This is a genomic window from Pseudomonas sp. HN2 (genome assembly GCF_020736465.1).
GTDB classification, from domain to species: Bacteria; Pseudomonadota; Gammaproteobacteria; order Pseudomonadales; family Pseudomonadaceae; genus Aquipseudomonas; species Aquipseudomonas moraviensis_A.
Window position 1 is genome coordinate 5,051,640 of record NZ_CP085885.1, and the last position, 57,325, is coordinate 5,108,964.

50 protein-coding genes, 4 tRNA genes, 3 rRNA genes and 1 pseudogene (2 of these 58 only partly in view) are annotated in these 57,325 nt (G+C 59.4%); 27 read left to right on the plus strand and 31 right to left on the minus strand.

Translation table 11 applies throughout. The annotated features are described in order from the left end of the window. The 8 genes in view from phrB to LIS66_RS22360 are tightly spaced (at most 52 nt apart) and all read left to right on the plus strand, a layout consistent with a single transcriptional unit that may run on beyond the window. A protein-coding gene (gene phrB, locus LIS66_RS22325; protein ID WP_227973058.1) for a deoxyribodipyrimidine photo-lyase crosses the window boundary here: on the plus strand, positions 1 to 580 show its 3' portion. Its footprint begins 866 nt before the window's first position; only the last 580 of its 1,446 coding nucleotides appear in the window; the start codon falls outside the window, past its left edge; its stop codon occupies positions 578 to 580. Beyond that, positions 573 to 995 (plus strand): nuclear transport factor 2 family protein, encoded by a 423-nt coding sequence (locus LIS66_RS22330; protein WP_042609712.1) that lies wholly within the window; start codon positions 573 to 575, stop codon positions 993 to 995. Before phrB ends, LIS66_RS22330 begins: the two co-directional genes overlap by 8 nt. Further along, positions 992 to 1,774: an SDR family NAD(P)-dependent oxidoreductase gene (locus LIS66_RS22335; protein WP_227973059.1), complete on the plus strand. Its 783-nt coding sequence runs from the start codon at positions 992 to 994 to the stop codon at positions 1,772 to 1,774. Before LIS66_RS22330 ends, LIS66_RS22335 begins: the two co-directional genes overlap by 4 nt. Beyond that, on the plus strand, positions 1,771 to 3,018 hold the full coding sequence (locus LIS66_RS22340) for an NAD(P)/FAD-dependent oxidoreductase (protein ID WP_042609710.1): 1,248 nt from the start codon (positions 1,771 to 1,773) through the stop codon (positions 3,016 to 3,018). Before LIS66_RS22335 ends, LIS66_RS22340 begins: the two co-directional genes overlap by 4 nt. After that, positions 3,015 to 3,830 (plus strand): DUF1365 domain-containing protein, encoded by an 816-nt coding sequence (locus tag LIS66_RS22345; protein WP_227973060.1) that lies wholly within the window; start codon positions 3,015 to 3,017, stop codon positions 3,828 to 3,830. The genes LIS66_RS22340 and LIS66_RS22345 overlap by 4 nt, the downstream gene beginning before the upstream one ends. Then, positions 3,817 to 5,082, plus strand: a complete 1,266-nt coding sequence (locus LIS66_RS22350; RefSeq protein WP_042609708.1) for an SAM-dependent methyltransferase — start codon at positions 3,817 to 3,819, stop codon at positions 5,080 to 5,082. The genes LIS66_RS22345 and LIS66_RS22350 overlap by 14 nt, the downstream gene beginning before the upstream one ends. Beyond that, on the plus strand, positions 5,075 to 5,566 hold the full coding sequence (locus LIS66_RS22355; RefSeq protein WP_227973061.1) for a DUF2878 domain-containing protein: 492 nt from the start codon (positions 5,075 to 5,077) through the stop codon (positions 5,564 to 5,566). The genes LIS66_RS22350 and LIS66_RS22355 overlap by 8 nt, the downstream gene beginning before the upstream one ends. 52 nt (positions 5,567 to 5,618) lie before the next feature. After that, complete coding sequence (locus LIS66_RS22360; RefSeq protein WP_042609706.1) at positions 5,619 to 5,924, plus strand: YkgJ family cysteine cluster protein; 306 nt, start codon at positions 5,619 to 5,621, stop codon at positions 5,922 to 5,924. A 117-nt stretch (positions 5,925 to 6,041) separates the two neighbouring features. Here the strand turns inward: LIS66_RS22360 and LIS66_RS22365 are convergent, their stop codons facing one another. The 6 genes from LIS66_RS22365 to hemA all read right to left on the minus strand — a co-directional run bounded on the left by LIS66_RS22365 (position 6,042) and on the right by hemA (position 11,401). Next, positions 6,042 to 6,560 carry an acyloxyacyl hydrolase gene (locus LIS66_RS22365; RefSeq protein WP_024014291.1) on the minus strand — a complete coding sequence of 173 codons (519 nt, stop codon included), beginning with the start codon at positions 6,558 to 6,560 and terminating at the stop codon, positions 6,042 to 6,044. Between the two features lie 111 nt (positions 6,561 to 6,671). Continuing rightward, positions 6,672 to 7,463 carry a glutamate racemase gene (murI, locus tag LIS66_RS22370; RefSeq protein ID WP_227973062.1) on the minus strand — a complete coding sequence of 264 codons (792 nt, stop codon included), beginning with the start codon at positions 7,461 to 7,463 and terminating at the stop codon, positions 6,672 to 6,674. Further along, positions 7,456 to 8,211, minus strand: a complete 756-nt coding sequence (locus LIS66_RS22375; RefSeq protein ID WP_116657785.1) for a molybdopterin-synthase adenylyltransferase MoeB — start codon at positions 8,209 to 8,211, stop codon at positions 7,456 to 7,458. Before LIS66_RS22375 ends, murI begins: the two co-directional genes overlap by 8 nt. Then, positions 8,205 to 9,035 (minus strand): peptide chain release factor N(5)-glutamine methyltransferase, encoded by an 831-nt coding sequence (gene prmC, locus LIS66_RS22380; protein ID WP_227973063.1) that lies wholly within the window; start codon positions 9,033 to 9,035, stop codon positions 8,205 to 8,207. The genes LIS66_RS22375 and prmC overlap by 7 nt, the downstream gene beginning before the upstream one ends. Beyond that, complete coding sequence (prfA, locus tag LIS66_RS22385) at positions 9,036 to 10,118, minus strand: peptide chain release factor 1 (protein ID WP_042609702.1); 1,083 nt, start codon at positions 10,116 to 10,118, stop codon at positions 9,036 to 9,038. Next, a complete protein-coding gene (gene hemA / locus LIS66_RS22390; protein ID WP_016773209.1) occupies positions 10,115 to 11,401 on the minus strand; it encodes a glutamyl-tRNA reductase in 1,287 nt (428 codons plus the stop codon). The genes prfA and hemA overlap by 4 nt, the downstream gene beginning before the upstream one ends. A gap of 273 nt (positions 11,402 to 11,674) precedes the next feature. Between hemA and LIS66_RS22395 the strand changes: the two genes are divergently transcribed. From LIS66_RS22395 to ychF, 8 genes are all read left to right on the plus strand, one after another. After that, positions 11,675 to 13,399, plus strand: coding sequence for a tetratricopeptide repeat protein (locus LIS66_RS22395; RefSeq protein WP_042609701.1), 1,725 nt, complete (start codon positions 11,675 to 11,677; stop codon positions 13,397 to 13,399). Positions 13,400 to 13,402: 3 nt separating this feature from the next. Beyond that, a complete protein-coding gene (gene lolB / locus LIS66_RS22400) occupies positions 13,403 to 14,020 on the plus strand; it encodes a lipoprotein insertase outer membrane protein LolB (RefSeq protein WP_227973064.1) in 618 nt (205 codons plus the stop codon). Positions 14,021 to 14,023: 3 nt separating this feature from the next. Then, positions 14,024 to 14,875, plus strand: a complete 852-nt coding sequence (gene ispE / locus LIS66_RS22405) for a 4-(cytidine 5'-diphospho)-2-C-methyl-D-erythritol kinase (protein WP_227973065.1) — start codon at positions 14,024 to 14,026, stop codon at positions 14,873 to 14,875. A 37-nt stretch (positions 14,876 to 14,912) separates the two neighbouring features. Next, positions 14,913 to 14,987: transfer RNA gene (locus LIS66_RS22410), tRNA-Gln, on the plus strand. Positions 14,988 to 15,032: 45 nt separating this feature from the next. Further along, positions 15,033 to 15,974 carry a ribose-phosphate pyrophosphokinase gene (locus LIS66_RS22415; protein WP_003171603.1) on the plus strand — a complete coding sequence of 314 codons (942 nt, stop codon included), beginning with the start codon at positions 15,033 to 15,035 and terminating at the stop codon, positions 15,972 to 15,974. 141 nt (positions 15,975 to 16,115) lie between these two features. Then, positions 16,116 to 16,718: a 50S ribosomal protein L25/general stress protein Ctc gene (locus tag LIS66_RS22420; protein ID WP_064362118.1), complete on the plus strand. Its 603-nt coding sequence runs from the start codon at positions 16,116 to 16,118 to the stop codon at positions 16,716 to 16,718. A gap of 171 nt (positions 16,719 to 16,889) precedes the next feature. After that, the gene (pth, locus tag LIS66_RS22425; protein WP_042609697.1) at positions 16,890 to 17,474 is read left to right on the plus strand and encodes an aminoacyl-tRNA hydrolase; all 585 of its coding nucleotides are present in this window, start codon (positions 16,890 to 16,892) and stop codon (positions 17,472 to 17,474) included. Between the two features lie 22 nt (positions 17,475 to 17,496). Next, positions 17,497 to 18,597 (plus strand): redox-regulated ATPase YchF, encoded by a 1,101-nt coding sequence (gene ychF, locus LIS66_RS22430; protein WP_016773202.1) that lies wholly within the window; start codon positions 17,497 to 17,499, stop codon positions 18,595 to 18,597. Positions 18,598 to 18,784: 187 nt separating this feature from the next. On the opposite strand, the gene LIS66_RS22435 is transcribed toward ychF, so the two are convergent. Beyond that, positions 18,785 to 20,002, minus strand: coding sequence for an MFS transporter (locus tag LIS66_RS22435; RefSeq protein WP_042609695.1), 1,218 nt, complete (start codon positions 20,000 to 20,002; stop codon positions 18,785 to 18,787). Positions 20,003 to 20,438: 436 nt separating this feature from the next. Between LIS66_RS22435 and LIS66_RS22440 the strand changes: the two genes are divergently transcribed. From LIS66_RS22440 to ggt, 3 genes are all read left to right on the plus strand, one after another. Then, the gene (locus LIS66_RS22440; RefSeq protein ID WP_227973066.1) at positions 20,439 to 22,496 is read left to right on the plus strand and encodes a methyl-accepting chemotaxis protein; all 2,058 of its coding nucleotides are present in this window, start codon (positions 20,439 to 20,441) and stop codon (positions 22,494 to 22,496) included. A 115-nt stretch (positions 22,497 to 22,611) separates the two neighbouring features. Next, positions 22,612 to 22,688, plus strand: a tRNA-Met gene (locus LIS66_RS22445). A 296-nt stretch (positions 22,689 to 22,984) separates the two neighbouring features. Then, positions 22,985 to 24,817: a gamma-glutamyltransferase gene (gene ggt / locus LIS66_RS22450; RefSeq protein ID WP_227973067.1), complete on the plus strand. Its 1,833-nt coding sequence runs from the start codon at positions 22,985 to 22,987 to the stop codon at positions 24,815 to 24,817. Positions 24,818 to 24,888: 71 nt separating this feature from the next. On the opposite strand, the gene LIS66_RS22455 is transcribed toward ggt, so the two are convergent. The 5 genes and pseudogenes from LIS66_RS22455 to LIS66_RS22470 form a co-directional block, all read right to left on the minus strand. Next, positions 24,889 to 25,521 (minus strand): LysE family translocator, encoded by a 633-nt coding sequence (locus LIS66_RS22455; RefSeq protein ID WP_227973068.1) that lies wholly within the window; start codon positions 25,519 to 25,521, stop codon positions 24,889 to 24,891. Positions 25,522 to 25,594: 73 nt separating this feature from the next. Next, on the minus strand, positions 25,595 to 26,194 hold the full coding sequence (locus tag LIS66_RS22460) for a flavin reductase family protein (RefSeq protein ID WP_042609691.1): 600 nt from the start codon (positions 26,192 to 26,194) through the stop codon (positions 25,595 to 25,597). Positions 26,195 to 26,366: 172 nt separating this feature from the next. Continuing rightward, the gene (locus LIS66_RS28065; protein ID WP_376779079.1) at positions 26,367 to 26,975 is read right to left on the minus strand and encodes a methyl-accepting chemotaxis protein; all 609 of its coding nucleotides are present in this window, start codon (positions 26,973 to 26,975) and stop codon (positions 26,367 to 26,369) included. Further along, positions 26,955 to 27,728, minus strand: a pseudogene (locus tag LIS66_RS28070) (PAS domain-containing protein); the annotation flags it as partial. The gene LIS66_RS28065 and the pseudogene LIS66_RS28070, both read right to left, overlap by 21 nt. A 68-nt stretch (positions 27,729 to 27,796) precedes the next feature. Continuing rightward, complete coding sequence (locus tag LIS66_RS22470; protein WP_227973070.1) at positions 27,797 to 29,110, minus strand: MFS transporter; 1,314 nt, start codon at positions 29,108 to 29,110, stop codon at positions 27,797 to 27,799. Between the two features lie 313 nt (positions 29,111 to 29,423). Here LIS66_RS22470 and LIS66_RS22475 point away from each other — a divergent pair, with 313 nt between their 5' ends. Further along, positions 29,424 to 30,842 (plus strand): short-chain fatty acid transporter, encoded by a 1,419-nt coding sequence (locus LIS66_RS22475; protein ID WP_042609688.1) that lies wholly within the window; start codon positions 29,424 to 29,426, stop codon positions 30,840 to 30,842. Positions 30,843 to 30,878: 36 nt separating this feature from the next. On the opposite strand, the gene LIS66_RS22480 is transcribed toward LIS66_RS22475, so the two are convergent. Both LIS66_RS22480 and LIS66_RS22485 read right to left on the minus strand, forming a co-directional pair. Further along, a complete protein-coding gene (locus LIS66_RS22480; protein WP_042609687.1) occupies positions 30,879 to 31,223 on the minus strand; it encodes a DUF86 domain-containing protein in 345 nt (114 codons plus the stop codon). After that, positions 31,220 to 31,510 carry a nucleotidyltransferase family protein gene (locus LIS66_RS22485; RefSeq protein ID WP_042609686.1) on the minus strand — a complete coding sequence of 97 codons (291 nt, stop codon included), beginning with the start codon at positions 31,508 to 31,510 and terminating at the stop codon, positions 31,220 to 31,222. Before LIS66_RS22485 ends, LIS66_RS22480 begins: the two co-directional genes overlap by 4 nt. A gap of 216 nt (positions 31,511 to 31,726) precedes the next feature. Here LIS66_RS22485 and LIS66_RS22490 point away from each other — a divergent pair, with 216 nt between their 5' ends. Together LIS66_RS22490 and LIS66_RS22495 are read left to right on the plus strand one after the other, a co-directional pair. After that, a complete protein-coding gene (locus LIS66_RS22490) occupies positions 31,727 to 32,899 on the plus strand; it encodes a hypothetical protein (RefSeq protein WP_227973071.1) in 1,173 nt (390 codons plus the stop codon). A gap of 175 nt (positions 32,900 to 33,074) precedes the next feature. Continuing rightward, on the plus strand, positions 33,075 to 33,599 hold the full coding sequence (locus LIS66_RS22495; protein ID WP_064362106.1) for a lysine methyltransferase: 525 nt from the start codon (positions 33,075 to 33,077) through the stop codon (positions 33,597 to 33,599). A 9-nt stretch (positions 33,600 to 33,608) separates the two neighbouring features. Here the strand turns inward: LIS66_RS22495 and can are convergent, their stop codons facing one another. Continuing rightward, a complete protein-coding gene (gene can / locus LIS66_RS22500; RefSeq protein WP_039761245.1) occupies positions 33,609 to 34,253 on the minus strand; it encodes a carbonate dehydratase in 645 nt (214 codons plus the stop codon). A 140-nt stretch (positions 34,254 to 34,393) separates the two neighbouring features. Here can and LIS66_RS22505 point away from each other — a divergent pair, with 140 nt between their 5' ends. Further along, a complete protein-coding gene (locus tag LIS66_RS22505) occupies positions 34,394 to 34,798 on the plus strand; it encodes a serine kinase/phosphatase (protein ID WP_227973072.1) in 405 nt (134 codons plus the stop codon). Positions 34,799 to 34,917: 119 nt separating this feature from the next. Here the strand turns inward: LIS66_RS22505 and rimI are convergent, their stop codons facing one another. Both rimI and LIS66_RS22515 read right to left on the minus strand, forming a co-directional pair. Next, entirely contained in the window at positions 34,918 to 35,370 is a 453-nt protein-coding gene (rimI, locus tag LIS66_RS22510; protein ID WP_116658620.1) for a ribosomal protein S18-alanine N-acetyltransferase, read from the minus strand. Then, a complete protein-coding gene (locus tag LIS66_RS22515; RefSeq protein WP_116658624.1) occupies positions 35,363 to 36,109 on the minus strand; it encodes an energy transducer TonB in 747 nt (248 codons plus the stop codon). Before LIS66_RS22515 ends, rimI begins: the two co-directional genes overlap by 8 nt. A gap of 242 nt (positions 36,110 to 36,351) precedes the next feature. Here LIS66_RS22515 and mksB point away from each other — a divergent pair, with 242 nt between their 5' ends. Genes mksB through mksF form a run of 3 tightly spaced genes read left to right on the plus strand, consistent with a single transcriptional unit; the run spans position 36,352 to position 41,160 of the window. Beyond that, a complete protein-coding gene (gene mksB, locus LIS66_RS22520; RefSeq protein WP_189654614.1) occupies positions 36,352 to 37,632 on the plus strand; it encodes an Mks condensin complex protein MksB in 1,281 nt (426 codons plus the stop codon). Next, positions 37,622 to 38,323, plus strand: coding sequence for an Mks condensin complex protein MksE (gene mksE / locus LIS66_RS22525; RefSeq protein ID WP_016773189.1), 702 nt, complete (start codon positions 37,622 to 37,624; stop codon positions 38,321 to 38,323). The genes mksB and mksE overlap by 11 nt, the downstream gene beginning before the upstream one ends. Then, on the plus strand, positions 38,320 to 41,160 hold the full coding sequence (gene mksF / locus LIS66_RS22530; protein WP_039761238.1) for an Mks condensin complex protein MksF: 2,841 nt from the start codon (positions 38,320 to 38,322) through the stop codon (positions 41,158 to 41,160). The genes mksE and mksF overlap by 4 nt, the downstream gene beginning before the upstream one ends. A gap of 179 nt (positions 41,161 to 41,339) precedes the next feature. Here mksF and LIS66_RS22535 read toward each other — a convergent pair whose 3' ends face one another. From LIS66_RS22535 to LIS66_RS22600, 14 genes are all read right to left on the minus strand, one after another. Continuing rightward, positions 41,340 to 43,643, minus strand: coding sequence for an intermembrane transport protein PqiB (locus LIS66_RS22535; protein WP_064362101.1), 2,304 nt, complete (start codon positions 43,641 to 43,643; stop codon positions 41,340 to 41,342). Then, the gene (locus tag LIS66_RS22540) at positions 43,636 to 44,259 is read right to left on the minus strand and encodes a paraquat-inducible protein A (protein WP_064362100.1); all 624 of its coding nucleotides are present in this window, start codon (positions 44,257 to 44,259) and stop codon (positions 43,636 to 43,638) included. Before LIS66_RS22540 ends, LIS66_RS22535 begins: the two co-directional genes overlap by 8 nt. Continuing rightward, on the minus strand, positions 44,246 to 44,905 hold the full coding sequence (locus LIS66_RS22545) for a paraquat-inducible protein A (protein WP_042609676.1): 660 nt from the start codon (positions 44,903 to 44,905) through the stop codon (positions 44,246 to 44,248). The genes LIS66_RS22540 and LIS66_RS22545 overlap by 14 nt, the downstream gene beginning before the upstream one ends. Positions 44,906 to 45,052: 147 nt before the next feature. Beyond that, positions 45,053 to 45,168 (minus strand): 5S ribosomal RNA (gene rrf / locus LIS66_RS22550). Positions 45,169 to 45,324: 156 nt separating this feature from the next. Further along, positions 45,325 to 48,218, minus strand: a 23S ribosomal RNA gene (locus LIS66_RS22555). Positions 48,219 to 48,455: 237 nt separating this feature from the next. Continuing rightward, a tRNA-Ala gene (locus tag LIS66_RS22560) sits at positions 48,456 to 48,531 on the minus strand. Positions 48,532 to 48,541: 10 nt separating this feature from the next. Continuing rightward, positions 48,542 to 48,618 (minus strand) — tRNA-Ile (locus LIS66_RS22565). A 123-nt stretch (positions 48,619 to 48,741) separates the two neighbouring features. Then, positions 48,742 to 50,278: ribosomal RNA gene (locus LIS66_RS22570) — 16S ribosomal RNA — on the minus strand. Together the 16S, 23S and 5S rRNA genes with 2 tRNA genes alongside form the textbook arrangement of a ribosomal RNA operon. A gap of 541 nt (positions 50,279 to 50,819) precedes the next feature. Beyond that, positions 50,820 to 51,443: a protein-methionine-sulfoxide reductase heme-binding subunit MsrQ gene (gene msrQ, locus LIS66_RS22575; RefSeq protein ID WP_227973073.1), complete on the minus strand. Its 624-nt coding sequence runs from the start codon at positions 51,441 to 51,443 to the stop codon at positions 50,820 to 50,822. Beyond that, entirely contained in the window at positions 51,443 to 52,456 is a 1,014-nt protein-coding gene (gene msrP / locus LIS66_RS22580; RefSeq protein ID WP_042610448.1) for a protein-methionine-sulfoxide reductase catalytic subunit MsrP, read from the minus strand. Before msrP ends, msrQ begins: the two co-directional genes overlap by 1 nt. A 63-nt stretch (positions 52,457 to 52,519) precedes the next feature. Beyond that, entirely contained in the window at positions 52,520 to 53,377 is an 858-nt protein-coding gene (gene pssA / locus LIS66_RS22585; RefSeq protein WP_227973074.1) for a CDP-diacylglycerol--serine O-phosphatidyltransferase, read from the minus strand. Positions 53,378 to 53,525: 148 nt separating this feature from the next. Beyond that, entirely contained in the window at positions 53,526 to 54,542 is a 1,017-nt protein-coding gene (gene ilvC, locus LIS66_RS22590) for a ketol-acid reductoisomerase (RefSeq protein ID WP_003228216.1), read from the minus strand. Between the two features lie 46 nt (positions 54,543 to 54,588). Then, positions 54,589 to 55,080 (minus strand): acetolactate synthase small subunit, encoded by a 492-nt coding sequence (gene ilvN, locus LIS66_RS22595; RefSeq protein WP_003176102.1) that lies wholly within the window; start codon positions 55,078 to 55,080, stop codon positions 54,589 to 54,591. 2 nt (positions 55,081 to 55,082) lie between these two features. Continuing rightward, entirely contained in the window at positions 55,083 to 56,807 is a 1,725-nt protein-coding gene (locus LIS66_RS22600) for an acetolactate synthase 3 large subunit (protein WP_065616944.1), read from the minus strand. A 398-nt stretch (positions 56,808 to 57,205) separates the two neighbouring features. On the opposite strand from LIS66_RS22600, the gene LIS66_RS22605 reads away from it, so the two are divergent. Further along, positions 57,206 to 57,325 carry the start of a DUF4124 domain-containing protein gene (locus tag LIS66_RS22605; protein ID WP_042610450.1) on the plus strand. 297 nt of this gene lie beyond the right edge of the window, so only the first 120 of its 417 coding nucleotides appear in the window; the start codon lies at positions 57,206 to 57,208; its stop codon lies off the right edge, out of view.

The window sequence follows — 57,325 nt, forward strand, 5'->3', positions numbered from 1 at the left end:
GGTCGGCTATCCACGCGTCTCGCGGCACCGCGCTTTTCGCCCGGAAACCGAGGCGCTGGCCTGGCGCGATGCGCCGGAGGAACTCAAGGCCTGGCAAAAGGCACGCACCGGCCTGCCGATCATCGACGCGGCGATGCGTCAGTTGCTTGAAACCGGCTGGATGCACAATCGCCTGCGCATGGTCGTGGCGATGTTCCTGACCAAAAACCTGCTGATCGACTGGCGCGAGGGCGAACGCTTTTTCATGCGCCACCTGATCGATGGCGACCTGGCGGCGAACAACGGCGGTTGGCAGTGGAGCTCGTCGACCGGCACCGATTCGGCGCCGTACTTCCGTATTTTCAACCCGTTGAGCCAGTCGGAAAAATTCGACGCTGAGGGCGTGTTCATCAAGCACTGGTTGCCGGAACTGGCCGGGCTCAACAAAAAGGAAGTGCACAATCCGGCGGGCGCCGGAGGGCTGTTCGGCGTGGCGGATTATCCGGCGCCGATCGTCAACCTCAGCGCCTCACGCGAGCGCGCGCTGACGGCGTTCAAGAACCTTCCGTCGCGCCAGCATGCGAGTGGCGGCGATGAGTGAATTCCTGCGCAGCTTCGCCCGCGAGTTTTCCGGGTTGAACAAAGACAATCTGCATCGCTTGGGCGAGCTGTACAGCGACGACATTCATTTCACCGATCCGCTGCACGAAGTTCAGGGCCTGGCGCAGCTGCAGGATTACTTCAAAGAGCTGTACGCCAACGTCAGCGATCTACGCTTCGACTTTCACGGTTTCGACCAGATCGGCGCAGGCGAAGGTTATCTGCGCTGGGTCATGAGCTATCGCCACCCGCGTCTGGCCAAAGGCCGGGAAATCCGGGTTGGCGGCTGTTCGCACCTGCTCTGGCGCGACAAGGTTTATCGCCATCGGGATTATTTCGATGCCGGGGCGCTGCTGTATGAACACTTGCCAATATTGGGCCGGGTGATTGCCTGGCTGAAAAGGAGAATGGGATGAGTCGTACACCTCCACGGCGGTATTGGTTGACCGGCGCCAGCAGTGGCATCGGTGCAGCATTGTGCGAGGACATTCTGAAAAGCGGCGCGCACCTGGCGGTCAGTTCGCGCTCGGTCGCGCCGCTGAAAGTCTTGTCGCAGCGTTATCCGGGCCAGGTACTGGTGGTGCCCGGCGATCTGACCAACAGTCAGACCGTGCGCGAAATCGGCGAGCGGATCGGCGACGCCTGGGGCTCGCTGGACAGCGTGATTCTCAACGCTGGCACCTGTGAATATGTCGACGCGCGCCAGTTCGATTCCTCGATCATCGAGCACGTGGTGCGCACCAATCTGCTCGCCAGCAGCTACTGCATCGAAGCCGCCCTGCCGCTGCTGCGCAAAGGCACAACGCCGCATCTGGTCGGCATGGCCAGCTCGGTGACCTACCTGCCCCTGCCACGGGCCGAAGCCTACGGCGCATCGAAGGCGGGGCTGCGTTACCTGTTCGAATCGCTGCGCATCGATCTGGCGGACGAAGGCATTGACGTCACGATCATCAGCCCGGGTTTTGTCGAGACGCCGCTGACCGAGAGGAACGATTTCCCGATGCCGCTTAGCTGGCCTGCGGATAAAGCGGCGCGGCACATCTTCGCCAAACTCAAGGACCGGCCGCTGGAAATTGCTTTCCCGGGGCTGTTCATGGCGGCGCTTTGGCCACTGTCGAAGCTGCCGGCCCGCGCGCAACTGGCGATCGGCAAACGCATGGTGCGCAAGAACCCACCGCAGCGGGACCCGATATGAAAATCGCCGTGATTGGCAGCGGTATCGCCGGGCTGACCTGCGCTTACCTGCTGAACCGCCGCCACGACATCACCGTCTTCGAAGCGAGTGACTGGGTCGGCGGGCATACCCATACCGTGCCGGTCAGCGTGGCCGGGCAGCCATTCGCCATCGACACCGGCTTCATCGTGTTCAACGACTGGACCTACCCGAACTTCATTCGCTTGCTCAACCAGCTCGGCGTGGCGTTCAAGCCGACCGAAATGAGCTTTTCGGTGACCGACCCGGACACTGGGGTCGAGTACAACGGCAACAACCTCAACAGCCTGTTCGCCCAGCGCAGCAATCTGTTGTCGCCGGGGTTCTGGGGCATGCTGCGCGACATTCTGCGCTTCAACAAGGAGGCCCAGCGTGACCTGATGGAACTGCGCATCGCCGCCGACACTACCCTCGACGATTACCTCAAGGCCGGCGGCTACGGTGAACGCTTCATCCTGCATTACATCGTGCCGATGGGCGCGGCGATCTGGTCGATGCCGATGGCGGAAATGCTCAATTTCCCTCTGCAATTTTTCCTGCGCTTTTTCAAGAATCATGGACTGCTGTCGGTCAGTGATCGCCCGCAATGGCAAGTCATCGAAGGCGGTTCCAGTGCCTACATCGCGCCACTGACCGCCTCATTCCACGACAGGATTCGCCTGAACTGCCCGGTCAGCCGCGTCGAGCGGAATCAGCACGGCGTGGTTATCCACAGCCCGGCCGGCCTCGAACATTTCGACAAAGTGGTGTTTGCCTGCCACAGCGATCAGGCCCTGAAGTTGCTGGCCAATCCGAGCGAGGCCGAGCGCTCGATTCTCGGCGCCCTGCTCTACGCCGACAACGACGTGGTGCTGCACACCGACACGCGCCTATTGCCAGCGCGCAAACTGGCCTGGGCCAGCTGGAACTATCGCCTCGGCGGCGCCGGTCATACTCGCGCGGCGGTCACCTACAACATGAACATCCTGCAGGGCATCGAGAGCGACACTACATTCTGCGTCAGCCTCAACCAGACCGCCGGCATCACCCCGGACAAAGTGCTGGCCCGCTACACCTACGCCCACCCGCAATACACTTTGGCTGCCGCAGCCGCGCAAAACCGCTGGGGCGAACTCGATGGCGAGCAGCACACGCACTATTGCGGCGCCTACTGGGCCAATGGCTTCCATGAGGATGGCGTGGTCAGCGGCTTGCGCGTGGCCGCTGCGTTCGGTGAAACCCTGTGAACAGCGCCCTCTACAGCGGCGTCATCGGCCATCGACGTTTCTCGCCGCGCCGTCACGAATTCCGCTACCGCATCGGTTTGCTCTATCTCGACCTGAGCGAACAGGACGCCGTGCTGGCCTTGTCGCCGCTAGCGGGGCGTAGTCGCTTTGCGCCGTTCTCGTTTCGTGAGACTGATTACCTGAAAGCTTTCACCGGCAAGGGCGTACGCCTGATCGACGCGGTGCGCCAGCAGGTGGGCGCGGCCATCGGTCATGAGCCACAGGGCGCGGTGTGCCTTTTGACTCAGCCGCGCAGTTGGGGGCTGTCGTTCAATCCGGTGAGCTTCTTCTACTGCCACGAGGCGGACGGGCAACTGGCGGCGATCGTCTGTGAAGTAACCAATACGCCGTGGCGCGAGCGCTATCACTACGTGCTGCCGGCGCAGACACCGACCAGTCTGGTGGATTTTCATCAACATTTCGCCGTGGCCAAGGCCTTTCACGTCTCGCCGTTCCTGCCCCGCGACCTCGAATACCGCATGAGTTTCAGTCCGGCCGCGCAAAGCCTCGGCGTGCACATGGCCGATTGGCAGGGCAGCGAAAAACTGTTCGACGCCACGTTGAATCTGCGCCGCGAACCGCTCGATCGACGCAGCCTGCACCGCTATCTGCGCCGCTTCCCGTGGATGACTGCCAAAACCGCCCTGGCGATCTACTGGCAAGCGCTGCGACTGCTGCTCAAGCGCGCGCCGATTTTCGCCCATCAGCCTGCCGACGGCAGCTTTCAAACCGCCACCGTGCCTCCGAAGGAGCCGCACCATGAAATCCTCTAGCCTGCCGCTCGGTCGCTTCAGCACCAACGGCCTGACCGGCTCGCTGCTGCGGCGTGGCGTGCTGCGACAGCTCGCGCAACTCAAACACGGACAATTGATGGTCGTCGAGGATGGCGAACAGATGCTCTTTGGCACACCGGGTAGCGCCTTGCTCGGCGAGGTCCATGTGCTCGATCCGGCGCTGTGGGGCATGGTTGCCAGCAACGGCTCGATCGGCGCCGGCGAAGCATTCATCCACGGCTATTGGAGTTCGCCGGACCTGACCGCGGTGGTGCGCGTGTTCGTCAGCAATCTCGAGGTGCTCGACGCCATGGAGGGTGGCCTGGCGCGACTCGGCCGGCCCTTCGTGCAAGGCCTGCACTGGCTCAATCGCAACACGCGCAAGGGCTCACAAAAAAACATCGCCGCGCATTACGACCTCGGCAATGAACTGTTCGAACAGTTTCTCGACCCGACCATGATGTATTCCGCCGCCCAGTTCCTCTCCCCAAGCGACACCCTGGAACAGGCGCAACTGAACAAACTCGAACGCATCTGCCAGAAACTCGCGCTCAAGCCCAGCGATCACCTGCTGGAAATCGGCACCGGTTGGGGCAGCATGGCGCTCTACGCGGCGCAGCATTATGGCTGCCGCGTGACCACCACGACTCTGTCCAAAGAGCAGTTCGCGTTCACTGCCAAACGCATCGAACAACTCGGCTTGCAGGATCGCGTCACGCTCCTGCTCAAGGACTACCGCGACCTCAGCGGCGAGTACGACAAACTGGTGTCGATCGAGATGATCGAAGCGGTCGGCCATCGGTTCCTGCCGACCTATTTCAAGCAATGCGCGCAGTTGCTCAAGAGCAACGGCCTGATGCTGCTCCAGGCGATCACCATTCGCGAGCAACGCTACGAACAGGCGAAACGCAGCGTCGACTTCATCCAGCGCTACATCTTCCCCGGCGGCGCCCTGCCCTCGGTGCACAAGATGCTCGATGTGGTCAGTCGCGAGACCGACATGAACCTGCTGCACATGGAAGATTTCGGCCTGCATTACGCCAAGACATTGCGCCTGTGGCACGAGAACTTTCGCCTCGCCCATGGTCGCTTGAACGAATTGGGTTACGACGATTATTTCCTGCGCTTGTGGGAGTTCTACCTGTGCTACTGCGAGGGCGGATTCCTCGAGCGGACCATCGGCACCGCGCAATTGCTGCTGGCGAAACCGGCGGCGATGACTGCCCCGCTGCTCGGTCGCTTCGATGCTTGAGCGCCTCGCCAATGCCGTGTTGTTCCAGCTCGGCTGGCTGGCCTGCGTCATCGGCGGCAACAGTTTGTGGCTGTTGCTTGCACTGGCGGCGCTGGTCATTCATCTGCGCTGGATCAGCAGTTGGGCGGCGGAGGGTCGGCTGATGCTGTCCGTGGTGATTGTCGGCACGGCGGTAGACAGTGTTTTGCGTTACCTCGACGTGTTCCGCTTCGAAGATGCTGCACCGTTGATTCCGTTGTGGCTGATGCTGCTCTGGGCGCTGCTTGGCACCACATTGCGTCATTGTCTGGCCTGGAGCGCACGGCCATGGTGGCTGGCCAGCGCACTTGGTGCGGTGGGCGGTGCGTTGTCGTACTACGGCGGTGGACGCCTGGCCGGCGTGCAATTTCCCTACGGCGAAGTGCCGACGCTGATGGTGATCGGCGTGCTCTGGGCCGGGCTGTTTCCGCTGCTGCACATGATGGCGCGACGGCTGGCGCCATGAGCGTCCGTCAGCGCTTTCACACCCACAGCGATCACTGCCTTACACTGCCGCGATGAAAACCATCCCCCACACACAAATCGACGAACCGGCAGTCACCTGCTCGACCTGCGCCGCGTGCTGCTGCCAGCTCGAAGTGATGCTGATCACCGACACCGGCGTGCCTGATCGCTTTATCGATACCGATGAGTGGGGCGGTGAAGTGATGCTGCGTCTGGACGACGGCTGGTGTGCGGCGCTGGATCGCGACAGCATGATGTGCACGATCTACGAAAGGCGACCGTTGATCTGCCGCGAGTTTGAAATGGGCGCGCCGGAGTGCATCGAAGAGCGCCGGGGTATTGCAACAGCCTACCGCTGAAACAACTGTAGGAGTGAGCCTGCTCGCGATCGCGGTGTGTCAGTGCCAAATGTTCCGGCTGACACACCGCGATCGCGAGCAGGCTCACTCCTACAAGAAGCGTGAAGCGTCGAACAATTACAGCGGCATTGTGTAATGCAGCGCGTAGCTTTCTACACCATCGTTGTCGCTGGACAGGCCAGCGTTGGAGTAGTGCGTGGCGCGGATGCCGACTTCGTGGCCGCCGTTGAAGCGCAGGCCGAAACCGATGCGGTCTTCGAACTGGAAGGAGCCGCCCAGCTTGTTGCTTTCGTATTCGGTGTTGGAGAAGAACGCCGCACCGATACCCGCTTCAACGTACGGTTTGACGGACTGGCCGGCAAACTCGTAAACGAAGACCGGCGAGAACGACAGGCTGTTGTTGCTGGAAGTCTTGTCACCTTCCCAGTACGTGTAGGCACCGCTCCAGTAGCCGGTCAGGCGACCCACGTCGCTCTGCAGCCAGCTCTTGTCCCAGTCGAAATTCATGCCCAGGCGATACGTCATTGTCGAATCGCTGGTACCGCCGACGGCGAATTCAACGCCAGCGGCTTGTGCAGAAATGCTTTGCCCCATCAGTGCGGCCGCAATCGCGGCCAAGCAGAATAGTCGCTTCACTTTGAAACTTCCTTTTCCGGAACGATCGTTTGGTTTTTAGTTGCTGCTGTCGCTATAGAAATCTGCGCTTGGTCAGAAGTTCAGCGTATTTCGAGTTATTTCACATTTTTTTTACAAGTCGAAGTTTTGCACATTCGACGCAGTTTGGCCCAGCAGCGGTAGGATTTTTCTGAAGGATCGTGCATCGGCACTGGTCCAGAACCGTACAGGCAAGCTCGGACCTTGCGCCAGCAGATCACGCTCGGCGAGCAACCGTTGCAGCTGCCGGGCCACGGCAGCGCCGGTATCGATCAGGCTGACATCGTCGGCGATCATCGACCTTAGCAGCGGCTTGAGGAAAGGATAATGGGTACATCCCAGGATGATCGTGTCGCAGCCCTGAGCCAGCAAAGGGGTGACGTAACCCTGCAGCAAAGTGCGCAATTGGACGCTGTGCAGGTCGCCATTTTCAATCAGTTCGACCAACCCCGGACACGGCTGGGTGATGACTTTGACGTCAGCCGCAAAGCGATCGAGCAACGCGGCGAACTTGGCGCTCTGCAACGTACCTGTCGTTGCCAGCACGCCAACCACGCCACTGCGGGTCGCCGCTGCGGCCGGTTTGACCGCCGGTTCCATGCCGACAATCGGCCAGTCGGGGAAGTCGCGACGCAGATCGGCAACACCGGCCACAGTCGCGGTATTGCACGCCAGCACCAAAGCCTTGGCGCCCTGGTCGCGGAAAAAACCGGCCATCACACTGCAACGCTGACGGATGAATTCCGGGGTCTTTTCGCCGTATGGAATATGCCCGCAATCGGCGACGTAGAGCAGCGATTCGTTGGGCAGCAAACGCTGGATTTCCGCGAGAACCGACAAGCCGCCGACCCCGGAATCGAACACGCCGATTGGCGCTTCACGCATGGCGCGCGCCACAGACGCTGCAGCCCGGATCGCGCTTGACGCGCAGTTCACGGAAGCGCGAACCCAAGGCGTCGATCAGCAGCAGGCGCCCCACCAACGGTTCGCCAAAGCCGACCAGCACCTTCAACGCTTCCAGCGCCTGCAGGCTGCCAACCAGGCCAACCAGCGGCCCGACGACGCCGGCCTCGCTGCAGGTCAGTTCGGCTTCGCTGCCGTGACCGTACAGACAGTGGTAGCAAGGACTCTCGGCACGCCGTGGGTCGAACACCGACAACTGCCCTTCCAGACGAATCGCTGCGCCGCTGACCAGCGGTTTGCGCGCGACTACACACGCGGCGTTGACCGCCTCACGGGTGGCGAAGTTGTCCGAGCAATCGAGCACCAGATCCACCGCCGCCACCGCTGCGGCAAGAGAATCCTCGTCCAGCGCCCGCCGATGGGCGATGAGTTGGATTTCAGGATTGAGCGCGCCCAGGCGTTTGAGCGCCGAGTCGACCTTGGACATGCCGACGCTGTCTGTGTCGTGAATGATCTGCCGTTGCAGGTTGGTCAGATCGACCGTGTCGAAATCCGCCAGATGCAACTCGCCGACGCCCGCTGCCGCCAGGTACAAGGCCACCGGCGCGCCGAGGCCGCCGAGGCCGACGATCAGCACGCGGCTGGCCTTGAGCTTCAGTTGCCCGTCGATGTCGATGTGTTGCAGCAGAATCTGCCGGCTGTAGCGCAGCAATTCCTGATCATTCAGCACGGCAGGCGCCCCAGACTGATGCGTTGATGGCCGCCCAGATCGGTGCGGCTGTGGACTTCTTCAAAGCCACGGGTGAGCAGCAGATCACGCACGGCTTCGGCCTGATCATAGCCGTGTTCGAGCATCAGCCAACCAGCGCTTTCCAGATGATCGGGGGCTTGCGCAACAATCAGGCGCAGATCATCGAGGCCATCTTCACCGGCCACCAAAGCACTGGCCGGTTCGAAGCGCACATCGCCCTCGACCAGATGCGGATCGGCGGCGGCAATGTACGGCGGGTTGCTGATGATCAATTGAAAGCGCTGGCCTTCCAGTGCACTGAACCAATGGCTGCTCAGTACGGTGGCGTTGTTCAGGTGCAGACGCTGGCGATTGCGTTCGGCCAATGCCACGGCTTCGAGCACGCGATCGACGGCGGTGACTTTCCACGCCGGGCGCTCGCTGGCCAGAGCCAAGGCAATCGCGCCACTGCCGGTGCCCAAGTCGAGAACTTTGGCCGGCATTGCCGGCAGCAGCTCAAGGGCTGTCTCCACCAGCAATTCGGTGTCCGGGCGCGGGATCAGCGTGTGCGGCGCAACTTCCAGATCGAGCTTCCAGAAGCCCTGCTGGCCGAGAATGTAGGCCACCGGCTCACCGCTACGCCGCCGTTGCAGGTACTCGGCAAACGTCAGCGCAGCCTCGCTCGGGACGATGCGCTCGGGCCAGGTATGCAGAAAGCTGCGCGACTTGCCCAGCGCGGCGGCGAGGAGCAGTTCAGCGTCCAGGCGCGCAGTGGGCGAGTCCGGCAGTTCGGCGGCGCGCAACAGGCTGGCGATGATGGTCATTTATTCACCTATCGCTGCGAGTTGGTCAGCCTGGTATTCGGCCAGCAACGGCTCGATCACGGCTTCGACGCCACCGGCAAGAATTTCATCCAGCGAATACAGGGTCAGGTTGACGCGATGGTCGGTGACCCGGCCTTGAGCATAGTTGTACGTGCGGATGCGCTCGGAGCGGTCGCCGGAACCGACCAGCAATTTACGCTCACTGGCAATCGCGTTGGCCGCCGCAGCGTTTTGCTGATCGTTGAGCTTGGCCGACAACCAGGCCATCGCCCGGGCACGGTTCTTGTGCTGGGAGCGTTCTTCCTGACACTCGACGACAGTGCCGGTGGGTATGTGGGTGATGCGGATCGCAGAGTCCGTGGTGTTGACGTGCTGACCACCGGCCCCGGAGGAGCGGAACGTGTCGACGCGCAAATCCGCCGGATTGATCTCGATGGCTTCGCGCTCGTCCGGCTCGGGCAATACCGCCACGGTGCAGGCGGAGGTGTGAATCCGGCCCTGGGATTCGGTGGCAGGAACACGCTGGACACGGTGCGCGCCGGACTCGAATTTCAGCTTGCCGTAGACGTTGTCGCCTTCGATACGGGCGATGACTTCTTTATAGCCACCGTGTTCGCCTTCGTTTTCCGAGAGGATCTCGACACGCCAGCCACGCCGCTCGGCATAACGCGAATACATGCGAAACAGGTCGCCGGAGAAGATCGCCGCCTCGTCGCCACCGGTGCCGGCGCGGATTTCGAGGAAGACGTTGCGCCCGTCGTTCGGATCCTTGGGCAGCAACATGCGCTGCAGATCGGATTCCAGCGTGATCAGCAATTCCTTGGCTTCGCGGACTTCTTCCACGGCCATTTCGCGCATGTCCGGGTCGCTGTCCTTGAGCAGGGCCTGTGCGCCTTCAAGATCGCCTTGTACGCTGAGCAGCTTTTTATACGCAGCCACGACAGGCTCGAGTTCGGCGTATTCCTTGGAGTACGCACGAAATTTGGCCTGATCGGCAATGACTTCGCCGTCGCCGAGCAGCGCGGTCAGTTCCTCGAAACGGTCCTGGAGAATGTCCAGCTTGTTGAGCAGTGACGCTTTCATTGCGGTTTTTTATCCGAAAAACTATCCGGTGAGCCCTCGAGGGCGAAGAGTTCCTGGGCCATGGCCAGCGCATCGAGGCGGCCTTCGGCAGACAGCTTTTTCAACTGCACGCTGGGCGCATGCAAGAGTTTGTTGGTCAGGCCACGGGCCAGTTGGCCGAGCACGTCCTCGGCGTTGCCGCCGTTGGCCAGCAGACGCAGGGCCTTTTGCAATTCTTCGTCACGCAGGCGTTCGCTCTGTTGACGATAGGCCTTGAGCACATCGACCGCCGCCAGTTCGCGCAGGCGCACCATGAAATCGTCGGCGCCGACCGAGACCATTTCCTCCGCCGCTTGCGCTGCGCCCTGCCGGCTCTTGAGGTTTTCGGCAACCACTTCGTGGAGATCGTCGACGCTGTACAGGTAAACGTCGTCGAGTTCGCCGACTTCCGGTTCGATATCTCGCGGTACAGCAATGTCGACCATGAAGATCGGCTTGTGCTTGCGCAGCTTCAGCGCACTTTCCACCGCACCCTTGCCGAGAATCGGCAACTGGCTGGCGGTCGAACTGATGACGATATCGCTGCGCACCAGCTCCGCCGGGATGTCCGAGAGCAGCACCGCGTGAGCGCCGAACTGCTCAGCCAACTGACTGGCGCGCTCCAGCGTACGGTTGGCAACGACGATGCGCTTGACCCCCAGCTCATGCAAATGGCGCGCGACCAGAGTGATCGTCTCGCCAGCGCCGATCAGCAGCGCCTGACTGCGTTGCAGATCACTGAAAATCTGTTTGGCCAGGCTGACGGCGGCAAATGCCACCGACACCGGGTTCTCGCCGATCGCAGTATCGGTGCGCACCTGCTTGGCGGCATTGAAGGTCGCCTGAAACAGCCGCCCCAGCAGCGGGCCGATGGTGCCCGCCTCGCGGGCCACGGCGTAGGCCGATTTCATCTGACCGAGAATCTGTGGTTCGCCCAGCACCAGCGAATCGAGCCCGGAGGCGACGCGCATCATGTGACGAACGGCCGCATCGTCTTCATGCACATAGGCACTGGCGCGCAGCTCGTCCAGGCTCAGATGGTGATAGTCGGCGAGCCAGCGCAGCACGACATCGGCCGAGAGCTGATCCTGTTCTATATAAAGCTCACTGCGATTGCAGGTGGAGAGGATCGCGGCTTCGCGGCTGTCGGTCAGTCGGCAGAGCTGCTGCAAGGCCTCAACCAGCTGCTCAGGGGTAAAGGCCACGCGCTCGCGGACGTCTACTGAAGCAGTCTTGTGGTTAATACCGAGTGCAAGGAAGGCCATTCAAGGTCGCTGGTGGTGACGTGAAGCCGGCAATTGTCCTACTTCGAAAGATCCAGAACAACTACCGCTGACTATTGTCCCAATTGTCAGACCCTATAATGAGCACAATTTGGCTCCTTGTAGGAGCTGCCGCAGGCTGCGATCTTTTGATTGTGGTTTTTCGAATCACCAGCAAGATCAAAAGATCGCAGCCTTCGGCAGCTCCTACGGTTATGTTTGGCCGAAGGCTTGTGTCATGATGATCCGACCGCAGGTTAGTCGTCCTCTTCCTATATGAATAGATCTTCCGCGTTGCTCCTCGCTTTTGTCTTCCTCAGCGGCTGCCAGGCCATGGCGCCCGTTGCGCCGGACGGCACCCCGCCGGTCGAAGACACCACGCCCGCGCCTGAAAAGCCCAAGGTTTACAGCTCGTTCAGCGAGGAAACCGTATTCAGCCTGCTGAGTGCCGAACTCGCCGGCCAGCGCAATCGTTTCGACATTGCCCTGGACAACTACGTGACCCAGGCCATCAACACCCAGGATCCGGGCGTGTCCGAGCGTGCTTTTCGCATCGCCGAATATCTGGGCGCCGATCAACCGGCCCTCGACACCGCGCTGATCTGGGCGCGCAACGCTCCGGACGATCTCGAAGCGCAACGCGCCGCCGCCGTGCAACTGGCCCGCGCCGGGCGTTACGACGACTCCATGGTCTATATGGAGAAAGTCCTGCAGGGCAAGGGCGACACCCATTTCGATTTCCTCGCACTGTCGGCCGCCGACACCGATCAGGAAACCCGCAACGGTCTGATGAAAAGCTTCGACCGCTTGCTGCAGCGTCACCCGAACAACAATCAGCTGATTTTCGGCAAGGCGCTGCTGTTGCAGCAGGACGGCGACAATCAGGGCGCACTGACCCTGCTTGAAGACCATCCGCCGGAAGATGGCGAGATCGCCCCGATTCTGCTGCGCGCGCGCCTGCTTCAGCTGCTCAATCGTGGCGACGAAGCGCTGCCGCTGCTGCAGAAAAACATCAGGAAGTACCCGGAAGACAAACGCCTGCGCCTGACTTACGCGCGCATGCTGGTCGAGCAGGACCGCATGGACGACGCCAAGGCCGAGTTCTCCACGCTTGTTCAGCAATACCCGGAAGACGACGAACTGCGCTATTCGCTGGCGCTGGTGTGCCTGGAAGCCAAGGCGTGGGACGAGGCCAAGGGTTATCTGGAAGACCTCATCGCTCGCGAAAGCCATGTCGATTCGGCGCACCTGAACCTCGGCCGGATTGCCGAAGAACGCAACGATCCGCAGGGCGCACTCATCGAGTACGCCCAGGTCGGCCCGGGCAACGACTATCTGCCGGCACAACTGCGTCAGGCCGATATCCTGATGAGCAACGGCAAGGCCGCCGAAGCGCAAAGCAAACTGGCGGCCGAGCGTGACGAACAGCCCGACTACGCCATCCAGCTGTACCTGATCGAATCGGAAACCCTCTCGGCCAACAAACAGGACGACAAGGCCTGGAAAGTCCTGCAGCAAGCCCTGCAGAAATACCCGGACGATCTCAACCTGCTTTACACCCGCGCCATGCTCGCGGAGAAGCGCAATGACCTGGCGCAAATGGAAAAAGACCTGCGCCTGATCATCAAGCGCGATCCGGACAATGCCATGGCGCTGAATGCGCTGGGCTACACCTTGTCCGACCGCACTACCCGTTACGCCGAAGCGAAAACGCTGATCGAGCAGGCGCATCAGATCAATCCTGAAGACCCGGCGGTTCTCGACAGCCTCGGCTGGGTGAACTACCGCCTGGGCAATCTGGACGACGCAGAGAAATACCTGCGCCAGGCGCTCGAGCGTTTCCCTGACCACGAAGTCGCCGCGCACCTGGGCGAAGTCCTCTGGGCCAAGGGCAATCAACGCGAAGCCAAACAAGTGTGGGGCAAGTTCCTCAAGGACCAGCCCGACAGCACCATTCTGCGCAGCACCATCAAGCGCCTGACCGGATCCGAGACTCTTTAACCCATGTTTTTGCGCCACGTTATTGTTTTCAGTTTCATCGCCCTGCTCGCCGGTTGCTCTGGTTTCGGCACTCGCGAATCCGTCGAGGGCCACGGCAGCCCGGCCCAGTGGGCGGCGAACAAGCAGCAACTCGCCGGCCTCGACGGCTGGCAGATCGACGGCAAGATCGGCATTCGCGCACCGAAGGATTCCGGCAGCGGCACGTTGTTCTGGCTGCAGCGTCAGGACTACTACGACATTCGCCTGTCCGGCCCGCTGGGTCGTGGCGCGGCACGCCTGACCGGGCGGCCGGGCAAAGTGTCACTGGAAGTCGCCAACCAGGGCCGCTACGAATCGCAATCGCCCGAAGCCCTGCTCGAAGAACAGCTTGGCTGGAAATTGCCGGTGTCGAATCTGGCCTGGTGGGTTCGTGGCCTGCCAGCTCCAGAGAGCAAAAGTCGCCTGAACCTGGACGCCGACAGCCGTTTGGCCAGCCTTGAGCAGGACGGCTGGAAAGTCGAATACACCGCCTACACCGAACAGAATGGTTATTGGCTGCCCGAACGCATCAAGCTGCACGGCACCGACCTCGACGTGACGCTGGTGATCAAGACCTGGCAACCGCGCAAGTTGGGGCAATAACGCATGACCGCTGCACGCCTGACCCTGCCCTCACCGGCCAAACTCAATTTGATGCTGCATATTCTCGGCCGCCGTGAAGACGGTTATCACGAGCTGCAGACGCTGTTTCAGTTCCTCGACTACGGCGATGAAATCACTTTCGCCGTGCGCGCTGACGGCGCGATCCAGTTGCACACCGAGTTCGCCGGCGTGCCCCACGACAGCAACCTGATCGTGCGCGCGGCGAAAATGCTGCAGCAACAATCCGCCTGCTCGCTTGGCATCGACATCTGGATCGACAAAGTCCTGCCCATGGGCGGCGGCATCGGCGGCGGCAGTTCGAACGCGGCGACGACTTTGCTTGGCCTCAACCATCTCTGGCAGTTGGGCTGGGATGAAGATCGCCTGGCGGCGCTGGGCTTGTCACTGGGTGCCGACGTGCCGGTTTTCGTCCGTGGCCATGCGGCGTTTGCCGAGGGTGTCGGCGAGAAACTGACCCCGGTCGACCCCGACGAACCGTGGTATCTGGTACTCGTGCCGCAAGTCTCTGTTAGTACGGCAGAAATTTTTTCCGATCCTTTGTTGACACGTAACACACCGCCCATTAAAGTGCGCCCCGTTCCCGAGGGAAACAGTCGAAATGACTGCTTGCCGGTGGTTGCAAGGCGTTATCCAGAGGTACGTAACGCATTGGATTTGTTAGGTAAATTTACCGAAGCAAAGCTCACCGGAACTGGAAGTTGTGTGTTTGGGGGCTTCCCAAGCAAAGCTGAAGCTGATAAAGTCTCGGCCCTTCTGACAGAGACCCTTACAGGGTTTGTAGCGAAAGGAAGCAACGTTTCGATGTTGCATCGCAAGCTGCAAAGTCTGCTCTAAAGGAATCAAGTGCCCGGCACTTGAAAGCAACAGATACAGGGGCGTCGCCAAGCGGTAAGGCAGCAGGTTTTGATCCTGCCATGCGTTGGTTCGAATCCAGCCGCCCCTGCCATTTTCTCTACTCATCCAGGTTACCCTCAGCCTCTAGGTACTGCGCGTGTCCAAGATGATGGTCTTTACGGGGAATGCCAACCCCGATCTGGCTCGGCGTGTCGTACGTCAGCTGCATATCCCTCTCGGTGACATCTCTGTCGGCAAGTTTTCCGACGGCGAAATCACAGCCGAGATCAATGAAAACGTTCGCGGTAAAGACGTCTTCATTATTCAGCCGACCTGCGCTCCGACCAACGATAACCTGATGGAACTGGTAGTGATGGCTGACGCCTTCCGCCGCTCCTCGGCTACTCGTATCACTGCTGTTATTCCTTATTTTGGTTATGCCCGTCAGGATCGCCGTCCGCGTTCCGCACGTGTGGCCATCAGCGCGAAAGTCGTCGCTGACATGCTTACCGTAGTCGGCATCGACCGTGTTCTCACGGTTGATCTGCATGCTGACCAGATTCAGGGCTTCTTCGATATTCCGGTAGATAACATCTACGGCTCCCCGGTTCTGGTGGATGACATTGAAGATCAGCGCTTCGAAAACCTGATGATCGTGTCCCCGGACATTGGTGGCGTCGTGCGTGCACGGGCCGTTGCCAAATCCCTGGGCGTCGATCTCGGGATCATCGACAAACGCCGTGAGAAAGCCAATCACTCTGAAGTGATGCATATCATCGGTGATGTCGAAGGGCGTACCTGTATTCTCGTCGATGACATGGTCGATACCGCCGGCACCCTGTGCCACGCGGCCAAGGCCCTGAAAGAGCATGGCGCAGCCAAGGTCTTTGCCTACTGCACACACCCTGTGCTGTCGGGTCGGGCCATCGAGAATATCGAAAATTCCGTGCTGGACGAGCTGGTGGTCACTAACACCATCCCGCTGTCCGCTGCAGCACAAGCCTGTGCACGTATCCGTCAACTGGATATCGCACCGGTTGTTGCCGAAGCGGTTCGCCGCATCAGCAATGAAGAATCGATCAGCGCGATGTTCCGTTAAGGGCCCTGCCCTTCACGAAATGTCTCGTTGACGAAAAGCGCCCCGCCCCGGCATTCCTGTCGGGGCGGGGCTTTTTTGCCCATACCGTGTTCGGCGCTGGTCGCAAACGCCACTCGGTCATGGCTATTTTGGAGATACAAAATGAACGATTTTACTCTGAATGCTGAAGTGCGTTCCGACCTGGGGAAAGGTGCGAGCCGCCGCCTGCGTCGTCTCGCAAGCCTGGTTCCAGCTGTAGTTTACGGTGGCGACAAAGCCCCTGAATCCATCAGCATGCTGGCCAAGGAAGTTGCCAAACTGCTCGAAAACGAAGCGGCTTACAGCCACATCATCGAGCTGAACGTTGGTGGCACCAAGCAGAACGTCATCATCAAGGCTCTGCAGCGTCACCCGGCCAAAGGCCACGTGATGCACGCTGACTTCGTACGCGTTGTTGCCGGCCAGAAACTGACCGCCATCGTGCCTGTGCACTTTGTTGGCGAAGAAGCTCCGGTCAAGAAAGGCGGCGAAGTCTCGCACGTTATTGCCGAGATCGAAGTTTCCTGCCTGCCAAAAGATCTGCCTGAGTTCATCGAAGTCGACCTGTCGAAAGCAGAAATCGGCACCATCATCCACCTGTCGGACCTCAAAGCTCCTAAAGGTGTTGAGTTCGTTGCTCTGGCACACGGCGATGACAAGGCTGTTGCCAACGTCCACGCTCCACGTGTTGCTCCAGAAGCTACCGAAGAAGGCGCAGCAGAGTAATTCACTCTGTCATGCCTGAGTGAGCAAGTAACATCGCGGACTGGAACGTAGCGAGAAAGCGGGCGAGAACGCGGAGTTTACATCCATGGTAAATGAGCATTTTTCGTCCACTTTCGCCGCTTTCCCTGATCGCGGCGATGTTACTCACCACTCAAAGGAAGGGCCCCTATCGTGACTGCCATCAAACTGATCGTTGGCCTGGGAAATCCAGGCGCCGAATACGACCAGACCCGGCATAACGCAGGGGCCCTTTTTGTTGAGCGCATCGCCCACGCACAGAATGTGAATCTCGTGGCCGATCGCAAATATTTCGGCCTGACCGGGCGCTATTCGCATCAGGGTCAGGATGTTCGTCTGCTGATTCCCACCACCTATATGAACCGCAGCGGCCAGGCCGTGGCGGCACTCGCCGGTTTCTTCCGCATCCAGCCTGAAGAAATCCTCGTGGCGCATGACGAACTCGACCTGCCTCCGGGCGTTGCCAAGCTCAAGCAGGGCGGCGGCCATGGCGGTCACAACGGGTTGCGCGACATCATTGCGCAACTGGGCAATCAGAATACGTTCTACCGCCTGCGGCTTGGCATTGGCCACCCGGGCGTCGCCAGTATGGTTTCAAATTTCGTCCTGGGTCGTGCGCCACGCGCCGAACAGGAAAAACTCGATGCCAGCATCGACTTTGCCCTCGGCGTGCTGCCGGATATCCTCGCCGGGGAATGGAACCGCGCGATGAAAAACCTGCACAGCCAGAAGGCCTGACTTTTACCCGAGGGGAAACACCATGGGATTCAATTGCGGCATCGTCGGCCTGCCTAACGTCGGCAAGTCCACCCTGTTCAACGCCCTGACCAAATCCGGTATCGCGGCGGAGAACTTCCCCTTCTGCACCATCGAGCCGAACAGCGGCATCGTGCCGATGCCGGATCCGCGTCTGGAAGCTTTGGCGGCCATCGTCAATCCGAAGCGCATCCTGCCGACCACCATGGAATTCGTCGACATCGCCGGCCTCGTTGCCGGTGCCTCGAAAGGTGAAGGCCTGGGCAACAAGTTCCTCGCCAACATCCGCGAGACTGACGCGATCGCTCACGTCGTGCGCTGCTTCGAAGACGACAACGTGATCCACGTGTCCAACAGCGTCGACCCGAAACGCGACATCGAAATCATCGACCTGGAACTGATCTTCGCCGACCTCGACAGCTGCGAGAAGCAACTGCAGAAAGTCGCGCGCAACGCCAAGGGTGGTGACAAGGACGCCGTGGTTCAGAAGGCTCTGCTCGAGCAACTGATCGCGCACTTCACCGAAGCCAAGCCGGCGCGCAGCCTGATGAAGAACATGAGCGCGGATGAAAAAGCCGTGATCAAGGGCTTCCACCTGCTGACCACCAAACCGGTCATGTACATCGCCAACGTCGCTGAAGACGGTTTCGAGAACAACCCGCACCTGGACGTGGTAAAGGCCATCGCCGAAGAAGAAGGCGCCATGGTCGTTCCGGTGTGCAACAAGATCGAAGCGGAAATCGCCGAGCTCGATGACGGCGAAGAGAAGGACATGTTCCTCGAGGCCCTGGGCCTGGAAGAGCCTGGCCTGAACCGCGTGATCCGCGCCGGCTACGAAATGCTCCACCTGCAGACCTACTTCACCGCCGGTGTCGAAGAAGTCCGCGCGTGGACCGTCAAGGTCGGCGCCACCGCACCACAGGCCGCTGGCGTGATTCACACCGACTTCGAAAAAGGCTTCATCCGCGCCGAGGTGATCGCCTACAACGACTTCATCCAGTACAAGGGCGAAGCCGGTGCCAAAGAAGCCGGCAAATGGCGCCTGGAAGGCAAGGACTACATCGTCAAGGACGGCGACGTGATGCACTTCCGCTTCAACGTCTAAGCAACAGCCGCACACGAAAAAGCCGCGTTTGATACGCGGCTTTTTTGTGCCTGAAATATTTTCCGCCACACCACCAATCCCCTGTAGGAGTGAGCCTGCTCGCGATAGCGGAGTGTCAGTCAATTCAACCGTAACTGACACACCACCATCGCGAGCAGGCTCACTCCTACAATGGGAAATGTGTGAATCAGTGCTTTTTGGTACGCGGCAAGAAGATCGCCAACACACCAAACAACGGCAGGAACGAGCACAGGAAATACACATACTCAATCCCGTGCACATCCGCCAGATGCCCGAGCAGCGCCGCGCCAATCCCGCCGAAACCAAACATCAGGCCGAAGAAAATCCCGGCAATCATCCCGACATTGCCCGGCACCAGTTCCTGCGCGTACACCACGATCGCCGAGAATGCCGAGGCCAGAATGAAGCCGATCACCACGCTGAGAATACTGGTCCAGAACAGATCGACATGCGGCAGGATCAGGGTGAAAGGCGCGACGCCGAGGATGGAAAACCAGATCACTGCCTTGCGCCCGATCTTGTCGCCAATCGGTCCGCCGAAGAACGTCCCCGCCGCCACTGCGCCCAAGAAGAGGAACAGGTGCAATTGCGAGCTGGCCACCGACAGGTCGAACTTTTCGATCAGGTAGAAGGTGAAGTAGCTGGTGAAGCTGGCCATGTAGAAATACTTGGAGAACACCAGCAGCCCCAGCACCACCAGCGCACTGGTCACCCTGCCCTTCGACAAGCCATGCGTTGCCGCTTGACCGGCCTTGAGCTTGAACAGGTTCAGGTGGTTGGCGTACCAACGGCTGATGCGGTACAGCACGAACAGCGCAAACACCGCGAACAGACCGAACCACGCCACATTGCCCTGGCCGAACGGAATGATGATCGCCGCCGCCAACAAAGGGCCGAACGCGGAACCGGCATTGCCGCCGACCTGGAACGTCGATTGCGCCAGACCAAAGCGCCCGCCCGAGGCCAGCCGCGCAACCCGCGAGGCTTCCGGGTGAAAGGTCGATGAGCCAATGCCGATCAGCGCCGCTGCCAGCAGAATCAATGGGAAGCTGCCGACCACCGACATCATCAGAATGCCGATCAAGGTACACACGGTCCCCGCCGGCAAAAGCCACGGTTTCGGGTGGCGATCAGTGTGATAACCGACCCACGGCTGCAACAGCGACGCGGTCAACTGGAAGGTCAAGGTGATCAGGCCGACTTGGGTGAACGTCAGGCCATAGTTCGCCTTGAGCATCGGGTAGATCGACGGCAGTACCGACTGGATCAGGTCGTTGATCAAATGCGCCAGCGCCACCGCGCCAATGATGCGCATCACCAGTGGACTGCTTTGAGGAGCAGCGGTCGCCGAGGCAGCGGCGTTCTGAACGTTGCTGATAGCCATGGAAAATTCCGGACAGCAGATGGGTGCCCGCAGGCAGGTGCGTCAATGTGCCATTTTTCGGTGCGTAAGCGCTATCCCCTTAGCCAGCTAACTAAGTGATTGACGACTGGTCACCGTGTAGGAGCTGCCGAAGGCTGCGATCTTTTGATCTTGCTTTTAACAATCAAAGGCAAAAGATCGCAGCCTTCGGCAGCTCCTGCAGGGGGCCGTTCAAGGAGAAAGTGATAGCGCAACGCCATGGTCTGAATCTTGCCTTGCTTCTACCCTTGAACACGATCGCCTTACAAAGGCGCTCGACAATGGGAAGTTTCGCTACAGAGCCGGCCTACAGAGCCGGCGAGGGTGAACTTTCGAGGCCTTTTAGAGGGCACGGGTCGCGGCGCAAAAGCTCGCGATGCACGCCAATGGTGCGTGGTGTCCAGAGGAGTCATGAGGCATGCAGGCTTTCCTTTCACCGGGGATCAAATTGCTGGGGCGGTTTGGCTTCGCTGGTAAGTTCCAGTTGTTGTTTCTGCTGTTCATTCTGCCGTTGGCCGGCAGCCTGTTGATGATCGGCCATGACTATCGCGAGAAGCTCAACCTGATCGCCGGCGAGCGTACCGGCGTGGGTCAATTGCTTGCGCTGGATGCGCTGGACAACCTGCTCGCCGCTCAACGTGACCGCGCCGCCCGCTGGCGCGCCACCGAGACCAACCGTCAGCCGACACCGGCCACCCTCGCCGCAATGGCAGCATTCGACGGCGTGCAACCGGCGGTACTGCAAGCCACCACGGAGCTGGGCAATGCGCTGAATCAGCAAGGCGCCGAGGGTCAAATTCTCGCTCGCTACCAAGCATTGCAAACCGCGCTCAATGGCCTGGACTCGAAAAGCCTCAGCAGCGTCGGTTGGTGGCCGGACGGTTACGACCGTTTCACCAATGCCCTGGGCGCGCTGCAAGCGTTGCGCGAGCAGATCGTCATGGACAATCGCCTAACCCTCGCGCCGTGGCTGGAAACCTACCTGCTGACGCAGATTTCCACGCAGCACGCGCCGGACCTGATCGAGCGGGTCGGGCGTCTCGCGGCGGTCGGTCAGGCCTCAGTCGTCTCCGGCCAGTTCACCCTGCAGAGCCGCCTGCAGTTGCGCGACCTGCGCAGCCGCATCGGCGACGCCCGCGAGCAACTGGTGAAAACCGCCGGCCTGCTGGAGGCGCGTCTGCCAGTCGAGCTGCAAGCCTGGGCTGGCCAGTATCACGACAGCCTGAAACATCTCGACGGCGGCCTGAAAGTCCTCGACGACGGCGTTTTCGGCGGCAGCATCAACCTCAAGCCGGAAGACTTCGAACGCAGCCTCGACGCGTTGCTCAGCGACCTCGCCTCGCTGCGCCAGCAGTCGCTGGTGGCGCTGGATCAACGGCTCGATGCCTATTACAGCTCGGCGATCCGCCAGTTCATCGTTGTCGCGGCAATTTTCGGATGCCTGCTGTTGGCGGCGCTGTACCTGTTCGTCTGCCTGCAAGCCTCGATCCGCCGCAGCGCCAGCGGCATCACCCTGCTCGCCGAAGCTTTGCGCGACGGCAACCTGAGCCTGCAAGTGCCGGTGGTGGGCCGCGATGAGCTGGCGGCGATCAGCACCGCGCTCAACGTCGCCGTGGTGCAACTGCGCAGCAGCATGCTCGGCGTCGACCACGAGACCTCGCAGCTGAGCAACGCGGTGCGTAGCCTCAACCAACACTCCAGCGGCGCCCTAGGTGAAGTCGAGGCGCAGCAGTTGCAGATCAGCCAGATCGCCGCTGCCGCCACGCAATTGGCCGCCACCTCGCAAGGCGTCGCGCAGAGTTGCGAACAGGCCTCCGGCAGCGCCCAGCACACCCGGCGCATCGCCGCCGACAGCAGCCGCGACAGCCAGCGCACCACGGCAAGCATTCAGCAACTCAATCAGCGGCTGAACGACACCGCCGCCGCGCTCGGCCGGGTCAGCGAGCAAGGCCAGCAGATTCAACTGGTGGTCGACACCATCCGTGGCGTCGCCGAGCAGACCAACCTGCTCGCACTCAATGCTGCCATCGAAGCCGCCCGCGCCGGGGAACAGGGTCGCGGTTTTGCCGTGGTCGCTGACGAGGTGCGCAGCCTCTCGCAACGCACGCAATCGTCCACCGCGCAAATCGCCGGCACCGTCGACAGCCTGCGCGCCACGGTCAACGAGGCCGTGAGCCTGATGGAGGCCGCCTGCGGCCAGGCTCAGTCGGATGCCGAAGCGGTCACCGGACTCGGCGAACGCCTGGGCGAAATCGCCAGCGCCGTTCAAAGCGTCACCGACACCCTGACGCAGATCGCCACGGCGGTTGAAGAACAGGCCACCACCGCCGATGAAGTCAGCGGCAATATTCAGCAAGTCGATCAGGCAGCGATGCGTTTGCTTGAAGGCGCACGCGCGGTGAACCTCGCGGCGGATACCTTGAGCCAGGGCAGCGATGCCCTGAGCGCCAATACCGCCAGATTCCAGCTACGCTGACGCCCTCCCCGCCCCCGATTTTCGGGGCCCGAGGATAAGCGGTTGAAAACAGGAAGAAATATTTTCGATTTACGCTTGACGCTTTGCCATTTCAGGGGAATAATGCGCGCCACTTGGCTACATAGCTCAGTTGGTTAGAGCATAGCATTCATAATGCTGGGGTCCGGGGTTCAAGTCCCTGTGTAGCCACCAAGTACTAAAAACGGCTTACCGAAAGGTAGGCCGTTTTTTTATGCCTTGAGAAAAGTTGCGCTTTGCTTCACTCGTAAACTACCGCTTACCTCAGCGGATCAATGGCGCGCATCCCAACAGAAAAACTCCGCGGGGATCGCTTTCGCGAGCAGGCTCGCTCCCACAAGGGCATCGTTTTCGGCCAATCGATTGGCGCCGCCGCTGAGCGGGGGGCAGTAATCCCCACCCGGTTTGCACACCGCCGGCCCGCTCGATAAAGTCCCCTAGACTTTTACCCCCACGGACGGAGAGCCCGCGTGTTTCCAACCCAGCCCTTGAGCCGCTTTCGCCTGCCAGCCCTGACACTGCTTGTCAGCGCCCTGACCCTCACCGCATGCAACGCCCCGCCCTCTTCTTCCTTGCCGCTGGCACCGGAAGCCGCTTCCGGTTACCGCACCGATCTGCAAACCCATCACGCCGATAAACACATGGCCGCTGCTGCCAATCCGCTGGCGGCTGAAGCCGGGCGGGAAATGTTGCGTCAGGGTGGTTCGGCGATTGATGCGGCGATTGCGATGCAGGCGGTGTTGACGCTGGTTGAGCCGCAGTCTTCCGGGATCGGTGGCGGGGCGATGATTGTGTTGTGGGATGGCAAGCAGGTGCGCACCTATGACGGCCGCGAAACGGCGCCTGCCGGGGCGACCGAGAAGCTGTTCCTGAAGGCTGATGGTAAACCGATGGCCTTCACGCAAGCGCAAATCGGCGGGCGCTCGGTCGGTACGCCTGGGGTGTTGCGCGCGCTGGAACTGGCGCACCGACAACATGGTCGCCTGCCGTGGGCGAAGTTGTTTGAGCCGGCGATCGAACTGGCCGAGCAAGGCTTTGCGATTTCCCCGCGCCTGCATTCGCTGCTGACCGCCGACCCACTAATACGCCAGTCGCCAGACATGGCCGCGTACTTTCTCAATGACGATGACAGCGTCAAAGCTGTCGGCACGCGCCTGCAGAACCCGAAGTTGGCCGCCGTGCTCCAACGCATCGCCAGCGAAGGGGCCGACGCGCTGTACAAAGGCCCGATCGCCGAAGAAATTGTCGCCAAGGTTCAACAGCACGCCAACCCAGGCAGCCTGTCGCTCAGCGATTTGCAGCGCTATCAGGCCAAGGAACGCGCGCCGCTGTGTACCGACTACAAGCGTTGGCAGGTCTGCGGCATGCCGCCACCGTCGTCGGGCGGGATTGCCGTGGCACAGATTCTCGGCACGTTGCAGGCGCTGGAGACTCGCGACCCACGCCTGTCGCTGACTCCACTCAAACCAGTGAACACCAATAGGCCGGCCGGCATGGAACCGGCGCCGCAAGCGGTGCACCTGATCGCCGAGGCTGAACGTCTGGCCTATGCCGATCGCGCGCAATACGTGGCCGACACCGACTTCGTCCCGGTGCCGGTCAAAGGTCTGCTCGATCCTGCCTACCTGGCCAGCCGCGCCAGCCTGATCGGCGAGCGCAGCATGGGCAGCGCCAAACCGGGCACACCGCCGGGCGTGCAGGTTGCCTATGCACCGGACCGCTCGCCGTTACGGATCTCCACCTCGCAAGTGGTGGCGGTGGATGACCTCGGCGGCGCCGTGTCGATGACCACCACCATCGAAGCCGCGTTCGGCTCGCACCTGATGGTTCAGGGTTTTCTGCTGAACAACCAGATGACCGACTTCTCGTTCATCCCCGAAGAGAACGGGCAGAAAGTCGCCAACCGCGTCGAACCGGGGAAACGCCCACGCTCGTCGATGGCGCCGACGCTGATCTTTGATCGCAACACTGGCGAATTTGTCGCCACGGTCGGCTCCCCCGGCGGCTCGCAAATCATCGAATACGTTGCGAAAACCACCATCGGCCTGCTCGACTGGAACCTCGATGCACAAAGTGCGATCAACCTGCCCAACTTCGGCAGCCGCAACGGCCCGACCGAACTGGAACAGGGACAGTTCAGCCCGGCGCTGATTCAGGCACTCAAGGACAAGGGCCACGCGGTCAGCGAAATCGACATGACCAGCGGCACCCAGGCGATCGTGCGGGTGAAGGATGCGCAAGGCAAAGCGACGTTGACGGGGGGAGCCGATCCTCGGCGTGAGGGAGAAGCGTTGGGGGATTGAGTATTACGAAGTGGGGAGAAAAGGCTTACCGGGAGGTAAGTTTTTTCTCCTCACGGCTACTGTCTTATCGATCAGCGATTCGCCACCAAATGCACCCCAAACAGCAAATAGCACCCACCTGCCAACCGATCCAGCCACTGGCGTGACCGCTCGTAGACACCGGCAACCCGACGGCTGGCGAAGAACAGGGCGACGCTGCAATACCAGCTGAACGACAGCGTGGCCATGGTCATCACGGCCAGCGCCAGCAGGAGCGGCGGTACGTGGGCCGGCATGGCGGTGGCGAAGATGGTGGCGACGAACAGTGCCGATTTCGGGTTGGTCATGTTGCCGAGGAAACCGCGAGCGTAGACGCCGAAATAAGTCTGCCGGGGCGCAGCAGGTGCACCGGGGGCAACCATAGCCTTGCGCTTGAATTGCTTCACTCCCAGATAAATCAGGTAGCAACCGCCGGCAATCTTGAATCCCAGATAGAGGGTCGGCGCGGCGCTGAACAGCGTCTTGATTCCCAAGCCACCGGCAAGGCCCCACAGCACCGTGCCGGTGGCCACGCCCAGCGCAGCCACCACGCCATGTCGGCGCGAGTGACTGGCCGCGAGTTGCGCGATGTTGAAGAAATTCGGCCCGGGCGTGACCACCGCCACTGTCCACAACAGCGTAAGCGACAGCAAAGGGGCCAGATATCCGGCAACAGAAACGTCCATGAGCGTTGCGCCTGTCAGGTGAAATGAGACGTCTACCTTGCTACATCCGCTGACGGTTTTCCATCAACACCCGTTAAACCGCAAGCGTCTTGCCGTCCACTCCATCCCCAATCTTCAGGAAATGCCCACCCGCCACATGATGCAGCGTGCGCAATCCATCCTGCCCCTCGAAATGCCAGCGGCCATCGCTGAACACACGCTCGTCCGCCTGGGCGGCGATGACTTCGGCGAGAAACAGATCATATTGCTCATGATTGCGCGGCTCCGGCAGCAGGCGGCATTCGAGCCAGGCGACACAGCCTTCCAGCAACGGCGCTTCAATGTGTTCGCCGGCGAAGGTGTGCAGGCCATACGCCTGAAATTTATCTCGTCCTTGGTCTCGGTTGATTTCCAGGCCGGACGTGTTGCCGACGGTTTGCACGATATCGGCCTGATTGACGCACGGCACGTTCAGCACAAAGGTGCCGGAGGCTTCGAGCAATTGGCGGGTCCAGGTGGATTTGTCGAGGACGACGGCGACTTTCGGCGGTTCGAAATCCAGCGGCATGGCCCAGGCGGCGGCCATGATATTGCGTTGCCCGTCGTGAGCGGCACTGACGAGAACGGTCGGCCCGTGATTGAGCAGGCGATAGGCTTTGTTCAGGGGTACCGGACGGCGGTGGGAGTCGCTCATGGGGATCTGCTCCGGGGGAAAAGGAGCCGATTGTAGCGTTGTCACTGGAGAATCACAGAACCTGTAGGAGTGAGCCAGCTCGCGATAACGGTCTGCCAGTCAACATCAATGTTGAATGTCAGACCGCTGTCGCGAGCAGGCTCACTCCTACAAGGGAACGATCAGTGCGGTGTCAGTGGGAGAGCTGATTGGCAAACTGCCCCACCGCATCCACCACTTTCTGCGCACCGTCCTGAATCTCAACGATCACCGTGCCCGCCTCCGCTGCCAGTGCCAGGCCTTGTTCAGCCTGAAGCTTGCCGTCGGTCATCAATGCCACCGCGCTGCGGGCCATTTCCTGGTTCTGCCGCACCACGCCGACGATTTCATCGGTTGCCTGGCTGGTGCGCGAGGCCAGTTGCCGGACTTCGTCCGCGACCACGGCAAATCCGCGGCCCTGTTCGCCGGCACGGGCGGCTTCGATCGCGGCGTTGAGCGCCAGCAGGTTGGTCTGTTCGGCAATGCCGCTGATGGTTTTGACGATGGTGCCGATCACCAGCGACTGCTCGTTCAGCGCCTCGATCCCTTCACCGGCCGCTTGCATGTGCCGTGACAGGTCACGCATTACGTTCACCGCTTCGGTGACCACCGTGGTGCCGCGTTGCGCGGTGCTATCGGTTTGTTGCGAAGTGCTGTAAGCAATGCTCGCTGCGTCGGCAACCGCTTGCTCGCGGTTGACCTGATCGGTGATCACCGTGGCGAACTTCACCACTTTGTACAGTTTGTCGTTGGCATCGACCACCGGGTTGTAGGACGCCTCAAGCCACACCGTACGACCATGGCTGTCGATCCGCTTGAAGCGGCCTGCGACGAACTCACCGCTGTTCAGGCGCCGCCAGAAATTCTGGTATTCGGCGCTGTTGTACTCTTCCGGGGCGCAGAACGTGCGGTGATGTTTGCCTTTGATCTGCGCCAGGCTGTAACCCATGCCGTTTAGAAAGCGATCATTGGCGCTGAGCACATTGCCGCTGAGGTCGAACTCGATCACGGCAGTGGAACGCACCAGCGCGCCGATCAGGTTTTCATGCTCGCGTGAGGCTTCGATGGTGCGGGTGAGGTCGCTGGCGTAGAAGGAGATGTGTCTGATCCGGCCATCGGAGGCGAGTACCGGTTGCACGATCGAACGCAGCCACGCCTCGCCACCATTGCCGCGCAACAGGCGCACGGCGCCGGCGAAATGCTCGCCGCGGCTCATCGAGTTCTTGAAGCGCTGGTGGAATTCGTCGGTTTTGACGTGAGCCGGCACGATGTCTTCGATCGCCCGGCCGATCAAATCCTGGCTCTTGTAGAACATTTCATTGAGGAAGTTCTGGTTGACCGAACGAATCCGCCCGTCGGGCTCAAGGGTCAGCGCGAGCATTTCGCTTTCCAGGCTTTCCTTCACTTGTACAAGGCTGGAGAGTTCTTCACGGAGAGCGGCCAGCTCTTGCTTCAAGCGAGTATTGAACATGGGAAAGCACCGATGGCAGGTAGTAAGCGGATACAACCTAGCCATCGGCCTGGCGGAGTTTTTCTGAAGCGGGCTCAAGACCCGTCAGTCGAAAATAGTCCGGCGCTTGCGGCTCAGGCAGCGCCCGCAACCTGACATGGCCCCGTGCGCGGCATGCGCGCAGCGAAATACGCCGCTGTCAAAATCCCCACCGCGCCCATCACTGCACAGAACATCACGCAGATCCATGGGCTCCACGGCATCAGACCAATCAGCAACAGCGGCGTGATACTGGCCCAGGCGGCGTAGGCAATGTTGTAGGTGAAGGAAATGCCCGACACGCGGATCCGCGCCGGGAACAGCCCGACCATCACCGAAGGCACCGCCCCCACCACACCGCAGGCAAGACCTGCGATCGCATAGGCGATGCCGATCCAATGCCCGCCCATGATCAGACAGCCATACAAAACGCCAATGCCCAGCGGCAGCAACAGGCTGTAGAGCATGACCGTTCGCCAGGCGCCAATGCGGTCGACCAGCAGCCCGGCGATCACGCAGCCGATATTGAGAAAAACGATGCCCAAGGCACTGAGGCCGAAGGTGTAGCTGGCGGTCATGCCAAAGGTTTTCTGCATCATCGTCGGGGTGATGACGACGAACACCACCACTGCCGAGGTCAACACACAGGTGAGCAACATGGCAGGCAGCATGGCCAGCCGATGCTCACGCAACACCGTGCGCAGCGGCAGCTCGACCCGCGCCTCGCGTTGCGCTTCCATGGCCATGAACACCGGGGTTTCGCTGAGCCAGCGACGCAGATAAACGCCCACCACGCCGAACACGCCACCGAGCAGAAACGGGTAGCGCCAGGCGTAATCGAGAATTTCGGCGGAGGTAAAGACTTGCGCGAGGAAAGTCGCGGTCAGTGCGCCGATCAGGTAACCGAAAGTCAGGCCAGCCTGCAAAAATCCGAGGGCGTAACCGCGATGCCCGATAGGCGCGTGCTCGGCGACGAACACCCAGGCACTCGGCACTTCGCCGCCCACGGCCGCGCCTTGCAGAATGCGCAGCGCCAGCAACAGCAAGGGTGCGAAATAGCCGATCTGTGCGTAGGTCGGCATGATTCCGATCAACAGGCACGGCAGCGCCATCATCAGAATGCTCAGGCTGAAGACTTTTTTGCGGCCCAGGCGGTCGGCGAAATGCGCCATCAGAATCCCGCCCAGTGGCCGCGCCAGATAACCGGTAACGAAGATGCCGAAGCTCTGCAGCAACCTCAGCCACTCGGGCATTTCCGGCGGGAAGAACAGCTGACTCAGGGTCAGCGCGAAGAACACGAAAATGATGAAATCGTAGATTTCCAGCGCCCCGCCGAGCGCCGCAAGGCCGAGGGTCTTGTAGTCGGAACGGCTGAATGGCGCCGGTCGGGCTGGGGAGTGGGCAGTCATGACAAAGAACTCAGGCATCGGCAAAAACCAAGGCGCCCATGGTCTACGCAAATGCATGGATCGACAACCCGTCAGACCATAGTCTCGGTTTGCGAAAACCTGCTCAACAAAAGCGCTGCGCTTGATTTACTGTTAGGGCCTGTCTGCCGGGCGAATGCGACCCCCTGTAGGAGTGAGCCTGCTCGCGATAGCGCCGTCACATTCAACACAAATGGTGACTGAACGCGCTCTATCGCGAGCAGGCTCACTCCTACACGGGATCTGTATTTCGCCAGAAGACCAAAAATAACCATAAAAATCCGAGGTACATCCCGTGGCCGTTGATATCGAAGATAGCCGCTCTGCGCGCTTTGCCCTGCGCTGTTCCAGTTTTGCCGAACGCTGGTTTCCCGATTCCTGGGTATTCGCCGCGCTGGCCGTCATCATCGTCGCCCTGGCCACCCTGGCCATGGGCGCCAAACCCACCGCTGCGGCGATGGCCTTCGGTGACGGTTTCTGGAGCCTGATCCCGTTCACCATGCAGATGGCTTTCGTGGTGATCGGCGGCTATGTCGTCGCCAGCTCACCCCCTGCGGTCAGACTGATCGACAAACTGGCCCGCATCCCGAAGAACGGCCGTTCCGCCGTGGCTTGGGTGGCATTGATCTCGATGGTTGCATCCTTGCTCAACTGGGGTCTGTCGCTGGTGTTCGGCGGATTGCTGGTGCGCGCCCTCGCCCGTCGCACCGATCTGAAGATGGATTACCGCGCCGCCGGCGCCGCTGCGTATCTAGGTCTGGGCGCGGTGTGGGCGCTGGGCTTGTCATCCTCGGCCGCACAGCTGCAGGCCAACCCCGGCAGCCTGCCGCCGTCGATCCTGTCGATCACCGGCGTGATCCCGTTCACCGAAACCATTTTCCTCTGGCAGTCCGGCGTCATGCTGCTGGCGCTGATCGTGATCTCGATCATCATCGCCTACGCCACCGCGCCCGGGCCGAACTCGGCACGCGACGCCGAGGCCTGTGGCATCGATCCGGCCTTCAACCTGCCACCGCTGCAACCGCGCACTCGCCCCGGCGAATGGCTGGAACACAGCCCGTTGCTGATCATCGTGCTGGTGCTGCTGGCCGCGGGTTGGCTGTTCCACGAGTTCTCGACCAAACCGGCGATTACCGCGATTTCCGGCCTGAACACTTACAACTTTCTGTTCATCATGCTCGGCGCGCTGTTGCACTGGCGCCCGCGCAGCTTCCTTGATGCGGTGGCCCGCGCGGTGCCGACCACCACTGGCGTGTTGATCCAGTTCCCGCTGTACGGCTCGATCGCCGCGCTGATGACCACGGTCAAAGGCGCCGATGCGCAAACCCTCGCGCACCACATTTCCACCTTCTTCGTCAGCATCGCCTCCCACGACACCTATGCGCTGCTGATGGGGGTGTATTCGGCGATTCTCGGGTTCTTCATCCCGTCCGGCGGCGGCAAGTGGATCATCGAAGCCCCCTACGTGATGCAAGTCGCCAACGACCTGCAATACCACCTCGGCTGGGCGGTGCAGATCTACAACGCGGCGGAAGCGTTGCCGAACCTGATCAACCCGTTTTACATGCTGCCACTGCTGGGCGTGCTCGGGTTGAAAGCGCGGGACCTGATCGGCTTCTCGTTCGTGCAACTGCTGGTGCACACGCCGCTGGTCCTGCTGTTGCTGTGGGCGCTGGGGACGACATTGGCGTATACGCCTCCGGTGATGCCGTAGGTAAACTTTAATACGCCTGTCTGCGGACAGGCGTATTCAACCTTGAGCGGTCGGAAGGGACTTCAACAGTGCAGGCAACGCAACCTGAACGGTTTCCCAGACAACGTCCAGATTGATATCGAAATAACCGTGAGCAATTCGATTACGCATCCCACGCATGCTGCGCCACGGCACCTGCGCGTTTTCAACAGTGAGCTCAGGGTAACGATCCATGATCTTGGTCGCTGCCTCTCCAATGATGATCAGGCTCATGATCACCGCTTGTTGCGTTCTCTTATCTTCAGCGAATTCATCTTTGTTCAGGCCCTCGACGAAGATAAGCGCATCGCTCGCGGCCTGACGAATATGTTCAAGATAATCATCTCGCCGGTTCTCTTTCATACGGGTCGCGCCTGATCAAGCACCTGCTGACGAAATTTCACTGGCAGGTCGCCGGGGGTCAGCACCTCGACCGCAACACCCAGCAGGTCTTCAAGCTCAACCTGAAGTCCGCCCAGATCAAAAAGCGTCGTGCCGGGCAGCGGGTCAACCAGCAGATCGAGATCGCTACCGTCCAGATCCGTCCCCAGCAATGCTGAACCAAATACACGCGGGTTGGCCACACGAAAGCGCCCGATCACTTCGCGGACGGCGGACCTTTGCATGTCGAGAGCAGTAGAAGGCTTCATGACTCACCCTTGGAAAATTCAATGTCGCTGCAGTCTAGCAGTGCGGACGCACACCAGGCAGCGTGCTTGTTGGCACAGCCGTAACAATATGTGCGCTGCTTGGTAATACCGCATTCAGGCAAGGATCCACACTCAACCGCTTTTCTGTCAAACACCACTGATCCACTATGAAGCGCCCCCAAATCGTGGGGAACCCACGCTGAAAAGGATCTGAGCATGCTCAAACTAGCAGGACTTACCCTCACCGCGCTCACGCTAAGCGCCGCCGCCCATGCCGATGTCGACGTGAAACTGGGCAGCACCGAGCGCGTCACGCGCCTCTTCGCTTACCCCAACAATTGCAGCGTGATCTGCTTCCGTAACTGGACGCTGGAGCAGACCGTCGCTCACTACCTGAGCCAGAGCGTGCAGCGCGATGGCTACGCCGATGCCAAGGTGCTGGTGAAAACCGACAACGATCAGCTTTACGCCGAGATCAGCGGCGTGCCCGATGGCTACGACAAGCCACTGTCAGCGTTGCTCGACGCCGGGGATCTGGCCTTTACCGGCGCCAGCAAGCTGAATGCCGATGGCAAATGGGCCTATAGCTGGTATCTGTTCCTGCCGCTGGGCATGGCCCTGGAAAATCGTAAAAGCGTCGAGCTGCTGCACTTTCCGCCGGATTACTCGCTGACGCAGGCGCAGGATTACCTGCGCTCCAATACCACCGATCGCTGGGCAACCTTGCTGACCGATAACGGCATCCCCGCCGAGCAGACGCCGGCTTACCAGACCATCATCGACATCGCCCCGATCGCCGCGCCGTCCAATGCCGGCGGTGATCTGGAGGACGTCTACGACTACTTCAAGGATTACCAGACCACGCTGGTCAAGCAGTTCAGCCAGACCGCCAGCGGCACGACGCTGCCAATGGTTGCGTTTGGTGCGCCGGTGCGTAACTGGATCAAGGAGCAATACGGCCCGACGGTGGGCGTGCTCGGGCTGGCGACCATCAGTCCGAGCGAAGGGGTGAAAGTGCCGGTGCTCGGTTCCAACCATCCGAGCTACATCTGGTACGCCGCCGATTCGAAGAGCTATACCGGCGACGATGCCCAGGCCAAGGCTGACGCGGCAGGCCTGAAAGTCATGGGCCAGGATTTGAGCGCCGCCTGCTGGCAGGCCGGCATGGGCAGCAAACCGGGCAGCGATGCGCAGGCCACGCTGAGCAGTTGCACGCAAACGTGGCAGGTGACGCAGAAGGTCAAAACCTGCGAGTTGTTCTACACATCGATCCGCGATCTCAACGCCGAAGAAGCGGCTGCCAAGTGCGCCACGCCACCGGTCAAGACACAACTGCAGCAGTTGAAAGCGCCCCTGCCCGCGGCCGCTGTGCCCGCACCGGCTCTGTAATCCTGGCTGGAGCGACCCCGCGTCAGCCAATGCTGACGCGGGATAACGTCGATCACGCCTGTCAGGTTTGACAGTAGACCTGATGTGGCAATTGCGCGACGCTTGGATCCAATCATGCATCGTCAGGCGAGGCATGGGCACAACCCGGAGGCACTCCCCACCAACAAGGATCGTTATGAACAATCAAGCTATGGGCCGGCACCCGCCCCGCGATACCGAAGGCATCTATCCCTTCGCCGGACTTCCCGTGCGGCTGGGCTTTCCATCCTGCGACGACTTTCAGATCATCCGCGACGAACAGGGCATGGCCACGGCGGTGGTCGCGCGCCGCGAGTTTCTGCGCATCAGCCGAATGTGCCGGGTTTCCGGGCAGTTACTGCCCTACCGCAGTCGACAGACGCGTCAGCTGCAATCCGGCATCCACGTTTACGACCCACGGTTCTGCGGAGTGCTGGAACACGCCTGCGACCCGAATGTATTTCTCGACATGAGTGAGTTGTGGCTGTGGGCCTTGAAAGATATCCACAGCGGCGAGCGCCTGAGCATTGATTACGCATCGACCGAAGACAAGTTGCTGCGCCAGTTCGCCTGCGATTGCGGCTCGCCGCGCTGCCGTGGCTGGATCACTGGTTACGATGAACCACCCACGCCTGAAGGCCAGCGCTTTTTACAGCGCTGGCGTCATGCAGGCCGGGGCTGAACGCCGCGGTTACGGCGCGCCGACCGGACGCAAGCGGTATTGCGGCGGCAGTTGCTCGAAACCACTGATGGTGGTGTTCAGACTTTTCCAGCGGCCGTCCTTGATGCCGTAGATGCAGCCGTGGATCGACAGCGGCTGCCCGCGGTGCCAGGCGTTCTGGATGATGCTGGTGTGCGCGACGTTGGCCACTTGCTGGATCACGTTGAGTTCGCACATCCGGTCAACCTGCTCTTCTTCGGTCGCCAGCTTGGCCAGTTCCTCACGTTTCTCGTAGTACAGATCGCGGATCGAACGCAGCCAGCCGTCGATCAGGCCGAACTGACGGTCCTGCATCGATGCGCGCACGCCGCCGCAGCCATAGTGGCCGGTGACGAGGATGTGTTTGACCTTGAGCACGTCGACGGCGTACTGGATCACCGACAGGCAGTTGAGGTCGGTGTGAAGGACAACGTTGGCGACGTTGCGGTGCACGAACAGATCACCCGGGAGCATGCCGACGATTTCGTTGGCCGGTACCCGTGCGTCGGAACAGCCGATCCATAGATATTCAGGAGTCTGCTGACGCGCCAGTTTGGCGAAGAAATCCGGGTCTTCCTTGGTGATCGCGTCAGCCCAACGCTCGTTGTTATCAATCAGGTCTTGTAGATCGTGCATGGATAAGGCCTCAAGAAAGATGCGCAGGTTTGATAGACGACCACCCGTCGAAGTCACGCCGCCAGCGCAAAGTGTTTCCGTTGGAATTCTCGCGCGCCCGGTGAGTCCACTCAGTAAGGCCCACAGTATGAGGAATTGCCATGACTGATTCACGACGCCCTTATGATGCGGTGCAACCGGAACCCATCGATGATAACGAAGACCGCATGGGTTCGGTGCACGAGCTGGATTTCGACGATGAAGAGCCCAGCGCGAAGATCGGTGATGAGCTGCCCGAGCGTGAACGTGAGCAACTGATGCCCGAGGAACGCGTGCGTGAGGCGGGTCTCACCGGGGCTTCGGTAGATGATCACCAGCCGACCGACGATGACCTCAGCCCGGAGACGTTGATTCGTGCGGATGGTGCACGCGATGCCGATGAACCTGGCGAGGACAATCCAGCGGATTGGGATTTGAGCGAGGTCGGTGAAAACGACATCGGCGGCGGTGACGGACTGGACGAGGCGGAACTGGCGGATCTGGATCCGCTGGATGGCAAGCGCTGATCCGCTGACTTGAAATTTGCCCCCTGTAGGAGCTGCCGAAGGCTGCGATCTTTTGATATTGCTTTGGATCTTACAAAAACAGGATCAAAAGATCGCAGCCTTCGGCAGCTCCTACAGGCCTAATCCACCAAGGTACAGGCCATTACCACCGCATCCTCACGCCCACCCACCGCCGGATAATAATCGCGACGCCGGCCAATCTCGTTGAACCCATAGCGCTCGTACAATTTGAAAGCGGCCGTATTACTGTCGCGCACTTCCAGAAAACATTCCCGAGCGTGAGCCTTGTAGGCAATCGACATCAGGTGCTCAAGCAGCGTCAACCCCAACCCACGCCCCTGATTTTCCGGTTTGACCGTGATATTGAGCAGATGCGCCTCATCAAGAATGATCTGCACCACGCCATGGCCGACTTGCTGCTGACCTTCGAACATCAGCCAGATCTGGTATTTGCCCAGGCCATCGAGAAAGATCCCCCGGGTCCACGGATGGCTGTACGCGGCGTATTCGATCTTCAGCACAGCGTCCAGGTCCGCCTCGGTCATCGGGCGAAAGGTTACAGCCTCACTCATCGGATTGTTTCCAGCGCGCCATCAGCCGACGCATGGCTTGCCACACAGCAGCCTTGCGCTGTGGCTCTTCCATTAACAGTTCCAGACCGGGAATTGCCCAGGCCAGGCCCAGGCCTTCGATCTGCAGTTCACTATTGAACGCTTCGGCGTCCGCCTCCCCGGCAAACTTCACCGCCGGCAAACCGATCAGCCATAAACAGGCGCAGGGTGCTGCTTCCATCTGGACCGAGAGGAAACCCTGCACGAAGTCGCGCGCCGCTTCCGGGCCCTGATCCAGCGTGCCGCGATTGAGCCACGGCCAGCGCACCGGCTCGCCGACGATCTGCGGCGCATCCGGCAGACCGGCGGCGCGCAGCATGTCCTTGAGCAGCAGGTAGGCTGGATCGCGACTTTGAAACGCTTCGCCTGTGGGTAACTCGACCAGCAGCAGGCACCGTCCGGCACGCAGCAGTTGCAGGGCGAAACGCGGCGGAGGCACGGGCGCAGGCTTGACCACCACCGGCGTCTCGTCGACTTCTTCCACCGGTTTGGCGCCGTTGCGGGTGCTCGCCAGCGACGGACGCGGCACTTCGATTTTCGGCCGCTCGGCCGGGCGCGCGGCAGGCTGCGCCGGTGCTTCGGCCTGAGGCACCGGCGCAACCGGCACCTCGACCTCAGGCTCGGGCATCTCCAGCAGCTCGGGCCGCGACGGTGCGGCGAAAGGCAGTTCGGTGCGCGGCAACCAGTTGACCACCTGCATGGCGTTCAGATAGGCGCGGCGGCGGGACTCGATAAGCAAAGGTCGGCCACTTGTGGATAACGAAAAGTGCGCTGATTCTACCGCCCTTCGCACAAGATCGCTTGCTGTTGATCGACAGCCTGCGCTGCGCCGGGCCGCTACGTGTTGGCCAAAGAATGCGACAGCCCGTCCCGAGAGTGAATCGCCACGCCTGTGATGCAGTACAATCGCCGCTTTTAATCGCCAACCAGCCGGCCATTCCGATGATCGAACCCAAGCGCGTCTTGCGCGCCCTCGCTGAACACTGGGCACTTCTGGAGCCACTGTGCGAGCACTTCGACCAAGGCACCCTGAGCCTCAACGAACTGCGCACGCAACTGGCCGCCCAACAACTCGACAGCACGCCGCAGGACATCACCAGCCTGCTCGACGTGTGGATTCGCCTCGATATTCTCGTTCCGGTGGCGAAAAGCCCGAACCGTTTCGAGCTCAACGCGCAGATCCACGACTTCCTCGCCTACCTGCGCCGGGAACACCGCCTCGGCCTGTGCCTGGAAATCGAAGCCTACCTGCGGCATCTCGAGCGCCTGGCCGGTTACATCCAGGATGCGTTCGACGTTCGAGACGGCAACGACCTGGCCCGCCAGTTGCGCTTGCTCGACATGCGCGTGCGCGACGTACTGAAGAAACTCGACAACGATGAGCAGGCGCTGGTGGCCGTGGCCGAACGCGCGAAGACCAGCGACCGGCAGATTCCGCTGCGCCAGCGTTACGCCGAAGTACTGGCGACGTGGGACGAGTACGTCGAGCCGATGATCGATCTGGTCAACGCCGACGGCGCCTTCGAACAAGGCGTGCGCAAGGTCGAAACCGTCCTGCTGAAGATGCTCAGCGAACAGCAGCGCCTCGGCCATCTGGTCGATGACGACATGCTCCTGCGCACCCACGCGCGCATCCTCGAAATGCAGACCAGCGCGCAATTGACCCTGCGTCATGCCCGCGAACTGCTGCTGCCGTTGCGTGAAGAAGCTCGTCGGCATAACGCCGTGACCCGCGGCGCCGCATTGGCACTGGCGGCAATTCGCCGCAAAGGCATCGACGCCGTGCCGCAGGCAGCGATGCCACTGTTCACCCGCCCGCAAAGCACCTTCCTCGGCAGCGCCAGTCAGGTCGAAGCCTACGTCTACGCGCTGGCGCGTTTCGAGCCGAAACCGGCGCGCTTCCCCAAGGCGCACAAAACCCAGAAGGCTGGCGACGCTCCACGTGCACCACGCACCGTGCGCGAGATGGTCGATCGTTGCGAAGAGTCATTGCCGATGCCAGACCTGATGACCTGGCTGCTGGAGCAGGAACCCGACGGCGCCACCGACGAATTGCTTTACTGGTTCTCGCGCCTGTCGCGGGAAAAACGCTTCAAGCGCGAGCGTCTGGAACGTCGCGAATACCACACTCACGAGCACCAGGTCAGCCTGCGCTCCTTCGCCCTGCTCTCGGCCAGCGATACCGCCGCCGAGGATTCTGCGAGCATCCCCCATGCATCTTGATCTATCCGAACTGTCGCAACTGGCGCCGATCTTCCGCGAGTTGTTCAAGGGTTACCACGTCAGCCGCCGCGATCCCGAGCTGTACGCACAGCTGTCGAATTTCCAGGACCAGTACCGCACGCTGTTCAAGGCGCTGGGCTTTGAACTGGTCTGCGACACCCGTGGTTTCTACTACTTCGTGCCGGACATGGCCGCCGCGGCAGTGAACAAGACCGCCCAGCGTCTGGCGCTGTTCACCTTCATCCTCGTCGAGCACCTGGCCGATCAGGGCCGCGACCCGATCGCCGTGCTCGATGGCGGCAGCCTCGGCCGCGAAGAGTTGCCGTCGTTGCTGGATAAATACCGCGACCTGTTCATTCAGGCCGAAGTGCAGACCGTCGAAGAACTCGAAGAAAAAATCATGCGCCGCATGACCCAGCTCGGTTTCGCCGGCGAAGAAAACGGTGTCTACCGCTTCCTGCCGCCGATGCATCGTTTCCTCGATGTGTGTCTGTCGGTGCAGCAGGACCGCGATCTGGCCGCCAGCGTGCACAGCGTTCTGCCGCTGCCGGCGCCGGTGCTGATCGACGAAGAAGCCGAAGCGAAATTCCTCGAAACCGACGATCCACTCGATCTCAGCGAGTTTGAAGAAGAAAGCGAAGAAGATGCACTGGCCCGCGCCATTGCCGAAGAACAGGAGTCCGACGCATGAGCCAGGAACGCTACGGCATCCGCCGCTTTGCCCTTTTGAACACCGCCGGTTACAGCCTCGGCCTGTTCCCGCTGGAAGAACCGCTGTCGGTCTACGGCGCGAACAACCTCGGTAAGTCGGCGTCGATCAACGCTTTGCAGTTCCCGATTCTGGCGCGTATGTCGGACATGAGTTTCGGCAAGTACAGCCTGGAACAATCGCGGCGCTTCTACTTCGCTTCCGATACCAGTTACATCCTCGTCGAAGTCAACCTGCCCCACGGCCCGCACGTGATCGGAGTGGTCGGTCGCGGCCCGGGCGGTGGTTTCGGTCACCAGTTCTTCGCCTATGCCGGCAAGCTCGATCTGGCCCACTACCAGAAAAACGACACCTGTCTGCGCCAGAAAGAACTGTTCAGCAATCTCGAAAAAGAAGGCCTGAAAGCTTACGAACTCAAGCCCGACGAGTTGCGGCGCTTGCTGGTGGGCGGTCACACATCGATCCCGCTCGACCTGACGCTGATCCCGCTGCGCTCCACCAGCGAGCAGAGCCTGAAGACCTTCCGCGCGTTGTTCATCAACCTGCTGCACATGCGCGAAATCACCGCGGCCAAGCTCAAACAACTGTTCCTCGATGCCTTCGAGCACAGCCTGCGTTCGGGCAGCGTCGACTACATCGCCGCGTGCGAAGAAGCCTTCCGCGATGTGCGTCGTATGGAACAGGACTACAACTCGCTCGTCGCCGCCGGCCCATTGGTCGAGGCGCTGGCCAACGGCGTGAAACAGCGTGACGTGCTGCGCGGCAAACTGCATCGCCTGTCGCCGCTGCTCGACTCCTTGCTCGGCACCTGGTCGGACTACGCCACTGCGCGCAAGGAAGAGCTGACGATTCAGGCCGAGCACTACCGTCGCGAGCAGGACGATCTGCAAAACGATCAGCGCGGCGGCACCCAGGAGCTAATGCGTCTGGAACGGGAAATTTCCGGCATTCAGCGCTGGCTCGGCGAGTTGTCGGTGCTTAAGAACCGCTTCGCCCTGGTCGATGACGTCAAGGTGCTTGAGCAACAATTGCTCGCCGCCAAGGATGCCCACGACGAATTGGCGGGTGCCTTGGCGCAGTCGCGGCAGTTCAGTGCCGAAGATCTGGAAGAGCGTTTGCGCGATCTGGAAAAACGCCTGAAGTCGGTGAAGCAGCAACTCGATCACGCCGACAACAACAGCTACGCCCGCCTGCGCGAGGAGTTCTCGCAACAGGACGTCGAGCGCCTGATGCGTCTGTTCAACAGCGCGCTGTTCAGCCTGCCGCTGGGCGAACACGGCATCACCCTCGACGAGAACGGCGAGTGGGTCAAATCCGTTGAGCTGATTCTCGATGGCTTCAAAGGCGAGCGCTTCGAAGTGCCGGGCCTCTCCATCGACATCTCGCACATCGAGCCGCCGGCCTTGCAGGCTTTGGCCGACCGCGCCGCGTTGCGCGATCAGAAAGAGCGTCTGGAAAAAGAGCTCAAGCAACTGAAAACCCAGCAAGCCGTGGCCGCCGACCGTGCCGCGAGCAAGACCCAGACCGAAGCGCTGTACCAGCAAGTACTGGACGCACAGAAGGCGCTGGAAGATTTCCGTCGCACCCAGACGCTGAGCGCCGAAGAAGGCGACAAGCTCGAGCAACTGGCGCAGATGGAAGCCGCGCAGGACGAACTCAAGCGCTCCAGCGATGCCTTCACCGAGCGCGTCCAGCAACTGTCGGCCAAGCTGCAATTGGTCGGCCGGCAGATCGCCGATATGGAAGCCAAGCAACGCACGCTCGACGATGCCTTGCGCCGTCGTCAGTTGCTGCCAGCGGATCTGCCATTCGGTACACCGTTCATGGATCCGGTCGATGACTCGATGGACAACCTGCTGCCACTGCTCAACGACTATCAGGACAGCTGGCAGGGCCTGCTGCGTGCCGATGGCCAGATTGAAGCGCTGTACGCGCAGGTGCGCCTCAAAGGTGTGGCCAAGTTCGACAGCGAAGACGACATGGAGCGCCGTCTGTCACTGCTGATCAACGCTTACGCGCACCGCACCGACGAAGCCCTGACTTTGGGCAAGGCGCGGCGCGCGGCGGTCACCGATATCGCCCGCACCCTGCGCAACATCCGCAGCGACTACGACAGCCTCGAGCACCAACTGGCGCTGTTCAACCGCGAGATCAACAAGCGTCAGGTCTCCAACCTGCAAAGCTTCCGTATTGTCCTCGCGCCGAACAAGGAAGCGCTCAAGCACATCGACCAGATCATCCACAGCGCCGGCCAATACGAGGAAGGCGAAACCCTGTCGGTGTTCGACCTGAGCCAGAGTGCCGAACAGGACAACAAGAACGAAGAGGCCAAGGAATACCTGGCGCGGCTGGTGGCGGCGAACCACAACCAGCTCGGTCTCAAGGATTTGTTCGAACTGGCCTTCGAGATCACCAAGGTCAATGGCCAACCGGTCATCCACACCGACATCGACGGCGCCGCCTCCAACGGCACGACCATGACCATCAAGGCGCTGACCAACATGTATCTGTTGCTGCACTTGATGGATCGCGATCTGGCCGGCCGCGTGCGTCTGCCGTACTACCTCGACGAGGCGGCGGACATCGACGAGAAGAACCAGGCAGCGTTGCTGGAAACCAGCCTGCAACTGGGCTTCGTGCCGATCCTGGCGAGCGTCAAGCCGCAGGTCTGCGCCAGTGTCGCGATCGACCTGGAAGGCGGCAGCGGTCCGGCGGGGATCTACATTGATGAAGCGGACTGGAAGTACATCCGCCGCCATGATGTGGTCAAGGCCACGCTGAATGTGCAGGCGGATGAGCCGGAGCTGGATGCGGTTTGATCGGCTTTAGCTGAAGGCAATAAAAAGGGCCGCGATCTGATCGGATCGCGGCCCTTTTTTATGCCTTGGATTTTGTGTTGATTTGCCTGGCCCCTTCGCGAGCAGGCTCGCTCCTACAGTTGGAATGCGTTTCCCCTGTGGGAGCGAGCCTGCTCGCGAAGACGTCTCAACAGACGCCACTATTTACCAAGCTGAATCTTCGGCGCCCAGGTCAGCCATTCTTCCTCGAACTTGTCGAACAGCGGGAACGTCTGCTCGGCCCGCGCCGGATTGCCCATGCGCTCGCCCTCCGGTGTAGCGAAGGCGATGCCGCCCTGAATCAGTGTCTCCAGCGACTCGGTTCGCACCGTCACGCCCTTGAACAACCCGTAATCGAAGCCCACGCCGCTGGTGTTCCAGAAGCGGCTGCCGCTGCGCACCAGTGGCGCGTACTTCGGCTCGATCAGGATGTGCACCAACACCCGGTCAGCCGTCTGGCCCAACTCATAACCGGTGACCTTGCCGACGGTGATTTCACGGTAAGTCACTGGCACGCCAGGCTTCAGCGAACCGCGACGTGCGGCGCTCAACACCAGACTCAAACCGGCTTCCTGTTTAGTGACTTCCGGCGCCTCGGCCAAGGCAACGAAGTTCTTCTGCGGGCCGAGATTCTTCGCCGCTGGCTGGACTTCGATGTACTTACCGGTGACCAGTGTTTCCAGGTTCTGCGTCTTGATCAGACCCAGTTCCGGCTTGACCACCCAGAACTGACTGCCGATTCGGGCAATCTTCTCCGGCACTTCGGTGATGCGCGCGGTGAGGATCACTGACTGCATGTCATCGGTAAGATCGACGCTTTCAATCTTGCCGACATCCAGCCCTTTGAAACGCACCGGCGTACCGCTGCTCAAACCGTCAGCGCGATCGACTTTGATGGTCACCACTGCGCCTTTCTTGTTCGCCTCGTCGTGATCGGCGTACAGACGGAAGCGCGGGATGCGTTTCTTCAACGGCGCATTGGCCTGCGGCGTTTCGAATGCGATACCGCCAGCCATCAGAGTCTGCAGGGATTCACTCTTCACCTGAATCCCGCCGGTCAAGCCACCCGTGAGGGTGATGCCGCTGACGTTCCAGAAACGGGTCGAAGCGTTGACCAGGTTTTCGTATTCCTTCTCGATGTGCACGCCAATGACCAGTTGCTTTTTGGTTCGGGAGAACTGGTAGCTCTGCACTGAACCGACCTTGACCTGCTTGTACAGAATCGGGCTGCCGACGTCGATCGAGCCCAGCGAATCGGTGAACAATACCAAGTGCAGCCCCGGCGAACGCAGATCCAGCGGCGGCGCTTTTGGCCGCGCCTCGAACTCGCGCTTCGGCGCTGCGCCCTTATCGCCCGGACGCACGGCGATGTAGTTACCTTTCACAAGTGCTTCGAGGCCAGTGATGCCGGCCAGGGAAATCGATGGTTTGACCACCCAGAACTGCGTGCCCTCCACCAGGTAGTCCTCAGCCAGCGGATCCAGAGTCAGCTCGGCTGTCGCGCTGTTCAGGTCCGGATCGACTTTCAGCGCTTTCAGGTTGCCGACCTGAATGCCCTTGTACATCACCGGCGTGCGGCCGGCCTGCAGGCCTTCGAAGTCGCTGAGTTTGACCTTCACGCGAATCCCGGCAGCGGCGGCGTCGAAATCCTCATAGAGACGGAACGGCAGGCTCGGGTCGGTCGGCGGGCTGTCCTTGCGATTTTCCGGTGTCGCGAAGGCGATACCGCCAGCGACGATGCTGGCCAGGGATTCGCTGCGCACTTTCACGCCGGACAGGTTGGCGTCGATGCTGATGCCGCTGGCGTTCCAGAATCGTGTATGTTTGCGCACCAGTTTGGCGTAGGTCGGCTCGATGAATACCTTCAGTTCAACGGTGCTCTGATCCTCGGAAAGCACATAGCTTTTCACCTGGCCGACCTTGATCTGCTTGTAGAACACCGGGCTGCCGCGATTCAAAGAGCCGAGGCGATCGGCCTTGATGGTCAGGTGCAGACCGGGCTTGGCGTCGGACAGTGGCGGCTCTTCGGCGAGTGCCTTGAACTTGCGTACCGGTTCGCCCTCTCCAGGACTGATCGCCACGTAATTACCCGAGACCAAGGTTTCCAGCCCGGTGATACCGGCCAGGGTCACGCTCGGTTTGACCAGCCAGAACCGCGTGCTGGTTTTCAGGTACTGCTCGACATCCTTGTTCATTTCGATGGTGGCGATCACTCCTTTGGAGTTGCCTTCATCGTCGAGCTTGAGGGTCTTGACCTTGCCGACCGGCATGCCTTTGTAGACCACTTCAGTCTTGTTGACCTGGATACCTTCGCCACTTTCAAAACGCACCTGAATCTCGATGCCGGTTTCCGACCAGGCACGCCAGCCGAGCCAGCCGCCGATGATCAGCGCAATCAGAGGCAGCACCCAAATAGCCGACCAGTTCGAAGCCGGTCGGGTTTTCGCTACAGGCAAATCAGTCATGGTCGTCGTCCGACTCCGTGTTATCCCAAATCAGTCGGGGATCGAAAGTTACTGCGGCGAGCATCGTCAGAATCACCACAGTGGCGAAGGCGACGGCGCCCAGATTGGCTTCGACACTGGCTATCCGGCCGAAGTTGACGACCGCCACGAGAATGGCGATCACAAAAATATCGAGCATCGACCAACGACCAATGAACTCGATGAAACGGTACATCCAGATGCGCTGACGGGCCGACAATGGCTGCCGGCGCTGCACGGAAAACAGCAACAACGCGATGCCGACCAGTTTGAAGGTCGGCACCAGAATACTGGCAATGAACACTACGGCGGCGATCGGAATCATGCCGTGCTGCACCAGTTGAATCACCCCGGACATGATGGTGCTCGGATCACCCTGGCCCAGAGAACTGACCGTCATGATCGGCAGGACATTCGCCGGGATATAGATGATGGCTGCCGTGATCAACAGCGCCCAGGTTCGGGTCAGGCTGTTCGGTCGGCGAGCGTGAACCTGAGCGCCGCAACGGCTGCAGTTTTGCTCATCGACGTCAGCGTCCTGCCTGTTCAGCTCGTGGCATTCGGTGCACACCAGAATGCCCGCATCAATCGCCCGCATGGGCATCCTCTCCTGATAATGCCTGCCAGATCTGATGCGGTGACATCACCACCTCCAGCCAGACTTGCACCAATAACAAGCCAATAAAACATGCCAGCCCGAGGCCGACGGTGATCGCTGCCATATCTGCCAGCTTCACGATCGCAACGAGGACGCCCATGAGGTAGACCTCGAGCATGCCCCAGTCTCTGAGGTGGTGGTAAATACGATAGAGCAGCAAGCCATAGCCGCGGCCGACATTGAAGCGAATCGTCAGTAGTACAAACAGCTGGCACAGCAACTTGAGCAACGGTATCGCCATACTGCAGAGGAAGACGACAATCGACACTCCTTGCATATCGGTATTGAACAGACCGACCACGCCACTCCACACCGTATCCTGTGACGATTGCCCGAGGATATTGAGTTGCATGATGGGTAAAAAGTTTGCCGGTACGTAAAGTAATAACGCGGCAATCACCAAGGCGAGGCTGCGCTGCACCACATTATGGCGGTGCGCATACAACTCGTAGCCGCAGCGCGGGCAGAGAGCTTTCTCACCATGGGCAAGTGTCGGCTTGCGCATCAGCAGGTCGCACTCGTGACAGGCTATCAAGTCTTCCAGCGGTAAATCTGACAGCCCGGGGGCGTCAACCGATTCTGACATACAGGCTCTGACTCCGAAAAAGATGGGGCTATTCTAGTGTTCTGGTTCGAAAATAACTGTGCAATTTTGTTCGCCGCAGCGCTGAAAACTTTCTCGCAGGCAAAACAAAACCCCAACTGCTTTCGCAATTGGGGTTTCGGAATTTAATCTTGACGATGACCTACTCTCACATGGGGAAACCCCACACTACCATCGGCGATGCATCGTTTCACTGCTGAGTTCGGGATGGGATCAGGTGGTTCCAACGCTCTATGGTCGTCAAGAAATTCGGGTACTGACTCGTGACCAGAGGGCCTCGCTTCAGCAAATTGGGTATGTGACAGCGGGCGGTGTTTGTGCGCTTCGAACTTTCGGTTCGTTTCGTCTTCACACACCGCAATCTGGTGCCTTCTCAGGTCAGCAAATTGCTTGGGTGTTATATGGTCAAGCCTCACGGGCAATTAGTATTGGTTAGCTCAACGCCTCACAGCGCTTACACACCCAACCTATCAACGTCGTAGTCTTCGACGGCCCTTCAGGGAACTCAAGGTTCCAGTGAGATCTCATCTTGAGGCAAGTTTCCCGCTTAGATGCTTTCAGCGGTTATCTTTCCCGAACATAGCTACCCGGCAATGCCACTGGCGTGACAACCGGAACACCAGAGGTTCGTCCACTCCGGTCCTCTCGTACTAGGAGCAGCCCCTCTCAAATCTCAAACGTCCACGGCAGATAGGGACCGAACTGTCTCACGACGTTCTAAACCCAGCTCGCGTACCACTTTAAATGGCGAACAGCCATACCCTTGGGACCGGCTTCAGCCCCAGGATGTGATGAGCCGACATCGAGGTGCCAAACACCGCCGTCGATATGAACTCTTGGGCGGTATCAGCCTGTTATCCCCGGAGTACCTTTTATCCGTTGAGCGATGGCCCTTCCATACAGAACCACCGGATCACTAAGACCTACTTTCGTACCTGCTCGACGTGTCTGTCTCGCAGTCAAGCGCGCTTTTGCCTTTATACTCTACGACCGATTTCCGACCGGTCTGAGCGCACCTTCGTACTCCTCCGTTACTCTTTAGGAGGAGACCGCCCCAGTCAAACTACCCACCATACACTGTCCTCGATCCGGATAACGGACCTGAGTTAGAACCTCAAAGTTGCCAGGGTGGTATTTCAAGGATGGCTCCACGCGAACTGGCGTCCACGCTTCAAAGCCTCCCACCTATCCTACACAAGCAAATTCAAAGTCCAGTGCAAAGCTATAGTAAAGGTTCACGGGGTCTTTCCGTCTAGCCGCGGATACACTGCATCTTCACAGCGATTTCAATTTCACTGAGTCTCGGGTGGAGACAGCGCCGCCATCGTTACGCCATTCGTGCAGGTCGGAACTTACCCGACAAGGAATTTCGCTACCTTAGGACCGTTATAGTTACGGCCGCCGTTTACCGGGGCTTCGATCAAGAGCTTCGCGTTAGCTAACCCCATCAATTAACCTTCCGGCACCGGGCAGGCGTCACACCCTATACGTCCACTTTCGTGTTTGCAGAGTGCTGTGTTTTTAATAAACAGTCGCAGCGGCCTGGTATCTTCGACCGGCATGAGCTTACGGAGCAAGTCCTTCACCCTCACCGGCGCACCTTCTCCCGAAGTTACGGTGCCATTTTGCCTAGTTCCTTCACCCGAGTTCTCTCAAGCGCCTTGGTATTCTCTACCCAACCACCTGTGTCGGTTTGGGGTACGGTTCCTGGTTACCTGAAGCTTAGAAGCTTTTCTTGGAAGCATGGCATCAACCACTTCGTCACCCAAAGGGTAACTCGTCATCAGCTCTCGGCCTTAAGATCCCGGATTTACCTAAGATCTCAGCCTACCACCTTAAACTTGGACAACCAACGCCAAGCTGGCCTAGCCTTCTCCGTCCCTCCATCGCAATAACCAGAAGTACAGGAATATTAACCTGTTTTCCATCGACTACGCTTTTCAGCCTCGCCTTAGGGACCGACTAACCCTGCGTCGATTAACGTTGCGCAGGAAACCTTGGTCTTTCGGCGTGGGTGTTTTTCACACCCATTGTCGTTACTCATGTCAGCATTCGCACTTCTGATACCTCCAGCAAGCTTCTCAACTCACCTTCACAGGCTTACAGAACGCTCCTCTACCGCATCACCCGAAGGTGATACCCGTAGCTTCGGTGTATGGTTTGAGCCCCGTTACATCTTCCGCGCAGGCCGACTCGACTAGTGAGCTATTACGCTTTCTTTAAAGGGTGGCTGCTTCTAAGCCAACCTCCTAGCTGTCTAAGCCTTCCCACATCGTTTCCCACTTAACCATAACTTTGGGACCTTAGCTGACGGTCTGGGTTGTTTCCCTTTTCACGACGGACGTTAGCACCCGCCGTGTGTCTCCCATGCTCGGCACTTGTAGGTATTCGGAGTTTGCATCGGTTTGGTAAGTCGGGATGACCCCCTAGCCGAAACAGTGCTCTACCCCCTACAGTGATACATGAGGCGCTACCTAAATAGCTTTCGAGGAGAACCAGCTATCTCCGAGCTTGATTAGCCTTTCACTCCGATCCACAGGTCATCCGCTAACTTTTCAACGGTAGTCGGTTCGGTCCTCCAGTCAGTGTTACCTAACCTTCAACCTGCCCATGGATAGATCGCCCGGTTTCGGGTCTATTCCCAGCGACTAGACGCCCTATTAAGACTCGCTTTCGCTACGCCTCCCCTATTCGGTTAAGCTCGCCACTGAAAATAAGTCGCTGACCCATTATACAAAAGGTACGCAGTCACAGAACAAAGTCTGCTCCCACTGCTTGTACGCATACGGTTTCAGGATCTATTTCACTCCCCTCTCCGGGGTTCTTTTCGCCTTTCCCTCACGGTACTAGTTCACTATCGGTCAGTCAGTAGTATTTAGCCTTGGAGGATGGTCCCCCCATATTCAGACAAAGTTTCTCGTGCTCCGTCCTACTCGATTTCATGACTAAGAGATTTTCGCGTACAGGGCTATCACCCACTATGGCCGCACTTTCCAGAGCGTTCCGCTAATCTCAAAGCCACTTAAGGGCTAGTCCCCGTTCGCTCGCCACTACTAAGGGAATCTCGGTTGATTTCTTTTCCTCAGGGTACTTAGATGTTTCAGTTCCCCTGGTTCGCCTCTTGCACCTATGTATTCAGTACAAGATAACCATCTTATGATGGCTGGGTTCCCCCATTCAGACATCTCCGGATCAAAGTCTGTTTGCCGACTCCCCGAAGCTTTTCGCAGGCTACCACGTCTTTCATCGCCTCTGACTGCCAAGGCATCCACCGTATGCGCTTCTTCACTTGACCATATAACCCCAAGCAATCTGGTTATACTGTGAAGACGACATTCGCCGAAAATTCGAATTTCTCAACTAAGAGAACTCACAAATTTTACCTTAGCCTGATCCGCTACCAGTGAAAGTAACGTTCAGTCTATCTTTCTATCACATACCCAAATTTTTAAAGAACGATCCAGTCAAAGACTAGAAATCAATATTCACTACGAATATTCATTTCTAAACTCTGTAACGGCGAAGCAGTTTATGGTGGAGCCAAGCGGGATCGAACCGCTGACCTCCTGCGTGCAAGGCAGGCGCTCTCCCAGCTGAGCTATGGCCCCATAACAAAATTGGTGGGTCTGGGCAGATTCGAACTGCCGACCTCACCCTTATCAGGGGTGCGCTCTAACCAACTGAGCTACAGACCCAATTTCGAGCTTGTAACTGTTAGCTCAGAGCTATCAGCTTGGAGCTTAAAGCTGCTTCTATCGTCTTCTTCAATGAATCAAGCAATTCGTGTGGGAGCTCATGCAGCAGCTGATGTCGTCGATTAAGGAGGTGATCCAGCCGCAGGTTCCCCTACGGCTACCTTGTTACGACTTCACCCCAGTCATGAATCACACCGTGGTAACCGTCCTCCCGAAGGTTAGACTAGCTACTTCTGGTGCAACCCACTCCCATGGTGTGACGGGCGGTGTGTACAAGGCCCGGGAACGTATTCACCGCGACATTCTGATTCGCGATTACTAGCGATTCCGACTTCACGCAGTCGAGTTGCAGACTGCGATCCGGACTACGATCGGTTTTATGGGATTAGCTCCACCTCGCGGCTTGGCAACCCTTTGTACCGACCATTGTAGCACGTGTGTAGCCCAGGCCGTAAGGGCCATGATGACTTGACGTCATCCCCACCTTCCTCCGGTTTGTCACCGGCAGTCTCCTTAGAGTGCCCACCATAACGTGCTGGTAACTAAGGACAAGGGTTGCGCTCGTTACGGGACTTAACCCAACATCTCACGACACGAGCTGACGACAGCCATGCAGCACCTGTCTCAATGTTCCCGAAGGCACCAATCCATCTCTGGAAAGTTCATTGGATGTCAAGGCCTGGTAAGGTTCTTCGCGTTGCTTCGAATTAAACCACATGCTCCACCGCTTGTGCGGGCCCCCGTCAATTCATTTGAGTTTTAACCTTGCGGCCGTACTCCCCAGGCGGTCAACTTAATGCGTTAGCTGCGCCACTAAGAGCTCAAGGCTCCCAACGGCTAGTTGACATCGTTTACGGCGTGGACTACCAGGGTATCTAATCCTGTTTGCTCCCCACGCTTTCGCACCTCAGTGTCAGTATCAGTCCAGGTGGTCGCCTTCGCCACTGGTGTTCCTTCCTATATCTACGCATTTCACCGCTACACAGGAAATTCCACCACCCTCTACCATACTCTAGCTTGCCAGTTTTGGATGCAGTTCCCAGGTTGAGCCCGGGGATTTCACATCCAACTTAACAAACCACCTACGCGCGCTTTACGCCCAGTAATTCCGATTAACGCTTGCACCCTCTGTATTACCGCGGCTGCTGGCACAGAGTTAGCCGGTGCTTATTCTGTCGGTAACGTCAAAATTGCAGAGTATTAATCTACAATCCTTCCTCCCAACTTAAAGTGCTTTACAATCCGAAGACCTTCTTCACACACGCGGCATGGCTGGATCAGGCTTTCGCCCATTGTCCAATATTCCCCACTGCTGCCTCCCGTAGGAGTCTGGACCGTGTCTCAGTTCCAGTGTGACTGATCATCCTCTCAGACCAGTTACGGATCGTCGCCTTGGTGAGCCATTACCTCACCAACTAGCTAATCCGACCTAGGCTCATCTGATAGCGCAAGGCCCGAAGGTCCCCTGCTTTCTCCCGTAGGACGTATGCGGTATTAGCGTTCCTTTCGAAACGTTGTCCCCCACTACCAGGCAGATTCCTAGGCATTACTCACCCGTCCGCCGCTGAATCCAGGAGCAAGCTCCTTTCATCCGCTCGACTTGCATGTGTTAGGCCTGCCGCCAGCGTTCAATCTGAGCCATGATCAAACTCTTCAGTTCAAACATCTTTGGGTTTTTAAGAAACCCTAAACTTGGCTCAGCAATCGTTGGTTACATCTTTGATTTCTCGCGGAGTAACTTGTGATGCTGATAATCTTGTTGACTATCAGTCTGACTGCACAAGCACCCACACGAATTGCTTGATTCAGTTGTTAAAGAGCGGTTGGTTAAGATCTTTCGTCTCAACCGAGGCGCGCATTCTACAGCAGCCTCATTTGCTGTCAAGTGATTATTTTCAGAAGTTTTCGAAGAATTCTTCAACAACTTCAACCACTTGCGCTTCCGATCTCTCGTTAGCGGGAGGCGAATTCTACAGCGTTAATCGCTGCTGTCAACACCTCTTTTTCTCCGCTTTCGACCGAGAAGATCGAACCGTTAAAAGAGCCAAACATCACTGCTCTTTCAACTCCTCCCAGGCTTCGATGATCTGAAGCGAGCCGCTGCCGAAAACTGCATAACTCGTTGAATCTCAAGGAGTTTTCCGTTTCGACTGCGCCGGAAGTGGGGCGAATTATAGACCTCTGGAATCTGCCGTCAACCGTTAATTTCGCTTTTCTTGCAGATTCTGCTTTTTGCCCAATAAACGCGGGATTCGTCTGGTCACCGGCGGCAGACGAAGCAGCAAAAGCGCCGCGCCTATAAAGGCATAAATCGTCCACTCCTCCAGATCAGCCCGCACGATCCACAGCATATGCAGCAAACCGAGCCCGAGAATCACGTAAACCAGACGATGCAGCTTCTTCCAGCGAGCACCCAACCGACGCTGACTATAGCGATTCGACGTCACCGCCAATATCAGCAAGCCGAGAAAGCCCAGTGCACCGACAATAATGTACGGCCGCTTGCGCAGCTCCACGCCCAGCTGAGACCAGTCGAATCCGAGGATAAACGCCATGTAGCTGAAAAGATGCAGCGCCACATAGGCAAAACACCAAAGCCCCAACTGCCGGCGAACCGCAATCCACCCCGCCCAGCCGCTCAGCTTTTGCAGCGGTGTCATGCTCAGCGTGATCAACAGCAACACCAGCGTGCCAAGCCCAAGACGATCGACCAGCACCTTGCCCGGATCAGGCCCGAGCAGATCGGCGAACGCCTGATAGAACCACAGCAACGGCCAGATGGCCGCAGCAATGAAAACACCCACTCGCCAGAACGGATAGCGCATCAGTAGTTCTTCCGCAGATCGAGCCCTGTATATAAAGAAGCGACTTCATCCGAGTAGCCGTTGAACATCTGCGTATCGCGCACATTCGGTTTGAACAGACTGTTTGGCAAGCGCCGCTCGCGAGCTTGAGTCCAGCGTGGATGGTCGACCGTCGGATTCACATTCGCATAGAAGCCATACTCGTCGGCTGCGATGCTTTGCCAAGTGGTCTTCGGCTGCTCGCTGACCAGACTGATACGCACAATGGATTTCACGCTTTTGAAGCCATACTTCCATGGCACCACCAGACGCAACGGGGCGCCGTTCTGGTTCGGCAGTTCGCGGCCATACATGCCCACCGCGAGGATCGCCAAAGGATTCATCGCCTCGTCCAGACGCAAGCCTTCGACATATGGCCAATCGATCAGGGCAAAACCGGAACGCTGGCCGGGCATGCTCTTGGGATCCTGCAGGGTTTCGAAGCGGATGTACTTCGCTTTGGAGGTCGGCTCGACCTGTTTGAGCAGGGCCGAAATGGGAAAGCCGATCCAGGGTATGACCATCGACCACGCCTCGACGCAGCGCAGTCGATAGATACGCTCCTCCAGTTGATACGGTTTCATGAAGTCTTCCAGTGCGTAGCGCCCCGGTTTACCCACCTCCCCGTCTATCACTACGCTCCAGGGTTCGGTTTTCAGGTCGCCAGCATTCGAAGCCGGATCGCCCTTGCCGGTACCGAACTCATAAAAGTTGTTGTAGTGCGTGGCGTCTTTATAAGGCGTGATCGCCTCGTCCTTGACGTCGACCGCTCCCCACTGAGTAGAAGAAAGCTTTTCGGCAAACCAGGACGGCGCCTTGCCGGATTCGACATCAGAGTAGCGAGGGGCATCAGCGGCACTCGCCCAGCGCGGCAGGCTGCTTACGGCAATACCGGCAGCGGTAGCACCGAGCAATTGGCGACGGGAAAGATAAATGGCTTCAGGCGTGACATCCGACTCATGGCAGTCGGATGCTTTGGGGATCTTGATCAACATGACAACTCCGCAGCTTTGGAGGACAGGTGCACCCATAGACTGCGGAGTATGCGCGAAATTACATCACTCGGCGTTTTTGTGACGACGAAGACGCAACAGGTACTGCACCGGGCCGGACGCCGCGTAAGCGAGGAACACCAGCAGCAGAATGCGCGGCGGATCGCTGAACACTACAGCGAATACCAGCACCACCGCCAGGATCGCCACGAACGGCACGCGACCTTTGAGATCCAGCTCCTTGAAGCTGTTGTACTTGATGTTGCTGACCATCAGCATGCCGGCGGCCGCAACCATCAGCGCGACCAGGAACGACATCTTCGAACCCTGGATGCCGTAATCGCTGAACGCCCAGACAATGCCCGCCACGACGCCTGCCGCCGCTGGGCTGGCCAGACCGATGAAGTAGCGTTTATCCGCCGTGCCGACCTGAGTGTTGAAACGCGCCAGACGCAACGCTGCGCCCGCTACATAGATGAAGGCGACCATCCAGCCAACCTTGCCCATGTCGCCCAATGCCCAACCGAAGGCCAGCAATGCCGGCGCGACACCGAATGCGACCATGTCCGACAGCGAGTCGTACTCGGCGCCGAAGGCACTTTGCGTATTGGTCATGCGCGCCACGCGGCCATCAAGGCCGTCCAGCACCATCGCGACGAAAATCGCGATCGCAGCGAAAGCGAAGTACTTGCTCGCATTCACCGAGTCACCGGCACTCAGGGCGGCCTGGGCGCTCATCGAGTTGATGATGGAGTAGAAGCCTGCGAACAGGTTGGCAGTGGTGAACAGGTTCGGCAGCAGATAGATACCACGATGCCGGACTTTGCGACCTTCAGCGTCGCGCCCTTCTTCGATGTGTTCATCGATGGGCAGCAGGCTTTCGGCGTCGGAAGCCTTGTTCGGCTCTTCGGGACGTTCGCTCATGGACATTACCTTGCAACGGTTTGGAAAAAATTCGACAGAAGCTTGAGGACGACAGTTCGGCCACAAACGATGCAGCTTTATACCAGAAGCACCGGCCCAAACGAAAAAACGCGGCCGAGGCCGCGTTTTTCGTACAAGGGACGACGACTCAGTTCTTGGCTTTGTCGACGATCTTGTTGGCACCGATCCACGGCATCATGGAGCGCAGTTGCTCGCCGATGATTTCGATACCGTGAGCGGCGTTGTTACGACGCTTGGCGGTCATCGAAGGGTAGCCGGTTGCGCCTTCGCTGATGAACATTTTGGCGTATTCGCCGTCCTGAATACGTTTCAGGGCGTTGCGCATGGCCTGACGGGATTCGGCGTTGATCACTTCCGGGCCGGTTACGTACTCGCCGTACTCGGCGTTGTTGGAGATCGAGTAGTTCATGTTGGCGATACCGCCTTCGTACATGAGATCTACGATCAGCTTCAGTTCGTGCAGGCACTCGAAGTAGGCCATTTCCGGCGCGTAGCCAGCTTCAACCAGGGTTTCGAAACCGGCTTTTACCAGTTCAACGGTACCGCCGCACAGAACGGCTTGTTCGCCGAACAGGTCGGTTTCGGTCTCGTCCTTGAAGGTGGTTTCGATGATGCCGGTACGACCGCCACCGACGCCAGCGGCGTAGGACAGCGCTACGTTCTTGGCATTGCCCGAGGCGTCCTGGTAGATCGCGATCAGGTCAGGGATACCGCCACCTTTGACGAACTCGGAGCGCACGGTGTGGCCCGGGGCTTTCGGCGCGATCATGATCACGTCGAGGTCGGCACGCGGAACAACCTGGTTGTAGTGGATCGCGAAGCCGTGGGAGAAGGCCAGGGTGGCGCCTTTCTTGATGTTCGGCTCGATTTCGTTCTTGTACAGCGAGGACTGGAATTCGTCCGGGGTCAGAATCATGACCAGGTCGGCAGCAGCTACGGCGGAAGCAACGTCGGTCACTTTCAGGCCGTGAGCTTCGGCTTTGGCAACGGTGGCCGAACCTTTACGCAGACCGACAGTAACGTCGACACCGGAGTCTTTCAGGTTGCACGCTTGAGCGTGACCCTGGGAGCCGTAACCGATGATGGCAACTTTCTTGCCCTGGATGATCGACAGGTCGCAGTCTTTATCGTAGAAAACTTTCATGAATTTCCCCTTATATCCGGCCATTCAGGCCATGCGCTAATTTGGTTTAGATGCTGAGTACTTTGTCGCCGCGAGCAATGCCGGTCACGCCGCTGCGGACGGTTTCCAGAATCGATGCGGTGCCGATGGACTGAATGAAGCTGTCGAGCTTGTCGCTGGTACCGGTCAACTGAACGGTATACACGCTGGCGCTGACATCAACGATCTGCCCACGGTAGATATCGGTGGTGCGTTTGATCTCGGCGCGCTGGGCGCCAGTGGCCTTGACCTTGACCAGCATCAGTTCGCGCTCGATGTGAGCGCTTTCCGACAGGTCCACCAGCTTGACCACTTCGATCAGCTTGTTCAGGTTTTTGGTGATCTGCTCGATCACTTCATCGTGGCCCACGGTGGTCAGCGTCAGACGCGACAGGGTCGGGTCTTCGGTCGGGGCCACGGTCAGGCTTTCAATGTTGTAGTTGCGCTGCGAGAACAGGCCGACTACGCGAGACAGAGCGCCGGGTTCGTTTTCCAGAAGCAGGGAAATAATGTGCCGCATGATTAAGTACGCTCCGTCTTGCTCAGCCACATATCGCGCATGGAGCCGTCTTTGATCTGCATCGGGTAGACGTGCTCGCTGGTGTCGACTGCAACATCGATGATCACCAGGCGATCCTTCATGGCAAACGCTTCAGCCATCTTCGACTTCAAATCTTTCGATTCGGTGATGCGTACGCCAACGTGGCCATAGGCCTCGGCCAGCTTGATGAAGTCAGGCAGCGATTCCATGTAGGAGTGCGAGTGACGGCTGCCGTAGCTCATGTCCTGCCACTGGCGAACCATGCCCAGCACACCGTTGTTGAGGATGACGATTTTCACCGGCAAGCCGTACTGCAGGCAGGTCGACAGCTCCTGGATGTTCATCTGGATACTGCCCTCGCCGGTGACGCAGGCCACATCGTCGTCCGGGAAGCTCAGTTTGATGCCCATCGCCGCCGGCAGCCCGAAGCCCATCGTGCCCAGACCACCGGAGTTGATCCAGCGGTTAGGCTTGTTGAACGTGTAGTACTGCGCAGCGAACATCTGGTGCTGACCCACGTCGGAGGTCACAAAGGCATCGCCCTTGGTCACTTCGCAGAGGGTTTCGATCACGGTCTGCGGCTTGATCTGGCTGCCGTCGCCCTTTTCGTAAGGGAACAGGCCGCGATCGCCGCGCCATTCGTCGACCTGCTTCCACCAACTGGCCACGGACTCCTTGTTCGGGGTCTCGCCGATTTCCTTGAGGATCGCGACCATTTCGGTCAGGACGCTCTCGACCGGACCAACGATCGGCACGTCGGCCTTGATGGTCTTGGAGATCGACGCTGGGTCGATGTCGATGTGGATGATCTTGGCGTTCGGGCAAAACTTGGCCGGGCCGTTGATCACCCGATCGTCGAAGCGTGCGCCGACCGCGAGGATCACGTCGGCATGGTGCATCGCCAGGTTCGCGGTGTAGCTGCCGTGCATGCCGAGCATGCCGATGAACTGACGGTCAGTGCCAGGGAAAGCGCCCAGGCCCATCAAGGTATTGGTTACCGGCAGGTTGAGCATTTTTGCCAGCTCGGTCAGCTGCGCGGAGCCGTTGCCGAGGATGACGCCGCCGCCGGAGTACAGCACTGGGCGCTTGGCTGCCAACAACATTTCCGCTGCTTTGCGAATCTGCCCGGAGTGACCGCGAACGGCTGGGCTGTAGGAACGCAGCTTGGCTTTTTTCGGGAAAACGTATTCGAACTTCTCGGCCGGGTTGGTCATGTCTTTCGGGATGTCGACCACGACCGGACCCGGACGACCGGATTGCGCCAGGTAGAACGCCTTCTTCATGACTTCCGGGATTTCCGAGGCGTGCTTGATCATGAAGCTGTGCTTCACGATCGGCCGGGAGATGCCGATCATGTCGGTTTCCTGGAACGCGTCGGTGCCGACCATGGTGCTTGGCACCTGACCGGAAATGATCACCATCGGAATCGAGTCCATATAGGCGGTGGCGATACCGGTGATGGCGTTTGTGGCGCCTGGACCGGATGTCACCAATACCACGCCGGCTTTACCGGTGGCACGGGCGTAGCCGTCAGCCATATGGGTCGCCGCTTGTTCGTGACGAACCAGGATGTGGGTCACTTCCGGTTCTTTGAACAGGGCATCGTAAACATGCAGGAGAGCACCACCCGGGTACCCGTAGATATATTTGACGCCTTCGTCACGCAAAAAGCGGACGAGCATCTCACCGCCAGATAAAAGCTCCACGTTGTTCACCTCTAAAACGCCAGAATACCGTCCACAAAAAGGGGCGGGTCTTAATAGGTTTACTTCTCGGCAGAGCATGAGCGACGGTGGTCGCCGACTACGTCAGCACTGACTGAGCAAGTATTGGGATCGTCCCAAGTGTTGCGGGCCTTTCCCACCCAGCGCGAGGTAACGCGTTGCGGGTGTAACAGGTCGGCGCGGATGTGCGCCTCATGATCTACCGAGTGGGTCTGCTTCTGGCAGTCCCTCTACAGCGGACTTTGGATTCTTCTGTTTCGCCCTCTGCAAGTCAAGTCGTCTGTTGGGTTAATTGTGGGTAAGCACATGAGAACGCAAGAAAAAACCTGAAAAGCGCTACTCTGTTAGCGCCAATTGCGCATTTTTACCAAGGAATCAGCATGCGAACGCTCCTCCTCACTCTGCTGATCGGCCTCAGCCCATGGTGCTCGGCCGCTCAAATCTACAAATGGGTCGATGCCCAAGGTGTCACGCATTTCGATGCGCAGCCGCCGCAGGGC

Excerpts from the sequence above, each read along its gene's own strand:
- LIS66_RS22330 (WP_042609712.1), top strand. The coding sequence starts at position 573 with ATGAGTGAATTCCTGCGCAGCTTCGCCCGCGAGTTTTCCGGGTTGAAC.
- LIS66_RS22335 (WP_227973059.1), top strand. The coding sequence starts at position 992 with ATGAGTCGTACACCTCCACGGCGGTATTGGTTGACCGGCGCCAGCAGT.
- LIS66_RS22340 (WP_042609710.1), top strand. The coding sequence starts at position 1,771 with ATGAAAATCGCCGTGATTGGCAGCGGTATCGCCGGGCTGACCTGCGCT.
- LIS66_RS22350 (WP_042609708.1), top strand. The coding sequence starts at position 3,817 with ATGAAATCCTCTAGCCTGCCGCTCGGTCGCTTCAGCACCAACGGCCTG.
- LIS66_RS22355 (WP_227973061.1), top strand. The coding sequence starts at position 5,075 with ATGCTTGAGCGCCTCGCCAATGCCGTGTTGTTCCAGCTCGGCTGGCTG.
- LIS66_RS22360 (WP_042609706.1), top strand. The coding sequence starts at position 5,619 with ATGAAAACCATCCCCCACACACAAATCGACGAACCGGCAGTCACCTGC.
- murI (WP_227973062.1), bottom strand. The coding sequence starts at position 7,463 with ATGCGTGAAGCGCCAATCGGCGTGTTCGATTCCGGGGTCGGCGGCTTG.
- prmC (WP_227973063.1), bottom strand. The coding sequence starts at position 9,035 with ATGACCATCATCGCCAGCCTGTTGCGCGCCGCCGAACTGCCGGACTCG.
- prfA (WP_042609702.1), bottom strand. The coding sequence starts at position 10,118 with ATGAAAGCGTCACTGCTCAACAAGCTGGACATTCTCCAGGACCGTTTC.
- hemA (WP_016773209.1), bottom strand. The coding sequence starts at position 11,401 with ATGGCCTTCCTTGCACTCGGTATTAACCACAAGACTGCTTCAGTAGAC.
- LIS66_RS22395 (WP_042609701.1), top strand. The coding sequence starts at position 11,675 with ATGAATAGATCTTCCGCGTTGCTCCTCGCTTTTGTCTTCCTCAGCGGC.
- lolB (WP_227973064.1), top strand. The coding sequence starts at position 13,403 with ATGTTTTTGCGCCACGTTATTGTTTTCAGTTTCATCGCCCTGCTCGCC.
- ispE (WP_227973065.1), top strand. The coding sequence starts at position 14,024 with ATGACCGCTGCACGCCTGACCCTGCCCTCACCGGCCAAACTCAATTTG.
- LIS66_RS22420 (WP_064362118.1), top strand. The coding sequence starts at position 16,116 with ATGAACGATTTTACTCTGAATGCTGAAGTGCGTTCCGACCTGGGGAAA.
- ychF (WP_016773202.1), top strand. The coding sequence starts at position 17,497 with ATGGGATTCAATTGCGGCATCGTCGGCCTGCCTAACGTCGGCAAGTCC.
- LIS66_RS22435 (WP_042609695.1), bottom strand. The coding sequence starts at position 20,002 with ATGGCTATCAGCAACGTTCAGAACGCCGCTGCCTCGGCGACCGCTGCT.
- LIS66_RS22440 (WP_227973066.1), top strand. The coding sequence starts at position 20,439 with ATGCAGGCTTTCCTTTCACCGGGGATCAAATTGCTGGGGCGGTTTGGC.
- LIS66_RS22455 (WP_227973068.1), bottom strand. The coding sequence starts at position 25,521 with ATGGACGTTTCTGTTGCCGGATATCTGGCCCCTTTGCTGTCGCTTACG.
- LIS66_RS22460 (WP_042609691.1), bottom strand. The coding sequence starts at position 26,194 with ATGAGCGACTCCCACCGCCGTCCGGTACCCCTGAACAAAGCCTATCGC.
- LIS66_RS22470 (WP_227973070.1), bottom strand. The coding sequence starts at position 29,110 with ATGACTGCCCACTCCCCAGCCCGACCGGCGCCATTCAGCCGTTCCGAC.
- LIS66_RS22480 (WP_042609687.1), bottom strand. The coding sequence starts at position 31,223 with ATGAAAGAGAACCGGCGAGATGATTATCTTGAACATATTCGTCAGGCC.
- LIS66_RS22485 (WP_042609686.1), bottom strand. The coding sequence starts at position 31,510 with ATGAAGCCTTCTACTGCTCTCGACATGCAAAGGTCCGCCGTCCGCGAA.
- LIS66_RS22490 (WP_227973071.1), top strand. The coding sequence starts at position 31,727 with ATGCTCAAACTAGCAGGACTTACCCTCACCGCGCTCACGCTAAGCGCC.
- LIS66_RS22495 (WP_064362106.1), top strand. The coding sequence starts at position 33,075 with ATGAACAATCAAGCTATGGGCCGGCACCCGCCCCGCGATACCGAAGGC.
- can (WP_039761245.1), bottom strand. The coding sequence starts at position 34,253 with ATGCACGATCTACAAGACCTGATTGATAACAACGAGCGTTGGGCTGAC.
- LIS66_RS22505 (WP_227973072.1), top strand. The coding sequence starts at position 34,394 with ATGACTGATTCACGACGCCCTTATGATGCGGTGCAACCGGAACCCATC.
- rimI (WP_116658620.1), bottom strand. The coding sequence starts at position 35,370 with ATGAGTGAGGCTGTAACCTTTCGCCCGATGACCGAGGCGGACCTGGAC.
- LIS66_RS22515 (WP_116658624.1), bottom strand. The coding sequence starts at position 36,109 with ATGCAGGTGGTCAACTGGTTGCCGCGCACCGAACTGCCTTTCGCCGCA.
- mksB (WP_189654614.1), top strand. The coding sequence starts at position 36,352 with ATGATCGAACCCAAGCGCGTCTTGCGCGCCCTCGCTGAACACTGGGCA.
- mksE (WP_016773189.1), top strand. The coding sequence starts at position 37,622 with ATGCATCTTGATCTATCCGAACTGTCGCAACTGGCGCCGATCTTCCGC.
- mksF (WP_039761238.1), top strand. The coding sequence starts at position 38,320 with ATGAGCCAGGAACGCTACGGCATCCGCCGCTTTGCCCTTTTGAACACC.
- LIS66_RS22535 (WP_064362101.1), bottom strand. The coding sequence starts at position 43,643 with ATGACTGATTTGCCTGTAGCGAAAACCCGACCGGCTTCGAACTGGTCG.
- LIS66_RS22540 (WP_064362100.1), bottom strand. The coding sequence starts at position 44,259 with ATGCGGGCGATTGATGCGGGCATTCTGGTGTGCACCGAATGCCACGAG.
- LIS66_RS22545 (WP_042609676.1), bottom strand. The coding sequence starts at position 44,905 with ATGTCAGAATCGGTTGACGCCCCCGGGCTGTCAGATTTACCGCTGGAA.
- msrQ (WP_227973073.1), bottom strand. The coding sequence starts at position 51,443 with ATGCGCTATCCGTTCTGGCGAGTGGGTGTTTTCATTGCTGCGGCCATC.
- msrP (WP_042610448.1), bottom strand. The coding sequence starts at position 52,456 with ATGTTGATCAAGATCCCCAAAGCATCCGACTGCCATGAGTCGGATGTC.
- pssA (WP_227973074.1), bottom strand. The coding sequence starts at position 53,377 with ATGAGCGAACGTCCCGAAGAGCCGAACAAGGCTTCCGACGCCGAAAGC.
- ilvC (WP_003228216.1), bottom strand. The coding sequence starts at position 54,542 with ATGAAAGTTTTCTACGATAAAGACTGCGACCTGTCGATCATCCAGGGC.
- ilvN (WP_003176102.1), bottom strand. The coding sequence starts at position 55,080 with ATGCGGCACATTATTTCCCTGCTTCTGGAAAACGAACCCGGCGCTCTG.